The 56,496-nt window shown below is 68.6% G+C and carries 54 protein-coding genes (1 of these 54 only partly in view); 30 read left to right on the top strand and 24 right to left on the bottom strand.

Annotation, left to right across the window (positions count from 1 at the left end; genetic code table 11):
- Both ITP53_RS07465 and ITP53_RS07460 read right to left on the bottom strand, forming a co-directional pair.
- A protein-coding gene (locus ITP53_RS07465; RefSeq protein ID WP_195894559.1) for a ClpP family protease crosses the window boundary here: on the bottom strand, positions 1-541 show its 5' portion. Its footprint begins 50 nt before the window's first position; the window shows 541 of its 591 coding nt (coding positions 1-541); the start codon lies at positions 539-541; its stop codon lies off the left edge, out of view.
- Positions 538-1,164, bottom strand: a complete 627-nt coding sequence (locus ITP53_RS07460) for a ClpP family protease (RefSeq protein WP_195894558.1) — start codon at positions 1,162-1,164, stop codon at positions 538-540. The genes ITP53_RS07465 and ITP53_RS07460 overlap by 4 nt, the downstream gene beginning before the upstream one ends.
- 424 nt (positions 1,165-1,588) lie before the next feature.
- Between ITP53_RS07460 and ITP53_RS07455 the strand changes: the two genes are divergently transcribed.
- Positions 1,589-1,963 carry a hypothetical protein gene (locus ITP53_RS07455; RefSeq protein ID WP_195894557.1) on the top strand — a complete coding sequence of 125 codons (375 nt, stop codon included), beginning with the start codon at positions 1,589-1,591 and terminating at the stop codon, positions 1,961-1,963.
- Positions 1,857-2,168, top strand: coding sequence for a GntR family transcriptional regulator (locus ITP53_RS60990; protein WP_407941218.1), 312 nt, complete (start codon positions 1,857-1,859; stop codon positions 2,166-2,168). Before ITP53_RS07455 ends, ITP53_RS60990 begins: the two co-directional genes overlap by 107 nt.
- 70 nt (positions 2,169-2,238) lie before the next feature.
- On the opposite strand, the gene ITP53_RS07445 is transcribed toward ITP53_RS60990, so the two are convergent.
- Positions 2,239-2,718, bottom strand: coding sequence for an ATP-binding protein (locus ITP53_RS07445; protein WP_195894555.1), 480 nt, complete (start codon positions 2,716-2,718; stop codon positions 2,239-2,241).
- 126 nt (positions 2,719-2,844) lie between these two features.
- Here ITP53_RS07445 and ITP53_RS07440 point away from each other — a divergent pair, with 126 nt between their 5' ends.
- Positions 2,845-3,690 carry a GntR family transcriptional regulator gene (locus ITP53_RS07440; RefSeq protein WP_195894554.1) on the top strand — a complete coding sequence of 282 codons (846 nt, stop codon included), beginning with the start codon at positions 2,845-2,847 and terminating at the stop codon, positions 3,688-3,690.
- On the opposite strand, the gene ITP53_RS07435 is transcribed toward ITP53_RS07440, so the two are convergent.
- The 4 genes from ITP53_RS07435 to ITP53_RS07420 form a co-directional block, all read right to left on the bottom strand.
- Entirely contained in the window at positions 3,691-4,674 is a 984-nt protein-coding gene (locus ITP53_RS07435) for a phosphotransferase family protein (protein WP_195894553.1), read from the bottom strand.
- A complete protein-coding gene (locus tag ITP53_RS07430; RefSeq protein WP_195894552.1) occupies positions 4,671-7,067 on the bottom strand; it encodes an aminoglycoside phosphotransferase family protein in 2,397 nt (798 codons plus the stop codon). The genes ITP53_RS07435 and ITP53_RS07430 overlap by 4 nt, the downstream gene beginning before the upstream one ends.
- A 202-nt stretch (positions 7,068-7,269) precedes the next feature.
- Positions 7,270-7,599: a hypothetical protein gene (locus ITP53_RS07425; protein ID WP_195894551.1), complete on the bottom strand. Its 330-nt coding sequence runs from the start codon at positions 7,597-7,599 to the stop codon at positions 7,270-7,272.
- Positions 7,600-7,802: 203 nt separating this feature from the next.
- Positions 7,803-10,886, bottom strand: coding sequence for a DUF3427 domain-containing protein (locus ITP53_RS07420; RefSeq protein WP_328814245.1), 3,084 nt, complete (start codon positions 10,884-10,886; stop codon positions 7,803-7,805).
- A gap of 277 nt (positions 10,887-11,163) precedes the next feature.
- Between ITP53_RS07420 and ITP53_RS07415 the strand changes: the two genes are divergently transcribed.
- Together ITP53_RS07415 and ITP53_RS07410 are read left to right on the top strand one after the other, a co-directional pair.
- Positions 11,164-11,508, top strand: a complete 345-nt coding sequence (locus tag ITP53_RS07415; protein WP_195894549.1) for an effector-associated constant component EACC1 — start codon at positions 11,164-11,166, stop codon at positions 11,506-11,508.
- Complete coding sequence (locus ITP53_RS07410; RefSeq protein WP_195894548.1) at positions 11,501-13,114, top strand: caspase, EACC1-associated type; 1,614 nt, start codon at positions 11,501-11,503, stop codon at positions 13,112-13,114. Before ITP53_RS07415 ends, ITP53_RS07410 begins: the two co-directional genes overlap by 8 nt.
- Before the next feature lie 35 nt (positions 13,115-13,149).
- On the opposite strand, the gene ITP53_RS07405 is transcribed toward ITP53_RS07410, so the two are convergent.
- Together ITP53_RS07405 and ITP53_RS07400 are read right to left on the bottom strand one after the other, a co-directional pair.
- The gene (locus ITP53_RS07405) at positions 13,150-13,359 is read right to left on the bottom strand and encodes a DUF397 domain-containing protein (RefSeq protein ID WP_195894547.1); all 210 of its coding nucleotides are present in this window, start codon (positions 13,357-13,359) and stop codon (positions 13,150-13,152) included.
- A gap of 17 nt (positions 13,360-13,376) precedes the next feature.
- Positions 13,377-14,234 (bottom strand): helix-turn-helix domain-containing protein, encoded by an 858-nt coding sequence (locus tag ITP53_RS07400; RefSeq protein ID WP_195894546.1) that lies wholly within the window; start codon positions 14,232-14,234, stop codon positions 13,377-13,379.
- A gap of 184 nt (positions 14,235-14,418) precedes the next feature.
- Between ITP53_RS07400 and ITP53_RS07395 the strand changes: the two genes are divergently transcribed.
- The 3 genes from ITP53_RS07395 to ITP53_RS07385 all read left to right on the top strand — a co-directional run bounded on the left by ITP53_RS07395 (position 14,419) and on the right by ITP53_RS07385 (position 15,805).
- Positions 14,419-14,922 carry an ATP-binding protein gene (locus ITP53_RS07395; RefSeq protein WP_195894545.1) on the top strand — a complete coding sequence of 168 codons (504 nt, stop codon included), beginning with the start codon at positions 14,419-14,421 and terminating at the stop codon, positions 14,920-14,922.
- Between the two features lie 95 nt (positions 14,923-15,017).
- A complete protein-coding gene (locus tag ITP53_RS07390) occupies positions 15,018-15,470 on the top strand; it encodes a hypothetical protein (RefSeq protein ID WP_195894544.1) in 453 nt (150 codons plus the stop codon).
- Positions 15,467-15,805, top strand: a complete 339-nt coding sequence (locus ITP53_RS07385) for a winged helix-turn-helix domain-containing protein (protein WP_195894543.1) — start codon at positions 15,467-15,469, stop codon at positions 15,803-15,805. Before ITP53_RS07390 ends, ITP53_RS07385 begins: the two co-directional genes overlap by 4 nt.
- On the opposite strand, the gene ITP53_RS07380 is transcribed toward ITP53_RS07385, so the two are convergent.
- The 3 genes from ITP53_RS07380 to ITP53_RS07370 form a co-directional block, all read right to left on the bottom strand.
- Positions 15,784-16,524 (bottom strand): class I SAM-dependent methyltransferase, encoded by a 741-nt coding sequence (locus tag ITP53_RS07380; protein WP_195894542.1) that lies wholly within the window; start codon positions 16,522-16,524, stop codon positions 15,784-15,786. The two genes, ITP53_RS07385 and ITP53_RS07380, sit on opposite strands and share 22 nt — an antisense overlap.
- A gap of 348 nt (positions 16,525-16,872) precedes the next feature.
- A complete protein-coding gene (locus ITP53_RS07375; RefSeq protein WP_207755626.1) occupies positions 16,873-18,366 on the bottom strand; it encodes an MFS transporter in 1,494 nt (497 codons plus the stop codon).
- Positions 18,363-19,193, bottom strand: coding sequence for an alpha/beta fold hydrolase (locus ITP53_RS07370; protein WP_207755625.1), 831 nt, complete (start codon positions 19,191-19,193; stop codon positions 18,363-18,365). The genes ITP53_RS07375 and ITP53_RS07370 overlap by 4 nt, the downstream gene beginning before the upstream one ends.
- Before the next feature lie 94 nt (positions 19,194-19,287).
- Here ITP53_RS07370 and ITP53_RS07365 point away from each other — a divergent pair, with 94 nt between their 5' ends.
- A complete protein-coding gene (locus ITP53_RS07365) occupies positions 19,288-20,226 on the top strand; it encodes a LysR family transcriptional regulator (RefSeq protein ID WP_195894540.1) in 939 nt (312 codons plus the stop codon).
- 91 nt (positions 20,227-20,317) lie between these two features.
- Here ITP53_RS07365 and ITP53_RS07360 read toward each other — a convergent pair whose 3' ends face one another.
- On the bottom strand, positions 20,318-20,743 hold the full coding sequence (locus tag ITP53_RS07360; RefSeq protein ID WP_195894539.1) for a PPOX class F420-dependent oxidoreductase: 426 nt from the start codon (positions 20,741-20,743) through the stop codon (positions 20,318-20,320).
- Positions 20,744-21,330: 587 nt separating this feature from the next.
- On the opposite strand from ITP53_RS07360, the gene ITP53_RS07355 reads away from it, so the two are divergent.
- On the top strand, positions 21,331-22,305 hold the full coding sequence (locus tag ITP53_RS07355) for a trypsin-like serine peptidase (RefSeq protein ID WP_195894538.1): 975 nt from the start codon (positions 21,331-21,333) through the stop codon (positions 22,303-22,305).
- 27 nt (positions 22,306-22,332) lie between these two features.
- On the opposite strand, the gene ITP53_RS07350 is transcribed toward ITP53_RS07355, so the two are convergent.
- Positions 22,333-22,542: a hypothetical protein gene (locus tag ITP53_RS07350; RefSeq protein WP_195894537.1), complete on the bottom strand. Its 210-nt coding sequence runs from the start codon at positions 22,540-22,542 to the stop codon at positions 22,333-22,335.
- Positions 22,543-22,793: 251 nt separating this feature from the next.
- Positions 22,794-23,135 carry a Rossmann-fold NAD(P)-binding domain-containing protein gene (locus ITP53_RS60135; RefSeq protein ID WP_328814238.1) on the bottom strand — a complete coding sequence of 114 codons (342 nt, stop codon included), beginning with the start codon at positions 23,133-23,135 and terminating at the stop codon, positions 22,794-22,796.
- Here ITP53_RS60135 and ITP53_RS07340 point away from each other — a divergent pair.
- Positions 23,086-23,967, top strand: coding sequence for an AraC family transcriptional regulator (locus ITP53_RS07340; RefSeq protein WP_328814236.1), 882 nt, complete (start codon positions 23,086-23,088; stop codon positions 23,965-23,967). The genes ITP53_RS60135 and ITP53_RS07340 overlap by 50 nt on opposite strands.
- 165 nt (positions 23,968-24,132) lie before the next feature.
- On the opposite strand, the gene ITP53_RS07335 is transcribed toward ITP53_RS07340, so the two are convergent.
- Positions 24,133-24,879 (bottom strand): SDR family NAD(P)-dependent oxidoreductase, encoded by a 747-nt coding sequence (locus ITP53_RS07335; RefSeq protein ID WP_195894535.1) that lies wholly within the window; start codon positions 24,877-24,879, stop codon positions 24,133-24,135.
- 204 nt (positions 24,880-25,083) lie between these two features.
- Here ITP53_RS07335 and ITP53_RS07330 point away from each other — a divergent pair, with 204 nt between their 5' ends.
- Entirely contained in the window at positions 25,084-26,916 is a 1,833-nt protein-coding gene (locus ITP53_RS07330) for an ABC transporter ATP-binding protein (protein ID WP_328814234.1), read from the top strand.
- Positions 26,916-28,742, top strand: a complete 1,827-nt coding sequence (locus tag ITP53_RS07325) for an ABC transporter ATP-binding protein (RefSeq protein WP_195894534.1) — start codon at positions 26,916-26,918, stop codon at positions 28,740-28,742. The genes ITP53_RS07330 and ITP53_RS07325 overlap by 1 nt, the downstream gene beginning before the upstream one ends.
- Positions 28,743-28,746: 4 nt before the next feature.
- On the opposite strand, the gene ITP53_RS07320 is transcribed toward ITP53_RS07325, so the two are convergent.
- Positions 28,747-29,958 carry a PP2C family protein-serine/threonine phosphatase gene (locus ITP53_RS07320; RefSeq protein WP_328814231.1) on the bottom strand — a complete coding sequence of 404 codons (1,212 nt, stop codon included), beginning with the start codon at positions 29,956-29,958 and terminating at the stop codon, positions 28,747-28,749.
- A 158-nt stretch (positions 29,959-30,116) separates the two neighbouring features.
- On the opposite strand from ITP53_RS07320, the gene ITP53_RS07315 reads away from it, so the two are divergent.
- The gene (locus ITP53_RS07315; RefSeq protein WP_195894533.1) at positions 30,117-30,356 is read left to right on the top strand and encodes a hypothetical protein; all 240 of its coding nucleotides are present in this window, start codon (positions 30,117-30,119) and stop codon (positions 30,354-30,356) included.
- On the opposite strand, the gene ITP53_RS07310 is transcribed toward ITP53_RS07315, so the two are convergent.
- From ITP53_RS07310 to ITP53_RS07295, 4 genes are all read right to left on the bottom strand, one after another.
- Positions 30,299-32,503, bottom strand: a complete 2,205-nt coding sequence (locus tag ITP53_RS07310) for a xanthine dehydrogenase family protein molybdopterin-binding subunit (protein WP_195894532.1) — start codon at positions 32,501-32,503, stop codon at positions 30,299-30,301. The genes ITP53_RS07315 and ITP53_RS07310 overlap by 58 nt on opposite strands.
- Complete coding sequence (locus tag ITP53_RS07305; RefSeq protein WP_195894531.1) at positions 32,500-33,489, bottom strand: FAD binding domain-containing protein; 990 nt, start codon at positions 33,487-33,489, stop codon at positions 32,500-32,502. The genes ITP53_RS07310 and ITP53_RS07305 overlap by 4 nt, the downstream gene beginning before the upstream one ends.
- Positions 33,482-33,967 (bottom strand): (2Fe-2S)-binding protein, encoded by a 486-nt coding sequence (locus ITP53_RS07300; RefSeq protein ID WP_195894530.1) that lies wholly within the window; start codon positions 33,965-33,967, stop codon positions 33,482-33,484. Before ITP53_RS07300 ends, ITP53_RS07305 begins: the two co-directional genes overlap by 8 nt.
- 100 nt (positions 33,968-34,067) lie before the next feature.
- Positions 34,068-35,669: an SLC13 family permease gene (locus ITP53_RS07295; protein ID WP_195894529.1), complete on the bottom strand. Its 1,602-nt coding sequence runs from the start codon at positions 35,667-35,669 to the stop codon at positions 34,068-34,070.
- Between the two features lie 129 nt (positions 35,670-35,798).
- Here ITP53_RS07295 and ITP53_RS07290 point away from each other — a divergent pair, with 129 nt between their 5' ends.
- Together ITP53_RS07290 and ITP53_RS55880 are read left to right on the top strand one after the other, a co-directional pair.
- The gene (locus ITP53_RS07290; protein WP_195894528.1) at positions 35,799-36,863 is read left to right on the top strand and encodes a tartrate dehydrogenase; all 1,065 of its coding nucleotides are present in this window, start codon (positions 35,799-35,801) and stop codon (positions 36,861-36,863) included.
- Between the two features lie 13 nt (positions 36,864-36,876).
- On the top strand, positions 36,877-37,164 hold the full coding sequence (locus ITP53_RS55880; protein ID WP_207755624.1) for a hypothetical protein: 288 nt from the start codon (positions 36,877-36,879) through the stop codon (positions 37,162-37,164).
- On the opposite strand, the gene ITP53_RS07280 is transcribed toward ITP53_RS55880, so the two are convergent.
- On the bottom strand, positions 37,127-38,083 hold the full coding sequence (locus ITP53_RS07280) for a helix-turn-helix transcriptional regulator (RefSeq protein WP_195894527.1): 957 nt from the start codon (positions 38,081-38,083) through the stop codon (positions 37,127-37,129). The two genes, ITP53_RS55880 and ITP53_RS07280, sit on opposite strands and share 38 nt — an antisense overlap.
- Before the next feature lie 87 nt (positions 38,084-38,170).
- Between ITP53_RS07280 and ITP53_RS07275 the strand changes: the two genes are divergently transcribed.
- The gene (locus ITP53_RS07275) at positions 38,171-38,593 is read left to right on the top strand and encodes a VOC family protein (protein WP_195894526.1); all 423 of its coding nucleotides are present in this window, start codon (positions 38,171-38,173) and stop codon (positions 38,591-38,593) included.
- A gap of 9 nt (positions 38,594-38,602) precedes the next feature.
- Here the strand turns inward: ITP53_RS07275 and ITP53_RS07270 are convergent, their stop codons facing one another.
- A complete protein-coding gene (locus tag ITP53_RS07270) occupies positions 38,603-38,971 on the bottom strand; it encodes a hypothetical protein (protein WP_195894525.1) in 369 nt (122 codons plus the stop codon).
- A gap of 7 nt (positions 38,972-38,978) precedes the next feature.
- On the bottom strand, positions 38,979-39,626 hold the full coding sequence (locus ITP53_RS07265) for a hypothetical protein (RefSeq protein ID WP_195894524.1): 648 nt from the start codon (positions 39,624-39,626) through the stop codon (positions 38,979-38,981).
- Between the two features lie 194 nt (positions 39,627-39,820).
- Between ITP53_RS07265 and ITP53_RS07260 the strand changes: the two genes are divergently transcribed.
- From ITP53_RS07260 to ITP53_RS07200, 13 genes are all read left to right on the top strand, one after another.
- Positions 39,821-41,101: an MFS transporter gene (locus ITP53_RS07260; RefSeq protein WP_195894523.1), complete on the top strand. Its 1,281-nt coding sequence runs from the start codon at positions 39,821-39,823 to the stop codon at positions 41,099-41,101.
- Between the two features lie 278 nt (positions 41,102-41,379).
- Complete coding sequence (locus tag ITP53_RS07255; RefSeq protein WP_195894522.1) at positions 41,380-42,540, top strand: ThiF family adenylyltransferase; 1,161 nt, start codon at positions 41,380-41,382, stop codon at positions 42,538-42,540.
- An 86-nt stretch (positions 42,541-42,626) separates the two neighbouring features.
- The gene (locus ITP53_RS07250) at positions 42,627-44,690 is read left to right on the top strand and encodes a PrsW family glutamic-type intramembrane protease (protein ID WP_195894521.1); all 2,064 of its coding nucleotides are present in this window, start codon (positions 42,627-42,629) and stop codon (positions 44,688-44,690) included.
- Positions 44,690-45,013: a hypothetical protein gene (locus ITP53_RS07245; RefSeq protein WP_195894520.1), complete on the top strand. Its 324-nt coding sequence runs from the start codon at positions 44,690-44,692 to the stop codon at positions 45,011-45,013. Before ITP53_RS07250 ends, ITP53_RS07245 begins: the two co-directional genes overlap by 1 nt.
- A gap of 453 nt (positions 45,014-45,466) precedes the next feature.
- Positions 45,467-46,195: a TetR/AcrR family transcriptional regulator gene (locus ITP53_RS07240; RefSeq protein WP_328814224.1), complete on the top strand. Its 729-nt coding sequence runs from the start codon at positions 45,467-45,469 to the stop codon at positions 46,193-46,195.
- A 2-nt stretch (positions 46,196-46,197) separates the two neighbouring features.
- A complete protein-coding gene (locus ITP53_RS07235) occupies positions 46,198-48,147 on the top strand; it encodes a TOMM precursor leader peptide-binding protein (RefSeq protein WP_195894518.1) in 1,950 nt (649 codons plus the stop codon).
- The gene (locus ITP53_RS07230) at positions 48,144-50,531 is read left to right on the top strand and encodes a lantibiotic dehydratase (protein ID WP_195894517.1); all 2,388 of its coding nucleotides are present in this window, start codon (positions 48,144-48,146) and stop codon (positions 50,529-50,531) included. Before ITP53_RS07235 ends, ITP53_RS07230 begins: the two co-directional genes overlap by 4 nt.
- Positions 50,528-51,565 (top strand): cytochrome P450, encoded by a 1,038-nt coding sequence (locus tag ITP53_RS60130; RefSeq protein ID WP_195894516.1) that lies wholly within the window; start codon positions 50,528-50,530, stop codon positions 51,563-51,565. Before ITP53_RS07230 ends, ITP53_RS60130 begins: the two co-directional genes overlap by 4 nt.
- A 155-nt stretch (positions 51,566-51,720) precedes the next feature.
- A complete protein-coding gene (locus ITP53_RS07220) occupies positions 51,721-52,329 on the top strand; it encodes a DUF5969 family protein (RefSeq protein ID WP_195894515.1) in 609 nt (202 codons plus the stop codon).
- A gap of 38 nt (positions 52,330-52,367) precedes the next feature.
- On the top strand, positions 52,368-53,486 hold the full coding sequence (locus tag ITP53_RS07215) for a methyltransferase (protein ID WP_195894514.1): 1,119 nt from the start codon (positions 52,368-52,370) through the stop codon (positions 53,484-53,486).
- A gap of 27 nt (positions 53,487-53,513) precedes the next feature.
- Complete coding sequence (locus ITP53_RS07210) at positions 53,514-54,746, top strand: coproporphyrinogen-III oxidase family protein (RefSeq protein WP_195894513.1); 1,233 nt, start codon at positions 53,514-53,516, stop codon at positions 54,744-54,746.
- 123 nt (positions 54,747-54,869) lie between these two features.
- A complete protein-coding gene (locus tag ITP53_RS07205; protein ID WP_195894512.1) occupies positions 54,870-55,031 on the top strand; it encodes a thiomuracin/GE37468 family thiazolyl RiPP peptide in 162 nt (53 codons plus the stop codon).
- Positions 55,032-55,146: 115 nt separating this feature from the next.
- Positions 55,147-56,496, top strand: a 1,350-nt coding sequence (locus ITP53_RS07200; protein ID WP_195894511.1) for a lantibiotic dehydratase, incomplete at its 3' end; no start/stop codon positions are given.

The following is a 56,496-nucleotide window of genomic DNA, read 5'->3' as shown; positions in this document are numbered from 1 at the left end:
CGGTCGCGGTAAACACGCGATCGTGATCGGTGTCGGCGCGTAGGGTTTCGATCGTCTGGCCGGTGTGCCGTGACAGTATGCGCTCGATGTCCGCCCGGACACGTACGACCTCGTCGGCTTGCAAGATGAGATCGGGGATCGCTCCGCGCCCCTGAGCGGCCGGTTGGTGCAGGATTACTCGTGCGTGTGGGAGAGCGGCACGTTTTCCCTCGGCTCCCGCGGCGAGAAGGACAGCACCCACCGCGACGGCCTGTCCAACGCAGGTTGTCGAAACCCGCGGGCGGATATGGCGCATGGTGTCGTATATCGCGAGCATTGCACTCGGGTCCCCGCCTTCGCAGTTGATATAGAACTGTATTTCCGCATCGGGGTTGTCTGACTCCAGAAAAATCAGCTGCGCGATGAGCGCGTTCGCGACGCCCGCGTCAATTGCGGTGCCCAGATAGACGATTCGCTCGGTGAGCAGGTGCGAGTAGACATCCATGACCCGCTCGCCACGAGGGTTCTGAGCGATGACGTTCGGGATCGTATATGTGGTCACTGGGGGACTCCTTCGGTGACGCCGAATCCGGGCCGTGGGCGATTGTGTGGCGCGACTTCGTCGAAGTTCTGCACGATTGCATCTATGAAGCCGTAGTCCAGTGCCTCTTGCGCTGTGTACCAACGATCGTGCAGAGAATCCTCGAATATGCGCTCCACAGGCTGACCCGTGTCCTCGGCGATAAGACCGAGCACCGTGTCGCGAGTATGCCGAAGGTCGCCGGCCTGCAGTTCGATGTCGACTGCGGTGCCACCGATTCCCGCCGAGCCTTGGTGCATCAGGACGCGTGCGTGCGGCAGGGCGCGGCGCTTTCCCCGGGCCCCCGACGACAGCAAGAATTGCCCGGCGCTGTAAGCGATGCCCAGCACGAGGGTCGATACGTCACAGGGAATGATTCGAATGATGTCGCGGATCGCAAGCATCGAGGGAACCGAGCCGCCCGGGGAGTGAATCCACAATGCGATATCGGTCGACGCATCCTGCGTGGCGAGTGCCATCAGTTGCGTGGCCAGCAGTGTCCCATTGTCGTCATCGAGAGGGCCGTCGAGAACGAGAACACGCTGCTCGTAGAGCTCGCGTCTTACCCGCGCGTTGAACAGTGGAAGTTTCGATTCTTCGCTCATGCGTCCATTATGTGAGGCGATCCGGATCGGCGTCGAAACGATCCGCCTGGGGCAGATCTGCTCTGAGCAGAGAGAACTCCTGAGCAGCGACAACTCGATTTCCGAACCGGTTCGTAGCATTGCGGTCCTGGAGGTTGCGGCGAGGGTCAGGCACTCGGGCGAGGGCCGGGAGATGGGTGATGCGCTGCCAGGCCAGAACGAATGCCTGCGCCCAGCCTCGATGGCTCAGGGGACGGTCGTCCCGGCTGAACTGTGCGGGCAGGCGGAGGTTTCCACCTGATCGTCCGTTTCCTTCGTGCGCCGGGGTGTGGGTCGCCGCCCGAGGCGCTCGGTGAGCGGCGGTTTCCACGGGCCCGCTGGTCACTCCTTCCTCTTCTCGGTGGGACACATTCGAGCTGGTCAGGAGGGGCTGGCAGAGCGCACAGTGGAGCGACCTCTTCCCTGGGCCGATTGGCTGATCCGGCGGACGGGTAACTCGGAGTGGGACGCGGCGCTGCGCGAGGAGTACCTCAAGATTCCCTGGGTGGCGGCGGCCTCGCCGTTCGATACGTCCGTGGCGGACGTGCAGGAGGCGTTTTGCCTGTACGCCGCTGACCCGAGGGTTGCGTATGTCGAGCAACAGGTTCGGTCCGCGGGAGTGAACGAGGTGCTGGTCGTCAACGAGACGTGGCACTCCTGCGAAGACCTGGGCGATGACGTGTGGAGCGCGACGTCGCAGGGCTGGGCCACCACGTTCTGGCGGCTGCTCGACCCCGTGCCCGGTGACGAGGAACTCACGATGGTCGACTGCCACGGCTAGCCTTGCGGACCGGCACCCTGGGACGACTGCTCCCTGCCTGAACGGCGACGCGCCCAATCGGCGGATCCCGACCGAGCAACGGCTGATGCATGAGCACGAGGTGGGCCGCGACACCGTCAGAAAAGCCATCGCCATCCTGCGCGAGGAGGGCTTGATCATCGCGATACGAGGCCGCGGAACCTATGTGGCACCCCGCGAGAGATGACCCGAGCAGACGGGGCTGACGCCGCTGAGCGTGCCGGCCGACCGCATCGGGCCGTTGACACCAAAGGCGATCAAGATGGTTGCGTGCAGATTTCGGCCCAGACTGCGTGGCCTAGGGCCTGGGTACCGCGGCGGCCGACCCTGGTGGCCAGGGCTGCGACCACGGCCAGGCCCCGGCCGCACTCAGCCAACAAGTCGGGGTTGGGGCTGTCGAATCTAGGGGTGGCTCCCCAGCCGGAGTCGTAGACCGTAACGCGGACGACTGTGGGCTTGCGGATGAGCTCAACGAAGAAGGCGCCAAAGCACTGGCCGCTGCTGGTGTGGACCACGGCGTTCGCCGACAGCTCGGCGGTGATCTGCTCGATGTCGTGGCGGTGCGGTGAGTCCTCCATGAGGAAGCGGACGAAGTGGCGGGCCTGGGGGATCTGGTCCAGTTGGCCGGGGAAGGTGCGGCGCCAGGTCAGTCCGCCGGGGCGGAGCCGGAGCATCGCGTCGATCAGCTCTGGACCGATCACGTCGGAGAACGGGAGGGAGTTCGTGTCACAGTGCATCGGGCCCACCTTCGAGCGATTGACCTAACTTGCCTAGACAGATTCACTGTCACTCTCTGCGATGGCTCATGTCAAGAGAGTCACGAAAGCTGGCCTAGGAAAGCTAGGCGAATCTAGACTTGCGCTATGACCGGCCTGGATCCCGATGACCCGCGTCCGCCGTACAAGCAGGTGGCCAACGCGCTGCGCGCGGCGATCCTGACCAGGAAGTTCGAGCCAGGCGAGAGACTTCCCTCGGGCACGGAGCTGGCCGCGACGTACGGCGTCGCCCGAATGACCGTGCAGCAGGCCATCCGCCTTCTCCGCGACGAAGGGCTGGTCGTCTCCCGGCAGGGCAGCGGTGTGTATGTACGCGAACGCACCGAGCGCCCGGTTGGGCTCCGCCCCCACCTGGAGCGCGCCTTCGAGCGGGCGAACGTCTTCATCGACTTCGCCGGCTTCTCCGGTGAGACGCTGGCCGGGATGATTCAGGAGCCGCTCGACAAGGTACGCATCGGTCGGCTCACTCCCGAGTCGATCATCGTGCGGATCCTCGTCCCTGACCTGGATCAGCCCATGCTCCTGCCCTGCCTGGCCGAGAACCTCTCCAGCGACCCGGCGATCAGGCGCCGGTCCCAGCGAATCCTGCGGCGGAGCGTGCAGTCCATCGCCGATGGCGTCCACGAGCTGGCCGATCTCGACCTGGTGAAGAGCGCCTCGGTGGCGGTACGCAGTTACGCGGCAACGCCGCCCTTCAAGCTGTACGTGATCAACCGTGAACAGGCGTTCTTCGGCTTCTACCCGGTCGTCAGGCACACGGCCCGCGTCGAGGGGGAGCGCAAGGAGTTGTACGACGTCATGGGCCGGGACGCGGTCCTGTTCCACCACGCGGTGACCGAGGACCCGTCCTCGATGGCCTCGCAGTACGTGGCTCAGGCGCGGGCGTGGTTCGACAGCATGTGGAGCACGGTCGGCCAGGACATCGAACCCTGATCAGGCGCGCCGCACCGCCCTGTCAATCCGTTCCCGATCCGGTGCCTCGGGCCGCCCCCATACGGTCGCCGCAGCCGCGTGCTTGTCGGCAAGCTTGTCGATCAGTTCCCGTTCCTCGGCGGTGGGAAGCTTTCCCGAGACGATGAGCTGGGTGTAGCGGACGGTGTCGACGATGGCCGATTTCACCCGCTCGTGAGCGAGATAGGTCTGCAAATCGCGCTCCCAGCCGTGGGTGAGCTGCGGCGCCATCGCCGCGCCCCACCGCGCCAGGACGGCTTCGTATTCATCGACCTGATAGGCCATCTTGTGGAAGTGCACCGCGAGCTCGTACAACGGGTCACCCCACAACGCGAGCTCCCAGTCGAGGAAGACCACCCGCTCGCCATTGATGATCACGTTCTTGCGGTGGACGTCCGAGTGGACGAGCCGGAACGGCCGTGAGGCCAGGGTGGACCATCGCTCCCGAGCTGGGGCCAGCGGATCGGCGGGGATGCCAAGCTCGGCGAAGAGCCCGCCGAACTCCCCGCGGAAAGCGTCGTAAACGCCTTGCGTGGTATCCGACAGCACCCTCGCGAACGCAACAGTGTCCCCGTCCTGCGCCCAGCTGATCGGCAGGCCGGGCAAGCTTTCGCGGGGAACCTCCGCCAGCTGCGTGAACAGCTCGACCACCGCATCCAGCACGATCGGCGGTACGTGCCGCCCACGCGGCGCGATGTCGTCCAGCACGTCACCGGAGATGAACTCGTGCACCTGGTACGCAGGCGATGCGCAGGCATCCAGGAGCCGCGGAGCGTGGGTCACGTACGGCGCGATGGCGGCAAGAACGTCCTGCTCCTGCCAGATCCGCAGGTCCACGCTGTCCGCATCATGCAGCGGGATACGGACGATCACCGGCCCGGACGGGCCGTCGACGCGGACGTTCTTGTTGTAGAAACCGCGGCTTCCCGAGGCGGCGAGCGCGGCCTGATAGAGGTCGATCGTCATCCCAGCAGCCCTCGCAGGTAGTGCGTCATACGGTCCTCCAGCGCGTCCCGCGAGTCGATCGGCTCGATCGCGGCCCACGCCTGCCGAGCGGCTGTGCTCACCCTCTCATCCCGCCGGTTCACCGCAGCCAGCAGCCGATCGGCGACGACGATCAGCGTGGGATAGACCTCCGCGTCGACAAGCTCGTCCACCGCCCAGCGAGCCGAGGCCGCCGCCTGATCCGGCTCCTGGCACCGCGCGTGCAGGCACGCCCGCAGCAACTCGGCGCGCGCACGCCCCGACCGGTAACGCGCCTTCTCCAGAGCCACGCACGCGGAATCCAGCGCATCGGCCGCCTCATCGAGCCGCCCGAGCGTCAGGAAAGCTTGGCCGAGCGCGCTATAGGCCTTGCCTACCTCGTGAATCGCCCCGAGATCGGTGTTGGCCTCCACCGCTTTACGGGCCACCGCGACCGCGGCGAACGGATCGGTCCACGCCAACAGCTCCGCCCTGTTGGTCGTGATCAACGCCTCTCCGACGATCGTCCCAGCCTTCTGGTAGTGCCGCGCCGCCTCCTGCAGCTGCCGATCGGCGGCGGTGAAGTCGTATGAGAACCGCAGCGCCAAGTGCAGCAACCGGGCCAGATCCCCGCGCAGCACACCAGCATCCTCGGGGCACTCCCGGGTGACCTGCTCCACCAGCTCGAACGCCCGCCGGAACCGCCCCTGCGCCATGTGCAGGTCGGCGGCCCACAGCCCGGCCGGCCACCGTGCCGGACCGGTGTGCACATCCAGGACATCGCTGTAGATACGGAGCGCCCGCGTCGTCTGCCCAGCGATACGCCGCCCATGACCAGCGGCCACGGCCAACCGGGCACCCGCCTCGGTGTCCAGCCGCCACGATGCGTCGGGCGTCAGTTCGTTGATCCGATCGGAGTCACCGAGCAGGACCGCGGCTTCGGCGGCCAGACAGGCGGCCGCCTCCTCCAACGCAGGATCCCCACCACCGCCCAGATGGTCCTGCAGGTCCGAGATCAGTCCGGCGACCCCCTGAGTTCCCCCACAGGCAGTAATCCGGTCGGCGTACACCAGCAGATCGCCATCGCTGATCGCGCCCGCGTACAGGCCGTGATACGCGGCCTCACGCATGCCCACCGCATCTGTGGCGCGCTCACTCCACAGCAGGTACAGGGCGCTGTGAGCATCGTCCGCCATCGCCGGCGACAGCCGCCCCCGCAGCATGTCGGCCATGAGCCGGTGCAGCTGGAACCCTCCGCCAGCCGCCGGATAGACGAACGAGTAAGCGGTCAGCCCCTCCCAGGCCAGCCGCCCACCCGGCAGCTGGAACGCCGCCGCGAGCCCATGAAAGAGGTCGTAGTCGAAGGTCCGAGCCACGCTCAGCAGTTGCAAGTACCGCCGCTCCTCGGCGCTGACATGCTCAAGGAACCGCTGCGCGATCTCGTCCTGAGAGACCACATGGCCACTCCCTCGGCTGTCAGTAGCCAGATGCAGGTAGAACGGCAGGCCGACGCTCGCCTGCGCGATCACCTCCCGCTGCACAGGATCGCTCACTCCGCCGTCGGACAGCAGCTCCATCCGCGCCTCCATCGGCAGCCCTTCGATCGGGAACTCCCGAATCACCTCCCGCCAGTCGGCGTCGTAGACCTCCCAGCCCAGCGCCTCCCGGCTCGCGATCACGGTCAGGCCGCGATCAAGCTGCGCGGCCAGGTCCCGCAACCAGACATCGCTGCCATCCGCACGGCCTGAAGCCTCGTACGCGTCGACGAAGAGGACGTACGGCTTGCCCTCGCTGCCGGCCCGCAGGTCCTCGGCGAACATGTACGTGACGGCGTCTACCAACTCCGCGCCCGGCAGCAGGTCGAGCTGCCGCAAGGTCTCGTTCTGCTGCAGGTGACGGCGGCGCTTGCGGGTGGCGTTGCCCTTGTCCATGAGCTTGAGCAGGCTGACGGCAGTGCCGAAGACCGGAACCCCCGCAGCCGTGTCGAGCAACTCGGACAGCACCTCGCTGTGCTCGATGAACGGCAACTCCGCGCGGGTCAGCCCGAGGTGCGGGTGGAGCCGCTGCCACAGCACCGCATAGGCGATGTCGTACTGATCGAACCGCACACCCCGCTCACCGAGCTGCACCCGCAGAACGGCGAGCGCGTCCTCTTGATGCCGGTGCGCGGGCACCTGCAGATCAAGCGTGGCGACCCGATGCGTGTCCTTGACCCGCCCACCGAACTCCCGCAGCAACCGGGACTTACCGATTCCCCCGACACCGGTCACGTTGAGAATCCTGGGTCCACGCCCGACCTTGGAATGCTCCTCGGAGAAGGCCTCGAAGGCGGCTTCTCGATCTACGAAACGGCGATGTAGTGCTGCAACCCTGCGGAATCGGGGCTCGAGGGGCATCCGGCTTCTCTCATTTAGGAGACCATCCTGGGATTTCCCAACCATCAAAACCGCAGCATCGCCCGTGGTCAACGACTTCTCACAAAGGTTGTCTCGCGGTCGACATCGATGGGCAGCTAGCGGGGCAGCACCTGCGGGAGCGCCTTGGGCGGCTGTTGCCAGACGATGGCGCCTCACCCATGACCGTGATTTATTAAGATCCTTATGTTGTGATCTGTCGGATCTCTCTGCGCATCTTGCGTGTAAGATCCTCGTACTTTGCCATGGCCTCCGCACTGTTCTCTTCGCCGCTCGCAGCCAGATCCTGCTGGAGTTCTTCCACTATCCTGAGGAGGAATTCGGCGACCGCGCGCCGGGCGCCGGCCCCTTCGATTAGGGGGAAGTTTACCCCAATTACATCGATATGTTCGTCGAGCTTTTCACGGTCGGCCGAGCTCATCGAGGCGGCGGTTGAGCGCTCCAAGATGGGGTGCCAGTTGTACGAGTTGATGAACCAGGGTTCATCTTCTGTGAAGACCACAACTGCAGACATCTAGCAAGTCTCCGAGTACGAACAATTTGTTTCTTGGCGTTGGGCATATTCGAGAAGATCGTTTTGTAGCGTGTTTTCAGTCGCAGATGTAGTGCGTTGTCGCCGGGCGCGTCTTCCTCGGGTGAGACGGCGAGCCATACCGGCGGAACAGGGCGGTCTTGGCGCCGTCTCGGTCTTGCAGCTCGCCGCCGTGTCGCCTGGGTTCACCCGGCGATGGCGGCGCGGCGGAACAGGTCAGCTGGCATCTCCTCGTCCAACTCCCACGTTATGGCCATGGGTCGTTCGCCGGTGTGGCCCACGTAGCGGACGGTGCCGTGAAACACGAATGCTTCGGGATGACGATTGTCGTTCTCAGTGCGTTCCCGGGTGAACAACAGGACGTGGCTGCCATCCCCCTCATGGGTTTGGTAGCGCTGACCTGTGCGTGATCCAGCCCCGGTCCGATTCTGGGACTCCCAATGGAAGAGCTTCGGGGTGAGGGCGTAGTCCCTATACATGGTCTGCGGTGAGAATTCCTTCTCGTTCTTTTGCAAGGTAACGAACAGGGCATCGCACTGGGCCGTGGGGCTCCAGGCCACCCCCTCGCGCATCGTAGAAGGCACGGAGCGGCCGAGACTCGCCCAGCCCAAGGCGGCGAGAACTTCGTCTGTGGAGTAGTGGCCGTTGACTACAAGGGGTACATGGGCGAGCGAGCTTCCAAGGGGTTTGGTGACGTGTCGGGGACGCTCGATCCCGTGAGTAAGGACTTGCTCGATCTCTGCGCACAGTGCCGACTCGGCCCGCAACTGCTGTAGGCCTTCGTCATAGGAAGCGAAGCTGCCACCATCACGCCAGAACGAGAAGAACAGCATGCACGCGAACGCCTGGTCGATGGGGGAGAGGTCGTCGTATCGGGGGCCGTCAGGGCGTAGAAGTTCGGTGTACGCCGTGGCTCTACGGCGATCGTCTACATGCAGCAGAGCGCGTACCCGACGGCCGAGCATCTCCTCCATCGGGGAGGCATCGCCAACGAGCAGTCCGGCACCCCGAAGCAGGGTCGTCCAATAGCGCTTGTTGCGGTAAATGTCGCTGATGTCACGGCCGCTGGCCTCTAGATAACCGGCGAGGGATGTCTCGGTGTAGGAGCGAATCTCCTGCTTGAGAGTATTGACCGTCGCACTGAGATGGACCTTGAGTTCCTCAAGCAGACGGGCCTTGGTGACCCGGTCGAGGACGATCTGAGAGCCGGATGGCAACAGGGGAAAGTCGTTCTTGGTCTGCGATTCAAGCCGGCCGCGGGCGAACCCGGTGAGCGCTTGGAATCTATTGCTGAAGCGATACTCCTTGCGGTGCTGGCCCACGAAGTCGAGGACGGTCAGCACGTCCTTCTCTGGTGTGCGACGCAGGCCGCGACCGAGTTGCTGGAGGAAGATCGTGGCGCTCTCGGTGGGGCGCAGCAGAAGCAGCGTGTTCACATCAGGCACGTCGAGTCCCTCGTTGAAGAGGTCTACAGCGAACAGGAACCTGACCTCTCCATCGCGCAACGCCTTCAGGGCTGATTGACGTGCGGTGCTCTCGGTCGAGCCGTCCACAGCCAAGGACGGCAATCCCGCTGCGGTGAAGAACTCGGCCATGAAGTACGCATGCCGTACCGAAACACAAAAGCCCAGCCCGCGCACCGCAGCAGTGTCGCTGACCTTGTCCAAGAGTGCGTTGAATACCAATCGCGCACGTGCGGTGTCGCCGGTAAACACGTTATCCAGCGACGCGATGTCGTAGGAGCCGCGCGACCACTTCACCGTGCTGAGATCGGTCTCGTCGTTGATACCGAAGTAATGGAACGGGCAGAGCAAATCGGCATCGAGGGCATCCCACAGCCGTAGCTCCGACGCGATACGACCACCGAAGAATTTGTCCTGGACCCAGGTGCCGTCGGCGCGCTCTGGCGTGGCGGTGAGCCCGAGCAGTTCCTTGGGCTTGAGGTGGTTGATGATCTGTTCGTACGTACGAGCTGCGGCATGGTGGAACTCGTCGATGACGACCACGTCGAAGTGGTCTGGCTCGAAGCTTTCGATGCTCCGGCTCAACGACTGAACCGACGCAAACACGTGGCGCCAGTGCTTGCTGCGCTCCTCTCCCACGTGCAGCTCGCCAAAGTCGGAGACGGCCAGCACCTGCCGATAAGTACGCAGCGCTTGCGCCAAGATCTCCTTGCGGTGCGCCACGAAGAGCAACGTCGGTTGGCGGCCGAGGCGCTGCTGCAAGTTGCGGTAGTCGAACGCGGCCACCACAGTCTTGCCGGTGCCCGTAGCCGCAACCAGCAAGTTGCGATGCCTGCCATGGACCGTTCTCTCCACGTCCAGGTCTTCCAACATCTCTCGCTGATGCGGAAAGGGATGCGGGACCAAGGCGGGGATGTCGAACAGCCGCTCACCTGACTTGGACCGGGACAGGGCCTCGTCGAGTCGGTCGGCGTCAATCTCGGGGTGGTACGGCTCGAACTCGGGCCGGTTCCAGTACGAGTCGAACGTTCCCTCAAACTTGTCCAGGAGCCGCGGTGTAGTGACCGACGAGAGGCGAACGTTCCACTCCAGACCATCCAGTAGCGCGGCCCGGGAGAGGTTGGAGCTGCCCACGTAGGCCGTATCGAACCCGGTGCGGCGCCGCAAGAGCCATGCCTTGGCGTGCAGGCGCGTGCTGTTCTGCTCGTAACTGATGCGAACCTCAGCGCCGAAGTCGCGGACCAGCCGGTCCAGCGCACGCCGTTCGGTTGCGCCCATGTAGGTGGTGGTGATGACACGCACTGGCACGTTCCGATGGCGTAGCTCTGCCAACGGACGCTCCAGGATGCGGAGTCCCGACCATTTCACAAAGGCGCAAAGCAGATCCACCCTATCGGCGCTGGTCAACTCGGTCGCCAGTTCGTGGGCAAGGTTAGGGTCTTCGCGGGCGTTGGTGAGTAGTGCCGCCTCCGATAGCGAGGTCAATGGCCTTGCAGGCGAGCTGGCGCCGGGGGTGTCTTTGACGATCGACAGGAGCCTGGATGGGCCGTCCGAAATCGCTTCAGTCTCAAAAAGCAGTCCCATGAGGCGGTTGGCGAGCTCTACCTGTTCCTCGGGGGTCTTAAGCAGCGTTAACGCCTGGGTGGCGGTCTGGCCCAGGAAGCGGCCCAACAGGTGAGCAACCTCTTCTCTGTGCACCTGGGCTACCTCCACAAGGTGCCCTGCCTCGCCCCAACTGCGCGCCAGCTCCTTGAGTTGGTCGGTGAGCAGCGAGTCGTACAGGCCAGTGATGGGGGTGTCCGCCACGGGGTGGCTGCCTCCTATGAGGTCTCGAGAAGGCGATCTCCTTCTCGTGATCAGGATAGTTCTCCTGCCAGGCTCTGTGAGCAGCCCGCGTGACATGTACGCGTAGGTGCCTGGCGGCCTGAAGGGGATCCGGCGGCAGGAGAGCCGCTGAGCTGCTACTTCGCCGGCATGCAGATACGTTCGCCCACTTTCGCGGCTTTCGGCGGCAAAGGGGATGGTTGTTGGGTAATCTAGGTCCCTTCCGCTGAACGCTAGACGTGGGCGAACGGGGCTGTCCTTGAGCATCAATATCCGTATTACTGGATACAAGGCCGATCAGGAGTTAAGGTCGTTATACGCCTGGCTTCGCGATGAACCGAATGTTCGGCAGCACGCTAATATTCGCCTGTTATCGAGAGAGCCCCAGCCTGATGAGATGGGAGATACCCTCGATCTCATCACTCTGATCGTAACCAGTGGGCTCCAACTGCCGGGTCTCGCAGATGTCATACGCGGCTGGCTGCAGACGCGACGGCACAAGTCCACGGTCATCATTGAAAAAGGTGACCTCAAAATAGAGTTGAGCGAAGCTACCGCCGATGACGTCGTAAAAATCTTAGCTGCTACTAAGGACCATGACTAAACCGCCCAATACCCTTAAGTCGCGCGCCGTTCTCATTGGCACAAGCAGCTATCTGCAGATGGCTGCGCTGCCGGCAGTCGAGAACAACTTAAAGGCGTTGCAGGAGTTGCTGGAGGATGGGGCGCTTTGGGGGCTTCCGCCAACGCACTGCACGGTAGTGCGCGATCCGGAACTGGCCACGGATATGCTTGATCCGGTCCGAGAAGCAGCCGCAGCGGCAGAAGATACACTGGTCGTGTACTTCTCGGGACACGGACTCCTGGATGACTCGGGCGAGCTATATCTCACCCTGCCAGAGTCTGACAGGGATCGAATGTACACTTCCGTACGCTATGCATATCTGAAGGATCAATTACTCGACAGTCGGGCCCGGCATAAAGTAGTTATTCTCGATTGCTGCTATAGCGGTCGCGCGCTAGGCGCTATGGGCGCTGATGACGAGGTTAGATTGGCGGATAGTGCGGCTATGAGCGGCACTTATGTCATGGCTGCCGCTAACGACACGGCCCGCGTGGTGGGAGAATACAGCGCATTTAGCGGCGAGCTGATTAGCCTGATAAGAAATGGCATTCCGGATCAGGGTGCGATGCTCACGGTGGACGTCCTGTTTAAGACTGTACGAGAAGCGCTGCATAACAAGGGTCTGCCTATTCCGCAGAAGCGCGAGCGTGACTTCGGTGCGGATTTGCCGCTATTCTACAACAAGGCCTACCAGCAGCCGTCTAAAGAGCATTATGGACCGGTCGCGAACGTGGAGCCTTCTCGACTGTTCGCTACCCGGCGAGAGTTGCACGATGAGGGCATTCATAGGCCCCTGCAAGCGGGAATTTGTGGCACTGCGGAACGCGGTGGTGCCGAGTCGATCGTAGTCTCCGGTGGCTATAAAGATGACCGCGATTATGGGAACGTGATTATCTATACCGGCCACGGAGGGCGCGATCCAAACACAGGCGAGCAGGTAGCAGATCAATCTCCTACCGACTCCGGTAACGCTGCGCTTATCAAAAGCATAATAACCGAAATCCCGGTCAGAGTTGTGCGTGGGTCAGGAGGCAATCCGGAGTTTTCTCCCGAGTACGGGTATAGCTACGACGGACTTTTCCGTGTTACAGACTATTGGACTAAGCCGGGAGTCGACGGTCCTACCGTACTTCAGTTTCGACTGGAAAAAACGGTCGACTCAGGTGTTCGTCGATCAGTGGATGTGACGGGGCGGGGGGTGGACTTAGGCCGATGGAGCAAGGTCTCAACCGAAACTTATGCGGACATTGCAATCGCGGATAGCCTTAAGCGCCTGTATGAGTATTCCTGCCAAGTTTGCAATTTCACCGTCGAAGTTCCAGGTGGCCTTCGCATCGCGGTTGCCGTACACATAAAGGGGTTGAATCTTCCCCATAACGGACCTGATGCCCACGACAATATGCTATGCCTTTGCTTGAACCACGCAGATCTCTTTCGATATGGCGCAATCGTCATCGACGAGTCGTTTCAAGTGATTAACCAAATCGACGGTGAGCCTATTGGTGACCTTATCGTTAAGCATGAGATCAGCAAGGATTACCTTGGTTATCACCGGCAGCATCACTTGATGGACGCTCACCTCTGATGGTGCAGGGTGCTTCTGATGTAGTGGGAGGGCGCTTAGTCGAAGAAGTCGAATTCCCCTGCGCGTACTCCGGCCAGGAATGCCTGCCACTCCGCTTTCGTGTAGACGATCGGGTCACCTTGCTGCTTGCTGTGTCGGACCGCCACGCGTCCCGTGCCGTCGTTGAGTGGACCGGCCTCGACGCAGTTGCCGCCGCCGCTGGCGCTGAAGCTGCTGATGTGCCAGGAGATTTCAGGAGCGGACATGATCGGTGGCTCCATCCCTAGTCGGTGGGGAGGTTGCTCGCAACCGCCGCGATCAGCGCCAGTGAGTCGTCTGGCTCAAGCGAATCGTGACGAATGCGGTCATATTTCAGTTTTAGCACGTCTGCAGCTCGATCTTCGACGTAGATCGAGCCCGCCGGGGTCGGCACGTAGGCGATGGCCGGATAGGGCTCGGGCAGCTCGAAGATGTGGAAGGAGCCGTCGGGGCTGGCATGCGCGCCCGTGGTGAGTGGCAGGACACGGATCTCGACATTCGGCAGCGAGGCGCACTTCGTGAGCCAAGCCAGCTGGTTTCGCATGATCTCGGAGCCGCCGATCGCGCGACGCAGGGCGGACTCGTCAATGATCGAGGCGATACCGAAGCTGTCGGCGGTCAGAATTTTCTGGCGGGCGAGACGGAACTCGATCCACCGGTTGATCTGATCGTCCGGAGCATCCGAGTCCTCTTCCCGGATCACGGCTTCCATATAGTCGCGGGTTTGGAACTGTCCCGGGATCATGAAAGCCTCGAAGGAGCTGATCTTCTTGGCGCGGTTCTCCAGCCAGGCGTAGTCGACGATGCCGTGTGAGACGTCGCCGGAGTAGGAGTCCCACCAGCCGTTCTGCCAGACTTCGCGACTCAGGCGGATGAGGCCTTCTCGCTCGTTCGGCTCTGTGACGCCGTACAGGTCGAGCAGGGCGAGGACATCAGGGGTGCGGGCGGGATAGAGGCCGGCCTCGAAGCGGCTGACCGTGGAACCGTCGCGCTGGAGGTAGTCGCCTGCCTCCTTCAGCGTCAGGTCGGCGCGTTCGCGTAGCTCCTTGAGGTGCTTTCCGAGCCATTGGGCTCGGAGCGTGACACCGCGCTTCCCGCTCATGGCCACCACCTTTGATCGGCTGTTCGGCAGGTTACACCTGGTAGGCGGGCTGTGGAGTAGTTCTGCATTTCGCTATGCAAGCTTGCACAGTACATGTAAGTATCGGAGCGACTGCGCAGCGTGACATCGGAAGCGGTCGGTGTGGTGGGGAGTGGCACGCCACCACGGGGAGGAGGACGGGGCGATGAACGGGATGGCTTGGCGCGGGGATTTTCCCGGCGAACGAGTGCAACTGCCTGCTGTGCGTCGGCTCTCCGCGGCGCTGCTGGCGGACTGCCCGGTCCGCGACGATGCGATCTCGTGCGTGGTCGAGTTGGCCAGCAACGCGATCTTGCACACGAGGTCGGCAGGCGGCGTCTTCACGGTCGGGATCTGGTCGTACGGGACCATCGCCCGGGTCGCGGTGAAGGACGCCGGGGGATCGGGCGAGCCCGTCGTTCGTGCCGGGCCGCACCTGGCCGAGTCGGGGAGGGGGCTCGCCATCGTGGCCGCGCTCTGCGCCCGCCTGGGTGTCGCGGGAGGCGAGGGCGGGCGGGTCGTTTGGGCTGACCTGTCCTGCGGCTGTGCTGGGGTCGATGTGCCGTGGGAGAAGGTTCCGCTGCTGGAGGCGGCCTGTGAGTACTGCGGGAGCTTGAAGGATGGGCAGTCCCGAACGGGCTTGCCGGATAGATCATCCTCGAAGCCCTGATCGTGCGGCGTGACGAGTGGCGTTTTTGACTTGCCTGACGGGAAAGTGGAGTGTTAACTTTCCTACTAGGCAAGTCAAACTCTGGAGGGATCCGTATGGACCACATCGAGGACGCCCAGGCCAGCCTCGCGGAGATCGCCAAGCGCCGTAACCAGGTCATCGACGGCGCATCCCGCGGCCGCCATCGCGGCTGGGACGCCACGGGCATGCTCGCGGGGATCGCCGGTTTCGCAGTAATGGATCTTCCCGTGCCCTCGGCCCTGCAGTTGAGCCTTTTCATTGTCGCAATGGTCGCCGCCCTGGTCTGCTTCACCCAGGCCGGCCGGCGCAGCAAGGCGGTCATGCACCAATCCCAGGTGACCGGCCGATTCTGGGCCATCTTCGGTGGCTCCGCGCTCGTTGCCGGTGCTTTCGCCATCGCCGGGATGCGGCTGGTGGACCAGATCGACATCCCGCTGCGTTACACCCTCCTCGGCGTGCTGTTCGCCGCCTTCGTCGCGGCCACCCAACCGTTGTACCGGGCGCTGATGCGCCGGGCGACAGCATGACCACCCCGGTCGGCTTCGACGAACTGATCCATCCGCCGACCCGGCTGGGCCTGATGGCGCTTCTCGCGGCGACGGAGTGGGCCGAGTTCAGCTTCCTCAAGGAGAGCCTCCAACTCACCGACTCCGCACTCTCCAAACAGATCTCCACCCTCACCGAGGCCGGGTACGCCGAGGTCCGCAAGGAAGGCGCCGGCCGCAGGCGCCGCACCCTGGTCACCCTGACCCCGCGAGGCCGGACGGCCTTCGATGGCCACGTCGAAGCCCTGCGGCAACTGGTCAGCCGGGCTACGTCAGCTCCCACAGCCGGAAACGATCACTCCGGTGGCAGGCGGTAGACGGATACGTGGGAGCGCGACTCGGCGGTGAAGTCGGCGCCGCTCCAGTCGGCGTGCCTGGTCTCCAGCTCGAACCCGGCCAGCTGACCCATGAGGTCGAGCTCGGCGGGCCAGATGTAGCGGTGCGGGCTGCGGAACAACTGTGCCTGTCGGCTCTCGTCGAACGTGAAGTGGTGCGACACGACGTGCTGGCGCAGCACGTCGTAGGTGTCCAGAAGGATGTAGCCGGGCTCGACCTGCCCGACCGTGGCCTGCTGCCCCGGCGGGAGCTTGCGCAGCTCGGGCACCCAGAGCTCGATCACGAACCGGCCGCCGGGGGTGAGGTGGCGGGCGGCGTTGCGGAAGCACGCGACCTGCTCGTCCTGGGTGAGCAGGTTGGAGATCGTGTTGAAGACGAGGTAGACAAGTGTGTACGCCCCCGGAGCGACGACGGTCGCCATGTCGCCGACGATCACTGGAATCGTCGCTTCGTCCACCTTCGTACGCAGTTGGTCAATCATCGGAGCTGACAGTTCGATGCCGGTGACGGGCACGCCGCGCTCGGCGAGCGGGACGGCCACCCGGCCGGTTCCGATGGCGAACTCGAGCGCTCGGCCGTCGCCCGCGAGTTCGGCGAGGCGGTCCACGGTCGGCCCCAAGACCTCGGGCGCGAACATGCCGGTGCCCGGTGTGTCATAGCGCTTGGCTGCGTCGACGTCCCAGATCTCGTCCTGTCTCATGCGGCCAACGATGGTCGTGGGGTGTGCGCGTTGTCCAACAGATTTTGTGACGCCCACTGCTCCATCAAGGCCGGACGGGAGCGCTCGGGAGAATCCCCAGCATTAGCCCCAGGAGGCGCTGTCATCGAGGTCCTCGAACGGCGGGCCTCGGCAACGCGGCGTTGAGCGGCGTGATGTCCGGTTCTCTGGTGTGACGGTGACGTAGTGGGGCGGGTAAGCGAGCAGGCACGACCTTGGGGATCATGAGACGCCAAATAATCAGAGAAGACCGTGCCTGCCCTCACACGACCGCATCACCTGAGGGTCCATGTATATGGTCGGCGACGCGGACCTGGAGAGCCTCGTCGATCAACTGGAACGCCTGGCGCCTGCTCTGCTTGCATGACGTACGGTCCGCGCCTTCCGGGAAAGGCGCGAGCCGTACCAAGCTGGACCCGCTACGGCGTCGTCCCCAGCTACGTCGCCTCCCCGGACGGCACCCTGCGCGACCGCGGCTGCTTCTACAAGCGGCTGTCCGCGTAGCCGGAGGCTGATCAACGCGGCGACGACGAAGACCGCGGCCTCGTAGATCATCGCGTGCCAGAACGCGCCGCCGGGGGACGCGAAGTAGGCCAGTCCGGCCGCGGCCACCCCGATCGACCCGCCGAGCTGCTGGGCCGTGGGCAGCAGCCCGGACACCGACCCCGCCGCGGCCCCGTCCGCCTTCGCCAGCACCAGCGCGAACACCGACGCCGTGAAGGAGCCGAACGCCGCACCGCCGACCGCCAGCACCGGGACCGCCGCCCAGCGCCCGGCCGCGCTCTGGACAAGGAGCCCGAGTGCCAGGGCCATCCCCGCCAGCACCAGCGACGCGACCGTGAGCACCGTCTCCCCGTGCCGATGGGAGAGAGCGGGCGCGACGCGACTGCCCAGGACGGCCGCGGCGGCGAACGGCGCCGACATCAGCGCGGCGGCGACGGCCGGGTAGCCGAGGGCGGCCTGCAGGTGCAGGAACAACAGGTACGTGAACGACGGAACGCCCGCGTTGAACACGAACACCAGCACCACCCCCCACCGCGCCGTCCGGTCACGCCACACCGACGGGTGGATCAGCGGATCCGGCCGGCGCGGAAGGGTCGCGGCGAAGCAGCCGAGCACGGCTACGGCGACGGCGAGACCGGCCCACGTCCACCAGGGCCAGCCCGCCTCCCGCCCCAGCGCCAGCGGCAGGACCAGCGCGCCGAACCCCACCGTGGTCAGCACCGCGCCCACGCCGTCCACCCGCTGTCCGCCCGCGCCCCGCGCACGGGGCAGCACGGCCGCCCCCGCCAGCGAGACGAGCGCCACCGGCACCGTCACCAGGAACACCGGCCGCCAGCCGAGCCCGAACAGGTCGGCGCCGACGAGCAGCCCGCCGACCAGCGGCCCGGACAGCGACGCCACCCCCATCGTGGCGCCGTACAGGCCCATGGCACGCGCCCGCCGCTCCGCCGGGACGGCGACCTGGATGATCGAGAGGACCTGCGGGGCGACGAGGCCGCTGCCCGCCCCCTGGACCAGCCGGGCCGCGATCAGCCAGGTCGCGTCCGGGGCGGCGGCGCAGGCCACCGACCCGACGGCGAAGACCACGGTGCCTGCCACGAACAGCCGGCGGTAGCCGTACCGGTCGCCCAACCGGGCCGCCGTGATGAGAAGGCACGCGTAGGCCAGGGTGTACCCGGCGAGGATGAGTTGCACCGCGCCGGGCCCGGCGCCCAGGCCGGCCTGCATCGACGGGGCGGCGACCTGCGCGACGGTGACGTTGAGCAGTTGGACGAAGGTCGCGCTCAGCACCACCGGCAGCGTGAACCGCCCGCCGCTCACGAGAGGAGGGCCGCGGCCAGCTCGCCCGGCCGGGCGGCGAACGGGCTGTGGCTGCCCGGCAGGCTGCGCACGGTGAACGGGTTGCCGGGGAAGGCGTCGTCGGCTTCGGCGATCATCAGATCCTGCGCGGCGGGTGCCAGCGCCCGGTCGTCGGCGCAACGCAGGAAGGTCCGCGGGATGCGTCCCCACCGCTCCGCGGTCAGGGTGACCGGGGTCGTCGGGATCGCCAGCGGCAGGTCGGGGCTGAGCACGGAGCGCCAGCGATCGAACTGGTCCAGGGGCGTGTCGTGGTAGTGGGTCTGTCGCAGCTCTTCGACGTAGGCGGGGTCCGCCGAGAGCGGGTTGATCCGTACGGCGCCCAGCGCCTCGGGGTCGCCGAGGTTGAGGCCCTGCCCCAGCGCGGTCGCGTTCTCCGGGGAGCCGAGATAGTCGAAGAACCGCGGCCGTCCGGCGGGGACGAACGCGCTCAGGTACACCATCCTGTCCACAAGCTCGGGTGCCTTCTCCGCGGCCAGCGACATGGGACCGCCGCCCGCGCTGTGCGCGACGAGCACGACCGTGCGGTAGCGGCGGACCTGGCGCAGCGTGCCCACGACGGCCTCGGCGCACTCGTCCATGGTCACGGTGGCGAGCTGCGACTTCTCGGTCAGCAGGCCGGGCTGGCCGGGCAGCAGGTATCCGGTGGGCAGGGGCGCGCCGAAGCCGTGCCCGGGCAGGTCGACGGCCACGCCGGCGGCGCCGAGCCCGGCGAGCGCGCGCTGGGTCGCGGCCCACTGTCCGGAGCTGTGCCAGGCGCCGTGGACGAAGACGAAAACAGTGCTGTTCATGTCGTTCATCCCACTCGATGACCGTGGCGTTATCCACTGTGAGATATGGCAAGCTGGATGACGATACTTCTGGGATATTGCGGGGAGACCGGTGATGGAGGCTCGACACCTGCGTTACGCGCTCGCCCTCGCCGAGCACGAGCACTTCGGCCGGGCGGCCGGCGCGCTGGGGATCGCGCAGCCTCCGTTGTCCAAGCAGATCGCCGACCTCGAGCGCGAGGTCGGGGCCCCGTTGTTCGACCGCACCCGCCAGGGCGTGTTCCCGACGGCGGCGGGGGAGGCGTTCCTGGCACGGGCGCGGCGGGCGCTCGACGAGATCGCGGCGGCCGTGCTGGACGCGGGCCGGGCCGCGCGCGGCGAGACAGGCCGGCTGCGCCTGGGTTTCATCGCCTCGGCGCTGCTCGACCCCTTGCCCGGCGTCCTGCGCCGGTTCGGACGGGAGCGGCCCGACGTACGGCTCGAACTACAAGAGATGGCGACCAGCCGCAGCACCGCCGCACTGCTCGCCGGTGAGCTGGACGTGGCGATCACCCTCGGCCCGCCGAGGGGCGCCGGGGCTGAACACCTCGTGTCCGTCCCGATCGGGCACGATCACCTGGTCGCCGTCATGAGCACCGCGCACCCGAACGCGGGCCGGCCGTCGGTGAGCGTGGCGCAGTTGCGGCGGCAGCGGCTCATCGTCTCGGCCGGCGAGGACGAGCCCGCCGTCGGCGCGTCGCTGCGCGCTCTGCTGGGCAAGGACTCCCCGGCCCTCGGCGGCGCGACCGTCGCCAGGGACGTCCACACGATCGTCGGCCTGGCCGCCTCCGGGGTGGGCGTCGGCCTGGGCCCGTCCCGCATGCTCGCGGCCCCGCGCCCGGGGACGTGGTTCTGCGAGGTGACCCCGCGCACGCCGCTGCCCGACCTGGTCCTGTCCTTCGCCGCGAAGGATCACTCTCCGGTGCTGAGCGCCTTCCTCGACACCATCCGGCGGAACTGCCCCGACGTCGGCGCCGCGCTCGATCACCGGCTCCGGCTCACAGAGCCTGAGTGAGCGCTGCGCGCGGCCCCGCTCGCGGGCGTCCTCGACGAAGCGGGCGGTGCCGGGGGGAGTACGCTGTAGCCTTCCTGTCGCCCGTAGATCCTTACTCGGCGATGGCGCGCTGGGCGATGACGTTGTCGATGTGGAGTCGTACGAGATACTCGCCCGGGACCGCGTTGCGGGTGCCGAACTCCTGGGCGCGGTCGTCGCCCATGTAACGCCTGCCGATCTCGATGGCCCACGCCAGGAGTTCCTCCTGGTCGAGGGAGAGAGTGGCGTTGCCCTTGATGAGCACGTACGAGTAGGGCGGCTCCTGGTCGTCCACGCACAGCGCGGCCTGCGGATTGTGGCGCAGGGCCTGGCCCTTGAGGCTGGTCTCCGAGGTGTTGAACACCACATCGTCCTCATCGAGCAGGAACCAGATCGGGGTGACGTGCGGCAGGCCGTTGGGCTGGGTCACCGCCAGCTTCCCGGTACGCGTCCCCGTCAAGACGAACTTCCGCCATTCGGCATCACTCATTCGTTCCATACCGCCACGCTACGCCACCATGTCGATCTCGGGCCGAGCGACCTGCCGGGCGAGTACGTACTTCCAAGAATTCCCCCTGACAGGCTTGACGTGTTCGCGTCAACAATCGATTGTGAGTGTGCGCATCCTTACGGGACGGCACAAGGGCTGAATGAGTATCTCTGTGCCACGGCCCTCAGGGGGTAAGAACTCGGCTAATAGGTCGTCCGCAAACACCTGTCAGGTATGAGCCTTTTCGATCGTCCGCTCATCGAGTGGGTTCGCGTTGGAGAGGCTCGTTTCAGTCTGCCTTTTTGAGCAGGTTCTCGCAGGTCAACCCGGCTGGAGACCGGACAATCAAAGGCTGATGTGGATGAGCGATGGCCGAGCGGTAAAGGCATGTCCGGGGGCACGCCGTAATCGGCGAATTCCCAAGACCCTTGCGCTACGTCGCCCCGGGGAGGCGCGGCTGGCCAGAGGTGTGGTTTCGGACAGGAAGGACGCACACGGTGACTCAACATTCCAGGAGAAATCTTAAGAGAGCAGGAAGACGTTCCCTTGTCATCCTCGGCACACTGACCCTCGCCGCGGCACTGACCGCCGGTCCGGTGCATGCCACCACGACGACCTCGAACGCGGCGGACCCGGCACAGGCGACCACCGAGAAATCGGGTCAGTCCGCCGCGGAACTCTCCGCCTACTGGACGCCGGCCCGCATACAGGAGGCCAAGCCGACGCGCCCCACGGATCTGGACGGTGAGCGCAAGGTCAGCGAATTGCCGGCGTCCAAGTTACCCGCCGTCTCCGCCCCAGGAACCCGGCCGGCCAAGGCCCCGGCCCCCACTCCGGCACCCGGGGACACCAAGCTGAACGTCGTCCAGGCGCAGCGCTGGAACAGCCACGGCGTGATGCCGGCCACGTCGATCGGCAAGCTCTTCTACACCAACGACCAGGGCGCGGATCGGTTCTGTTCCGCGTCGGTGATCAGCGCCAACAACCGCAACACGATCTGGACGGCCGGGCACTGCGTACACCGGGAGAACGGCGGGGGCGACCAGGGCTGGTTCACCAACTTCATGTTCAGGCCCGACTTCGACGCCGGCAGCTCGCTGGGCACATGGGGTTGGGAGCTCGCGGCGGCCCCGCAGGGCTGGACCGTGGACGGAGACTGGGCGTACGACATCGGCGCGATCGCGCTGGCGCCGAACGCCAGCGGCAACGTCCAGGACATCACGGGGTCACAGGGCTACCACTTCAACAGCGGCAGTCACGACTACCAGGCCTACGCCTTCGGCTACCCGGAGGACGCCGAACCGGACGACCGGCCGGAGATGGACGGGCAGCGCCTGTGGTACTGCACCGGCGCGACCTGGCAGCCGTTCCTCGACAGCCGGATGGGCTTCCACTGCGACATGTTCCACGGCGCGAGCGGTGGCCCGGTGCTCTATGACCTGCAGCTCACGCGTGGCTGGGGCTACATCATCAGCGCCAACAGCTGGCACTACTTCGACAACGACGAGTGGCGCGACCCGTATCTGGGCGACGCCGCCGTCAACGTCTACAACGCGGTGAAGGATCAGTAATCTGCCTGAGCGAACGCCGCCGGAGGCTCAGCCTCCGGTGGCGTCCCGCATCCGCTCCTCGGTCCAGTACTCCTCGACCTCGCTGGGATGCTTGTCGTTCTCGTGAACGGCCGGCGTCGCGGGGGACTCGGAATCCGCCTGCGCGACCAGCATCCGGTACGCCCCGAAACCGGCCGCGACGGCTGCGAGGGACACCGCCACGATCCTGGTGTGCGTCTTGGCCCACATGAGCTTCACTCCCTCACCTCATCTTCCGACGTCACACCAGCAGGCGCAACCGGCCAGGCCAACCCACCAGGCGCTGTGCCGAGTTGAAATCTTCTGGTGGGCCGGAGGCTGCGGAGCCAGAGACCGGAAGGACGCCTTGGGCAGGTCGATGTCGCCGGCGGGCGGACGGCACGGACCGGATGCGCGGCGGCAACCGACCCCAGCGCGCAGCGCTCCCGCCCGCCGGAGTCTTGTGCGGCCTCAGGCCGGCTGCCGGAGGGTCATGGCCGCCAGGCTCCCGCTGCCGCGGCCCGCACGACGTAGTCCTCGAAGGTTCGGGGGGCGCGCCCCAGCACGGTGGCGATACCGTCCGTCGTTTCGGCGGTCACCCCGCGCTCCATCAGCACGAACATTTCGGCGACGTGGTGGGCGTCGTCCTCGCCCCAGCCCTCCGCGACCAGCGCCGCGGTGTACTCGGCGGGGGAGACCTGCTTGTAGGCGATGGGCAGCCCGGACGCCCGGGAGATCAGCTCGACGGCCTCGGCGAAGGTCCTCGGCGGGGCGGGCTGGATCGTGCCGGAGCACCGCCCGCCCGAACAGCTTCGCGCCGGCGAGACGGTCATCGTGCGGGGCCCCGCACCGTTCACCTTCGTCGACGAGGTCGGCACCCGGGCCGAACCGATCGCGTGCGGCGAGCACTGCGCGACGCCCGAGCAGGGCGGGACCCGGCACCGGCGCGGCTGGAACGACAGCTGCGGCGACTCCGGTGACGGCGCGACGACGCTGATCGTCGGCGCCTACCCGGTGCGCGGCGAGATCAGCCGCAGGCTGCTGGACGCGTTGCCCGTCGTGCTGCGCGTGGCTTCCGGCGGCGGGGCCGACGCCGTACTGGACCACCTCGCCGCCGAGGTCGCCGCCGACACCCCGGGCCAGCAGGTGGTCCTGGACCGGCTGCTGGACTGGATGCTGGTCTGCGCGGTGCGCGAGTACTTCGACCGGCCCGGCGGCGAGCCGCCGGCCTGGTACGCCGCCCAGCGGGACCCGGTGGTCGGCGACGCGCTGCGCCTGCTGCACGCCGAACCGGCGGCGCCCTGGACGGTCTCCTCGCTGGCCGACCGGACCGGGGTGTCGCGTTCCACACTGGCGAAGCGGTTCGCCGACCTGGTCGGCGAACCGCCGCTGACCTACCTCACCCGCTGGCGCATGACGCTCGCGGCGGACCTGCTGACCGAGCGCGAGGTGGCGACCGTCGCCGAGATCGCCCACGCCGTGGGCTACTCCGACGCGTTCGCATTCAGCGCGGCGTTCAAACGGATCCGAGGCGTCAGCCCGAGCGCGTTCCGGCGCACCGGTACGGTCGTTCCCGAGCGGCCGACCGGCCCGCCCCTGCGGCCTCCGGGCACCGTGCTGCCTGCCATCCCCGCTCCTCCTCCCGTGGCTCGTGTGCGGTCTTAGCGGATATGCGAGAACGTCCTCGGGATCGAGCTCGCGGCCGAACAGGAGAAGCCACGGCCGCGCCGTACGCAGGCCGGCAAAGGGGCTACCAACCTCGCCGCCGTTCGTCAGGAATTAATTCAGCCTGTTGCGGTCGGGGTGGCCTCTGGTCGGCCGGACCGGTGGTCAGACGGCGGTGCGGCCGCCGTCCGTGTGGAGGGTCGTGCCGTAGATGTAGCTGGCTCGTGGTGAGGCCAGGAAGGCGATGGACTCGGCGATCTCCTCCGGTGTCGCGGGGCGGCCTGCGGGGGCGGACTGGGCGAGGGTGTCCAGGTCGTCGCCCATGCCGGAGGTCCCCGCGGTACGCGTCGGGCCTGGGCTGACCGCGTTGACGCGTACGCCGCGCGGCCCCCACTCCGCCGCCCACGACTTCGTCAGCAGCACCATCGCGGCCTTGCTCGACCCGTACAGGCTCATCCCCGGCACCCCGAACTCGGCCGCCATCGTCGTCACGTTGACGATCGCGCCGGCGCCGCGCTCGGCCATGGCCGGCGCGAGCTCGGCGACCAGGAAGTACGGGGCCTTGACGTTGACGTCGAAGACCCGGTCGAAGTCCTGCTCGCTCGTCTCGGCCGTGGGCCCGAACGGGTAGATCCCGGCGTTGTTCACCAGGATGTCCACCTGCCCCAGCACGTCGTTCGCCTGCCGTGCCAGCGACCGCGCGGACGCCTCGTCACGCAGGTCCGCCGCCACGAAGGTGGCCCGGCCGCCCGCCGCGCGTACGTCCTCGACCGTCTCCTTGCCCCGTGCCTCGTCCCGGCCCGAGACGACCACGTGGGCACCGAGCCGGGCCAGCGCGAGGGCCGTCGCCCGTCCGATGCCGCTGGTTGATCCGGTCACCAGGGCGCCCGCCCCCGTCAGCTCTCCGGTCATTGTCGTCTCCCCTGATATTCGATCGCGCTGGTTGATGCGGTTCGAGGGGAGTAAGGCCACGTCTACCCGGGAACTTCCGGAACTCTCATAGCGGCGGCTTATGGCACCTATCAGGCCCACGGCAAAAGCGCTGGGAAAGTGTCGGTGGGCGGTGATAGAAAGCAGGTTCGACGTCTGCCTAGTCAGGGCCTGGGGGCTGTGCCTGTGACCATCAGCAGTTCGGAGTTCTCCGTCTCCGGCCCGCGCTTCAACCGGCGCGGCCCGGTGCGCTGGCTGTGGTCGCATCTGCGGCGGCAGCCGGTCCACCTGATCGGCTTCCTCGGCGGGTCGCTGGTCATGACGGTGCTCAACGCCATGGTTCCGCAACTCACCGGCGACGCCTTCGACGCCATCCTGGGCGAGCGCGGCCGGCCGATGGACGCGCTCGGGCTGATCTCGCTGGCGCTGCTGGCGATCGTGGCGGCCAGGGGGCTGTTCGACATCGTCGCCAGGATGTCCAGCGAGGTGCTCGCCAAGCGGCTGGAGCGGGACACGCGCGACGAGCTCTACGTGAGCCTGCTCGGCAAGAGCCAGACCTTCCACAACCGGCAGCGGGTCGGCGACCTGATGGCGCGGGCCGCCAACGACATCCGGCAGCTGTCGTTCATGATCACTCCGGGTGTCGACCTGATCGTGGACTCCGGCCTCACCGGGCTGGTGCCGCTCGTCTTCATGGCGTTCATCGATCCGCGGCTGCTGCTGGTCCCCGTCGTCTTCGGGATCCTCTTCGTGATCGCGCTGCGGCACTACATGCGGCAGCTCAACCCGGTCGCCACGCAGATGCGCGAGGAGTTCGGCGACCTCAACGCGGGGCTCAACCAGGCCGTGCGGGGCATCGAGGTGATCAAGGTGACCGCGCAGGAGGCGCAGGAGCGGCAGCGGTTCAGGGCCGACGCGCGGCGCTACCGCGACTCGTTCGTACGCAACGGCCTGGTGCAGGCGCGTTACCTGCCCACCCTGCTGTTCGCGTTCGCGATGGCCGGGGGGCTGTGGCACGCCCTCTACCTCCAGGGCGTGGGCGCGATCACGCTCGGCGAGGTGGTGGCGTTCATGGGCCTGATGGGCATGCTGGGTTTCCCCACGCAGATGTCGATCTTCACGTTCTCGATGATCCAGCTCGGCATCGTCTCCTCGCGCCGGATTCTCAGCATCATGACCTCGGAGAGCGAGATCGAGCAGCCGGCCGACGGCCATGCCGCGCCGATCAGCGGCGAGATCGTCTTCGAGGACGTGACGTTCGGCTACGACAAGGACGGGGAGCCGGCGCTGCGCGGGGTCACGTTCACCGTGCGGCCGGGGGAGACGGTGGCGATCGTCGGCGAGACCGGCTCGGGCAAGAGCACGCTGACCAAGCTGGTCCCGCGCATCTACGACGTCACGTCCGGGCGCATCCTGGTCGACGGCGTGGACGTGCGGGAGTGGGACCTCGACTCGCTGCGTTCCCAGATCTCCACCATCGAGCAGGACATCGTGCTCTTCTCCCGCTCGGTGGCCGAGAACATCGCGTTCAGCCTGGGCCAGCGCGCCGACCGGGAGGCCGTGGTGCGGGCGGCCGAGGACGCGCAGGCCGCGGAGTTCGTGGCCGAACTGGACGAGGGCTACGACACCGTCATCGGCGAGCGCGGCGTCACGTTGTCGGGGGGTCAGCGGCAGCGGCTGGCCATCGCGCGGGCGCTGCTCACCGATCCGGCGATCCTCGTGCTCGACGACTCGACCAGTGCCATCGACTCCGCCACCGAGGACAAGATCCAGCAGGCCATCGGCCGCATCCTCGACGGCCGCACCACGCTGCTGATCACCCATCGGCTCTCCCAGATCCGGTGGGCGGACAAGGTGCTGCTGCTCAGACGCGGCGAGGTCGCCGACTTCGGCACGCACGACGAGCTGATCGCGCGCAGCCGCCTCTACCGGCGGGTCTTCGCCCACTACGACGAGGCCGGGCTGGACGACGCGGCATCCGACGAGGTCATGGCGAGTGAGCAGGGAGGGGTGCGCTGATGGGCTTCATCATGGACGGCCTCGACGCCGAGGACTACGACCGCACCTACAACGACCGCGACCTGCTGCGCAGGATCCTGTCCTACTTCAGGCCGAAGCTGGGCCGGATGTTCCTGGTCGCGGGCATGATCGTGCTGGTCTCCGCGAGCCAGGCGGTCATCCCGCTGCTGGGCAGCGTCGGCGTGGACGCGATCGCGGACGGCACGATCGGCGAGGTCGGCTGGCAGGTCACCGGCGGGATCCTGGCCGCCGGCGCGCTCTCCTGGGTGTTCAACTTCGTCCGCCAGCTCAACAGCTCGAAGGTCACCGGCGACGTCGTGCTCAAACTGCGCGAGGACGCGTTCGACGCCGTGCTCGAACGGGACCTGTCGTTCTACGACGAGACGCCGTCCGGCAAGATCGTCAGCCGGGTGACCTCCGACACCGACGACTTCGCCACCGTGTCCACGCTGACGATGGACCTGATCAGCCAGGTGCTGATGGTGGGGTTCGTCACGGTCCTGCTGTTCATGCGCAGCGTCGAGCTGGCCCTGCTGACGCTGCTGGTGGTGCCGATCGTGGTGGGGCTCGCGCTGCTCTTCCGTCGGCTGGCCAGGATCAGCACCCGCCGGGCGCAACGCTCGCTGAGCCGGGTCAACGCCAACCTGCAGGAGACCATGGGCGGCATCGCGGTCGCGAAGAACTTCCGCCAGGAGCGGCAGGTCTACGACGAGTTCCGGCCCATCAACCGGCAGAGCTACGAGGTGACGCTGCGGCAGGGGTTCGTCTTCTCCACGATCTTCCCCGTGCTGTTCCTCGTGTCGGGCCTGGCCACGGTCGGGCTGGTTCAGATGGGCGGCTCGGCGGCGCTCTCCGGCGGGTTGTCGGCCGGCGACTGGTTCCTGTTCCTGCAGGGAGTGTCGCTCTTCTGGTTCCCGCTGACGTCCATCGCCGCCTTCTGGTCCCAGTTCCAGCAGGGGCTGGCCGCCTCCGAGCGGGTCTTCGCGCTGATCGACGCGCCGCCCCGCGTGGTGCAGACCGATGACCTGCGGCCGGGGCGGCTGGCCGGCCGCATCGAGTTCGAGGGCGTCACGTTCGGCTACGACGCGGACCACCCGGTGCTGCGCGACTTCGCCCTGCTGATCGAGGCGGGCGAGACCGTGGCGCTCGTCGGCCACACCGGCGCGGGCAAGTCGACGCTCAGCAAGCTGATCACCCGGTTCTACGAGTTCCAGGAAGGCCGCCTGCTGATCGACGACCGGGACATCCGCACCCTGGAGCTGGGCGGCTACCGCAGGCAGATCGGCGCGGTGCCGCAGGCCCCGTTCCTGTTCAGCGGCACGGTCGCCGACAACATCCGCTACCCGAGACCCGACGCGAGCGACGAGGACGTGCTCACGGCCGCGGCGGCGGTCGGCGGCGGCGACTGGGTCGACGCCCTGCCGAACGGCCTGGCGACGGACGTGGGCGAGCACGGCCGGGCCCTGTCCATGGGTCAGCGCCAACTCGTCGCGCTGGCCCGGCTGCTCATCCAGGACCCGGCGATCGTGGTGCTCGACGAGGCCACGGCCAGCGTGGACCCGCTGACCGAGGCCCAGATCCAGGAGGGTCTCGACGTGGTGCTGGCCGGACGCACCTCGATCGTCATCGCACACCGGCTGTCCACGATCGAGCACGTCGACCGGATCATCGTGCTGGATCACGGGCGGATCGTGGAGGAGGGCGACCACGCGACGTTGCTGGCTCGCGGGGGCCGCTACTGCGAGGTCTACAACACCTACTTCCGGCACCAGTCGCCCAACTACCGGGCCGGCACCGGGTTCGTCACCGTCGCGGGTGATTCGTAGCCGTTCAAAGGAGGAGTTGTTCGTGCCGCTGGCCGTGCCACTCCACGATGAGCACGGTGGCGTCGTCCTGGAGCCGGTCGCGCTGGTGCCTGAGGACGGCCTGGATCAGCCGGCGCAACGTCTCGGGAGCCGTCAGCCCGTCGGCCTCGTGGCGGATGATGAAGTCGATGAAGCGTTCCAGCCCGAACAGCTCCCCGTCCGGGCTCTTCGCCTCGATGATCCCGTCGGTGTAGAAGACCAGCCGGTCGCCGGGCTGCAACTGGTAGCGGACCAGCCCGGTGGACGGGGTCAGCCCGAAGCCCATCGGCGGATCGGGCTCGCTCTCCAGGACGGCGGCCAATCGGCCGTCCCTGAGCACCAGCGGGGGATGATGCCCCCGGTTCACCCAGCTCAGCCAGCCGGTGCGCAGGTTCAGATCGGACAGGATCCCGGTGCTGAACCTGCCGGTGAACTGCTCCCTGATCGCCGCGTCGATGGCTTCGGCGGTCATGGGCAGATCGTCCTGCTCGATCCGGTGGTTGCGGCACGCTCCCATGGCGATGGTGGCGGTCACCCCGGCCGCCGCGTCGTGCCCCATGGCGTCGAAGATCGACACGTGCAGGACGTCGCCGTCGATCGCGTAGTCGTAGGAGTCGCCGCCGACCTCGTACGCGGGCTCGAGCGCGGCGCTGACCACCACGTCCTCGGTGGCGAACGTCCCTGGCGGCAGCAGGTTCATCAGCACCTCGGCGGACAGGGCCATCGGCCGGGCTCTGACCAGCCGCGCGAAGGAGTCGCTGTTCAGCCGCTTCTCGACCAGAAGCATCGTGACCAGCGAGGCCATCTGCTTGACCCGCCACTCGGCGACCTCACCGGGCTCGGACATGGTCAGCCCGAGCACCCCGACGCGCTCGGTGCCGTCCAGCAGCGGCACCCACACCCGGTCGCCCACCGAGTCGGGGGCGCGTACCATCTCCACGGTGCTGTAGGCGCGACCGGCCAGCGTGGCGTCGATCCGCAGCGGTTCGAGCGGCCGGCCGCTCTCGTCGTACTGGCCGGGCAGCGGTGTCAGGATCAACCGCTGCAGGTCGGTCACGTAGATCCTGACCTTGGAGAACCCGGCCAGGGCGGCGTACTCCGCCACCACGCCCGGCATGTCCTCCATGGTCGTCAGGTGGTTGGCGGCCAGCAGGCCGCCCAGCATCAGCTCACCGTCCGATTGCGCTTGTTCCCCCACGCGGTTCTTCTACCCAGGCATCCACGCATGAGCCTCCCCCAGGGCGGCCGTTCGTGCTAGAACGCGGTCGTGTCCCCTGACGAGGCTGACCGGCTGCGGTCCGGGCTGAGGTCCAAACTGGCGCGACTCGGCCGCGGCGTAAGGCGACCCCGCCCGCGGTGCTGGCGTTGTTGTGCGCGGGCGCGTTCGCCGGGTTCGCGGAGCTGCCCGTGCCGGAGCCCGGCGTCGAGCTGCTCTCGAACGTCGGCGCCAACACCCTCACCGAGGTGATCCAGCGCACCCTGGACCGGGTACGCGACGATCCCGCGGCCTTCGAGCGGGCGCTCGCCGAATGCCGGGCCTACAGGAGGCGGTCGATGGTGATGGGCAGGGAGCGGATGCGCCTGCCGGTCGCGTGATGGACGGCGTTGGCGATGGCGGCGGACAACCCGACGAGGCCGATCTCGCCGACGCCCTTCACGCCGACCGGGTTGTACCGGTCCGGGTCGCCGACGAAGATCACGTCCATGTCCGGGACGTCGGCGTTGACCGGCACCAGGTAGTCGCCGAGGGTGGCGTTCGCGATCCGCCCGGTGCCCGCGTCCGTGACGGTGTCCTCGAACAACGCCATGCCGATGCCCCCGACGGTCCCGCCGATGATCTGGCTGGTGGCCAGCTTCTCGTTCAGGATCCGGCCGCCGTCGATCGCCGACACGACGCGGGCGACCCGGAGCAGCCCGAGGTCAGGATCCACGCGTACCTCCACGAAACGGGCGCCGAACGCGCCGGCGGGGGCCATGCCGACGTCCTCAGGGCGGGGTGGCGCGCTCTCGCCGTCGGCGGTCAGCTCGGTCAGCTCGTGCGCGGCGAGGATGCCGGTGTAGGACTCGCCGAGCTCCGGCGCCCCCTTACGGTGGATGCGTCCGTCGGCCACGGTGACGTCGTCGATGTCGCAACCGGCCAGCGGTGAGCCGGGGTCGTCGCGTACCAGGTCGAGGAACGCGCGCACGAGATCGCGGCAGGCCGCGCGCACGGCGGTGCCGAGGGCGGCGGTGAGGCCTGAGCCGCCCGCCACCACCCCCATCGGCATGTCGGTGTCGCCCAGGTCGAACGTGACCCGATCCTGCCGCAGGCCGAGGAACTCGGCGGACAGCTGGGTCATGACCGTGTAGGTGCCGGTGCCGATGTCGGTCACGGCGCTCCGCACGTACGCCGTCCCGTCGTCGCGCACGGTCGCCCTGGCCGCGCAGGGCTCCTGCAACCAGAAGAAGCTGACGCCGGCCATGCCGTGGCCGACCAGCCAGTCGCCGTCGCGCATCGAGCCCGGCTCCGCCCCGCGCCGCGACCAGCCGAACCGCGCCGCGCCCACCGCGTAGCACTCGCGCAGCGCCTTGCTCGACCACGGCAGGCCGAGCTGCGGATAGCTGTCGGCGTGGTTGCGCAGCCGCAGCTCCAGCGGGTCGATGCCGAGCTCGTACGACAGCTCGTCGAGGGCCGATTCGAGCGCGAAGTTGCCCTGCGCCTCACCCGGGGCGCGCATCGAGTTCGTCCAGGGGATGTTCAGGCGTACCTGCCGGTCCCGGACGGACACGTTGGGGCAGGCGTAGGCCGAGGCCGTGCCCGCCGTGCACGGTTCGAAGTTGTCCCCGTCGATCGACAGCGTGGCCAGGCTCTCGTGGTCGATCGCCGTCAGCCGGCCGTCGCGCGTGGCGCCGAGCCTGACCCGCTGCACCGTGGCGGGGCGGTGGCCGACGCCGGTGAACATCTCCGGGCGGGTCAGCACGAGCTTGACCGGCCGCCCGGTCTCCCGCGCCGCCAGCGCGGCCAGGATCACGTGCGGCCAGACGCGCAGTCCCGCCCCGAAGCCGCCGCCGACGTACGGCGCGAGCACCCGCACCCCGGACTCGGGCACCCGGAACACCTTCGCCAGGATCGCCCGCGCCCGGGACGGCCATTGGGTGGAGTCGTGCACGGTGAGCGCGTCGCCGTCCCACGCGGCGACGGTGGCGAACAGGCCGAGCGGGTTGTTGGTGTTCTCCGCCGTCGTGTACGAGGCGTCGATCGTGACGTCCGCATCCGCGAGACCGGCCGCCACGTCGCCGCGGCTGACGTCCGTGCCGAACGGGTTCTCGATCCGCTCCGCCCGAGGGTCGTTCATGTCCAGCAGCGGCTCGGCCGGCTCGTAGCCGATCTCGATCCGCCGGGCCGCCGCGCTCGCCTGCTCGGCGGTGCCGGCCACCACGACGGCGACGTACTGGCCGTAGTAGGTGATCCGGTCGTCCTGCAGCGGTGGCGGCGGCGGGCCGAGCATGGGTTCCGGTACGCGTTCCAGCCTCGGCGCGTTCAGGTGGGTGAAGACCGCGAGCACGCCCGGCGCGCTCTCGGCCGCGCTCGTGTCGATGCGGCCGATCCGCCCGGCGGCGATCGTGGCGCGTACGGGCGCGGCGTACACCAGGTCGGGGAGGCTGACGTCGTTCGGGTAGGGCGCGGCGCCGGTCACCTTCAGCGGGCCGTCCACCCGGTCGACTCCGGCTCCGACGAGCCTGGGCCGTTCGATGGTCGTCATGAGGTCACTCCCGCGACGGTGCTCAACGTACGTACGAGGATGCGTTTGGCCAGCTCCACCTTGAACGCGGTGCCGGGCACGGTGAACGGGCTCCGCACGGTCGCCTCGGCGGCCGCCAGGAAGACCGACGGTCCCGGCGGCGCCCCGCGCAGCAGCTCCTCGGCCTCGCGGGCCCGCCACGGGACGGTGCCGACCCCGCCGAGGGCGACCCGCGCCTCGCGGATCACCCCGCCGTCGAGCGTCATGGCCACCGCCGCGGAGGCCAGCGCGAACTCGTACGAGGCCCGGTCGCGGACCTTCACGTACGCCGATCGGGTCCCTACCCGAGGCAGCGGGACGTCCACGGCGACGATCAGCTCGCCGTGGACCAGCACGTTCTCCAGGTCCGGGGTGTCACCGGGGATGAGGTAGAAGTCCGTGAGCGGCACTGACCGCTCACCGTCGGCGCCCATGACGCGCACGCTCGCGTCCAGCGCGACGAGCGGGACGGCCAGGTCGGAGGCGTGCACCGCGATGCAGTGCTCGTCCGCGCCGAGGATCGCGTGCATGCGGGCGGCGCCCGTGACGGCGGCGCAGCCGGTGCCGCGACGGCGCTTGTTGCACGCGGGCACAGTCGGGTCGCGGAAGTACCTGCAGCGGGCGCGCTGCAGCAGGTTGCCGCCGATGGTCGCCATGTTGCGCAGCTGAACCGACGCGCCGAGCAGCAGCGCCTCGCGGACGAACGGCAGGCGCGCGGCCACGGTCGGGTCGGCGGCCAGCTCCTCCATCGTGGTCAGCGCGCCGACGCGCAACGTGTCGCCGTCGCGGGAGACGCCGCGCAGCGGCAGCCGGGTGATGTCGACCAGCAGCTCGGGTTCGAGCACGCCGTCCTTCATCAGGTCGAGTTGTGTGGTGCCGCCCGCGAGATACGACGCGCGGGGGTCCTGGGTAACCGTCGCCACCGCCTGGCCGGCCTCGGTGGCTCTGACGTATTCGAACTCACGCATCGCGCGCCCCCGCGACCTCGCGGATCGCCGCGACGATGTTCGGATAGGCGCCGCAGCGGCAGATGTTGCCGCTCATGAACTCCCGGATGTCCGCGTCCGACCCCGTCCGCCCGCCCTCTTCCAGCAGGCACACCGCGGACACGATCTGCCCCGGGGTGCAGTAGCCGCACTGGAACGCGTCGTGCCGGACGAACGCCGCCTGCATCGGATGCAGGTCACCGCCGGAGCCCAGCCCCTCGATGGTGGTGATCGACCGGCCCTCGCACTGCGCGGCGAGCGTCAGGCAGGACAGGGTCCGCCGGCCGTCCACCATCACCGTGCAGGCGCCGCACGTGCCCTGGTCGCAGCCCTTCTTCGAGCCGGTCAGCGCCAGGTGGTCGCGCAGCGCGTCCAGCAGGGTGACGCGGGTGTCCACGTCGAGGTGGTGATCGGCGCCGTTGACGGTCAACGTCACGGCGGCGTGTGGAGTCCTGGTCATGATCCCCCCAGGTGTCGCGGGCTCGGGGGGAACCACATTTCATGTTATGCGAACGAGCTGACCGGCCTGTCAGCGGGTATGCCAGGTGGCGCCGGCACGCTCACCCGCCGATGCCGGTCACCCCGATCAGCAGGGGCAGGAGCAGGATGATCAGGATGGCGCCGAGGACGTCGAAGCTGACGCCCGACCGGATCATGGTGGTGATGGGGACGACGCCTGAGCCGTACGCGATGGCGTTCTGCGGCGTGGAGACCGGCAGCATGAACCCGAACGACGCCGCGAACGTCGCCGCCAGCGCGGGCACGAACGGGTTGATCCCGGCCGCCGCCGCGATCGGGATGATGATCGGCACCACCACGGCTGCCGACGCGGTGTTGCTGGTGGTCTCCGAGACGAGGACGGCGAGCAGCACGGCGAACGCGGTGATGGCGAACACGCTGGTCAGCCCGAGCGCCGAGGCGGCCGACGAGCCGATCGTCTCGGCCAGCCCCGTCTCCTCCAGCAGCGAGCCGAAGATGATGCCGGTGCCGAACAGCACGATCGTGCCCCAGTCGATCTTGGCCGCGTCGCTCCAGTTGAGGGTGAACTCCCGCTTGCTCCAGTCGGTCGGCAGCAGGAACAGCAGGGACGCGCCGAGCACGGCCACGATGCCCTCGTTGAGCCGGTCGCTGACGGTCGTGTAGAGGGCGGACTCCGTGCCCGCGAACAACGCGATCACGCCGGGGAAGATCCACAGGAACACGGTGACGCCGAAGGCCACGAGCGTGTTCTTCTCGGCGCGCGACAGCCTGCCCATGTTCGCCCGCTCGGCGCGTACGTACTCCTCGACGCCCTCGATCCGGCGGATCTCCGGCCGGTTGAGCAGCAGCAGCACGGCCGCCAGCGCGACGAACATGAGCGCGCAGATCGGCAGCGCCATGATCATCCACTCGCCGAACGAGATGCGCCGGCCGGTGGCCTCCTCGATGAGGCCGCGGCCGATCAGGTTGGGCGGACTGCCGACGGGCGTGAGCAGGCCGCCGACGCTGGAGCCGTACGCGAGCATCAGGACCAGCGCCGCGCCCACCCGCAGCCGCAGCGGGTCGAAGTCGGCGGCGACCAGCTCGCGGTCCTGCAGCAGTTTGGCGATGACGGCCAGCATGCCGAGGGCCGTGGGCAGGAGCATGGCCACGGTCGCGGTGTTGGAGACGAACGCCGACAGCAGGCACGTGATGGCGCCGAACGCGACGATCAGCCGGAACGTCGAGCGGCCCACCCCCGGCAACGACAGGACGAGGAACGCGAAGCGGCGCGCCAGCCCCTGCTTCAGCATCGCCTGCGCCAGGATGAACGCCCCGACGAAGGTGAAGAGCGTGGGGGAGCCGAACGGGGCCACCGCGTCCGTCGCGGAGGCCACCCCGAGTACCACGATCGCGGCGACGCCGATGAGACCGCCGATGGGGATGGGCACCGGCTCGGTCACCCACAGGACGATGACGCCGAGCAGGACGGCCGCCAGCGTCTGCTGCATGGGGGCCATGTCGATGGGCAGCAGCGCGAAGACGACCGTGATCAGCGGCGCCAGCCACATGCCGGTGGTGCGCCTACCCTTCTCGAATCTCTCCTCGGCCGGCGACAGCCGCTGCTCGGCGAGGCCGCGGTAGGTCACCTCGTGGCCGAGAAGGGCCTGGTCGACATCGGTCCTGGGGGCGCCGGGGTTCATCGCCTGCTCCTAACGTTCTCACCGGTTCGCGTGCAGGTCCGTTCTTGAGTTATAGGTTCCTCCTGTTGAGCGTTCGGTTCCACGCGTCGGTTTTGGACACTCCTGGGACGGAACGGTTGAATCGAGGGCATGACGACGCATGACATCGCCGTGATCCCAGGAGACGGCATCGGACTCGAGGTCACCCCCGCGGCCCTGGAAGTGGTGCGGGCGGCGGGCCGGCGCCACGGCTTCACGTGCCAATTCACCGAGTACGACTGGTCGTGCGAACGCTACAAGCGCGAGGGCGCCATGATGCCGCCCGACGGCATCGACCGGTTGCGCGGCCACGACGCCGTCTTCCTCGGCGCGGTCGGCGCGCCGGGCGTGCCCGACCACGTCTCGCTCTGGGGCCTGCTCATCCCGATCCGCCGGGCTTTCCGCCAGTACGTGAACCTCCGGCCCGTACGCCTCTTCGACGGCATCGAGAGCCCCGTGAACGCGGCGATCGACCTCGTGGTCGTCAGGGAGAACACCGAAGGCGAATACAGCGAGATCGGCGGCCGGATGAACCGCGGTTTCCCCGGGGAGATGGCGGTCCAGGAGTCGGTGTTCACCCGCGCCGGCGTGACGCGCGTGCTCGACTACGCCTTCGACCTCGCGAGCCGCCGCCGCGGCTACCTGACCTCCGCCACCAAGTCCAACGGGATCGTCCACACGATGCCGTTCTGGGACGAACTGGTCGAGGAGCGGGCACGTGAGCATCCCGGCGTGCGCTGGGACCAGGAGCACATCGACGCCCTCTGCGCCAAGCTGGTCCTGGGGCCGTCCCGGTTCGACGTGATCGTGGGCTCGAACCTGTTCGGCGACATCCTCAGCGACCTGGCCGCCGCGGTCGCGGGCAGCATCGGCATCGCCCCGTCCGCGAACCTCAACCCCGAGCGGGAGTTCCCCTCGATGTTCGAGCCGGTGCACGGCTCGGCGCCGGACATCGCGGGCCGTGGCGTGGCCAACCCGATCGGGGCCATCTGGTCGGCCGCCATGATGCTGGAGCACCTCGGGCATCCGGCGGCGGCCGACGAGATCGTGGCGGCCATCGCCGCCGTCCTGGCCAAGGGCGACGTACGTACGCGCGACCTCGGCGGCACGGCGGGCACCGACGACTTCACCCGCGCGGTCCTCACCCTCATCACCGAGGGCCGCACGGAAGGGTAACCGGCGCCTCCGGGTGCGGCGGGGCGGTCGGCTGAGTTTCCGGGCCAGGTCACGGGAGGCCACCCCCGCCGGGTACGGGCCCGCGGACCTGCGCGACGCCTACCGCCTGCCCGCCGACGGCGGCGCGGGCCAGACCATCGCGGTCGTGGCCGCGTTCGACGCGCCGACCGCGGAGGCCGACCTCGCCGTCTACCGCGATGCTGTCGCGGCGCTCGTACCCAGGACATGCCGGTCGCGTGCTCATCGTGCGGCGATCCGCCTGCTCAGGCGGGATCTGGTTGGTTGGCGTAGCGTTCGGTGAGTTCGTGGCCGATTCTGGCGAGTTCGGTGCGTACGGACTCCGGTTCCACCACCTCGACCATGGCGCCCCAGCCGGCCAGTTGCTCGGCGATCGATCGGGCCATGTGGGCCGCCACCCGCGCCCGGACCCGTCCGTCGTCCTGTGCGATGACCTCGCAATGCCGTCCGAAATGCGAGCGGAGCACCGGGAGGAACCGGGCGTCGATCAGCACCACGGCCGAGACGAGCGAGCGCCGCCGCTCCGTCTCCGTCACCACGCGCGCCCACTCCGCTGAGAGGTCGAAGTCGTCGGGTCGCCGCGCGGGGAGATCCGTGACGTCCGCGGACGCGACGCGGTCGACGCGGAACGTCCGACGGCCGGCTTCGGTGTCCGCGATGAGATACCAGGTCCCGTCCTTGTCGACCAGGCCGAGCGGATCGACCAGTCGCTCCGTCGTCTGCTTGCCCTTGCCGGTGTACGCCAGCCGCACCTTGAGCCTGCGTACGACGGCGTCGCGCAGGGACCGCACGAGGGCGGGCAGCTCGTGCTCGGGCTCGCCCCAGCCCGCCGCGTCGGAGACGATGGCGCGGGCCGCGGCCTCGGCGTCGGCGCGGAACGTGGCGGGCAGGGCGCGGATGAGCTTGCGCAGGGCGGAGGTCAGCTCGGGCTCAGCCGAACCGGCCGGACCGAGGAGCAGGAAAAGGGCCTGGGACTCGGCCGCGTTGAGCCCGCTGAGATCCGTACGGGCGCCGCCGACGAGCGACCATCCGCCGCCGCGCCCCGGCTGCGGATAGACCGGGATCCCGGCGGCCGACAGGGCCTCCAGATCGCGGCGGGCGGTGGCCAAGGAGATCTCCAGCTCCTGCGCCAGCTCGGCCGCGGTCACCCGGCCGCGCGCCTGGAGCAGTAGGAGAACGGCTACGAGACGGTCAGCGCGCATGTCGTCATCCTGGCATTCAAAGTGCTCAATCGGTGAGCACTTTAGCTGGGAAGATGGTCACATAGCCCGCGAGAGAGGAACCGGCGAATGCTGCGAGGACTCACCACCGTCACCTTCTACTCGCCCGACTTCGAGGCGACCAAGCGCTGGTACACCGAGCTGTTCGGGATCCCGCCCTACATGGACACCCCGGCGTACATGGAGTGGCGCGTCGGCGACTACGAGCACGAGTTCGGCTTCGTCCACAGCTCCTACGCCGGCAGCGAGCTGGCCAGGACCGCCGGGCCCGACACCATCGGAAAGCCGGCGGGCGCCGTGGTCTACTGGCACGTCGACGACGTTCCCGCGGCCGTGGAGAGGCTCGTGGCGATGGGGGCCGAGGAACACGACTCGCCGCGCGAGCGGGGCATCGGCTTCATCACCGCGTCCGTGATCGACCCCTGGGGCAACGTCCTGGGCCTGATGTACAACGCGCACTACCTGGAGATCCTGGGATCGCCGAAGTCGTGAAGATCTGCGTCAGCGAGGGTCACGCGGCAGGGTGGCGGTGTAGGCCGCCCAGTCCTCCGGGTGCGCCATGCCCTTGCGTACCGGCACCTGCCGCTCGCCGATGACGATCCGGTTGCCCTCCACCCTCGGGTCGTCGTTCCTGGGGATGGGGATTCTGCGCTGGGCCGTCCCGGCCAGCGATACCACGACGATCGCCTCCGGCTCCACCCGGAAGTACGGCCGCCGCAGATACAGTCCGCCGAGCACCAGCACGATCAGCCCGACGACGATCAACGGGCTGAACACGCCCAGCAGGAAGAGCCACGCCTGCAGGAACGTCACCACCGCACCCGCCGCCAGGAACACCCATCCCAGAACCGGGTTGTAGCGGATCTCCATCAGGACCTCACAGGCTCGGTACGCTCTTCGTCTCGTTCTCGGCGGGGACGGTCACCTTGGCCAGGCCCCACTCGGAGAAGACCATTTCCGTCTCCACCGCGGCGCCTTTGAGCGGCACGTTCATGACGAGCTTGGCCGGGCTGTCGCCGTTCACCCAAAGGTCGTAGGTCGCGGTGACGCCCTTGGCCGCTTTCAGCAGTTCGGCGCCCAGGCGGGCGTGGTATTCGTCGCCGACACCGGTCACTCCCTTCATGACCTTCTTCAGGCCGTCTTGTGGAAGCAGGGCTTTGACGGCGGCCAGGGACTGGTCGAAGTTGAGCTCAACGTACTTCCTGGGGCCGAATTTTTTAAGTGCCTGGGCGAAATCGTAGATGATGGCGTAATGCGTGCCGAGCGGATCCTGCGTGGCGGAGAGTTCGCCGGAGGTGTAGAGGCGGGCGTTCCTGGCCAGCGTGAGATCGGTGATGGGGCTGTCGGCCGCGCCGGGGGCGAGCAGGGCGAGGACGCCTTCCTGATCAGGGCCGAACCTCAGCCACCGCTTGCCGCCGGCGACGTCGGCGAGCTCCTCGGTCACGGCCACGTACGTGGTCTTGCCGCCGACGATGACGTGGGTCTCCGCCGAGGTCATGTCGACCTGGGTGTTCTCGCCGCGCATGCTCACGCAAATCGTGCAGAGATATCGCGCCACAGAATAGGGCCCGTTCTCTGATTTGGTACAGGACTTTTCCGAAGCGCCCGACGGTCCGGAACAACGCGTGATCGCGGCAGCGGACCTCGGGGCCACGGAAAGTGATCGTTGTGCGACGCGACTCACGCCGTGATGGAACGGGATGGAACGCCCATCTTTTCGTGAGCCAACCGCCGAAGTACCGAGTTCCCGTCGAAGCCGCCCCCGTACGGCGGCGCTTCCGGGTGTCGTCGCTGACCCTCCTGATCACCGGGCAGGGCTTCTCCGGCTTCGGCGACCAGTTCTTCGTCATCGCCCTGCCGGGCATCGTGCTGCTGCGGCACGGCAGCGCGGCCCTGGGCCTGGTGCTGACGGTCTACGGAGTGTGCCGGCTGGTCGGGCTGATGCTCGGCGGGCCGCTCGCGGACCGGTTCACGCCCAGGCGGATCATGCTGGTGACCGACACGGTCCGCGCTCCCGCCGCCGGCCTCCTGTGCGCCCTGGCCTGGACCGGCGAGACGGGACTGTGGGCGCTGGCCGTCGCCACGGCGATCCTCGGACTCGCCGGTGGCGCCTTCCTGCCCGCGAACTTCTCCATCATCCCCGACGTCGTCGAGGAGTCGCAGGTCCAGCGGGCCAACAGCCGCAACTACGCGGTCGCGCAGGCCGTCGCCCTGCTGGGCCCGGTGATCGCCGGCGTGCTCGTCGCCCGCCTGGGCACGGGGCCCGCGCTCGCCGTGGACGCGCTGTCGTTCCTCGTGTCGGTCGTGACCCTCTGGTTCGTACGGCCGCATCCTGACCGCGCGCAGCCGGAGCCGGCCCCGCGCACCACCGGCGTGTGGACGGTCCTGCGCGAGTTCCCGCTGCTCAAGGTCATCATGATGATGGCCGCGGCCGGGAACCTCGGGTTCGCGGGAATCCTGGAGATCGGCCTGCCGACGCTGCTGCACCAGGGCGAGCCTGGGTCGTTCGCGACGACGTACGGGATCGTGCTCGGCGCCTTCGGGTGCGGGGCGCTCGCGGGCAGCGTCGCGGCCGGGCTGTTCCCCACTCCGCGCAACCCGGTGCGCGTGGCGGTCCTGCTGATGCTCCCGCAGGCCGCACTGCTCGGCGCGGTCGGCCTGATCTCGGGCCAGCTGTGGCCCGCGGCGCTGTTCCTCGGCGCGGGCGCCGCCAACGCGGCGGGCAACGTGCTGCTGATCACCGTCGTGCAGACCGGGGTGCCCGCGGAGTTGCGCGGGCGCGTGTCCGGTGCGCTGCTGGTGGCGTCGTTCGGGCTCTTCCCCGTGGGCGCGCTGCTCGCGGGCCTGATAGCTTCCGCGGCCGGCCCGAGGATGGTGTTCCTCCTCGGTGCGGCCCTTGTGGCCGCGGCAGGTGTGGCCGGCCTCCTTTCCAGGCCGGTCCGGACCTTCGCGAAGGGAGGTGAATCACATGACGTACGAGATGAACGACCAGAGCTTTGAGGCTCCTGCCGCCGATGTCAAATGGGTCATTTTCTAGTCACATCCAGGCCGTGCCGGACTTCGCGAAGGGAGGTGAATCACATGACGTACGAGATGAACGACCAGAGCCTTGAGGCGCCGGTCGAGGTGTCATGGATCATTTTCTAGTCCCATTCACGAGTCCGACGCGATAGCGGAAGACCGTTCAGCGTTCGGGGAGCCGGGTCGGCTCCCCGAACGTCCCTTTCCACCTCCGGAACATCCCTTTGATTCCGGAAAAGACGCGGAGGACCGCGAGAATGCCTGACACCCTGTCCCTCAACCGCTATATCCGCATTAAGCCCATTTATCCGGTCTATCAGCTGGACGAGACGCGGTTCAGGATCGGTGCCCAGGCCGGCGTGACCGTGGACATCACCGACCCGTACGGCCAACTCTGGACCCTGGTCAAGGCCCTCGACGGGACCAGGCCGCTCGGCGAGGTCGTGTCGGCGATCGGCGCGGCGTATCCCGGGATCGGCGCCGAGGACGTGCTCGCGGCCGTACGCGACCTGGACGGGCGCGGCTTCCTGGAGGACGCGGGTCCCAGCCCGTACGACCACGGGGAACTGAGCCGCTACCAGGGCAACGTCAACTACTTCAGCCACTACGCCAGGCTGTCCTCCTCCTCCCGCGGCCAGCTCCAGGACAAGCTGCGCTCGTCGCACTGCGTGCTGTTCGGGCTCGGGGGCGGAGGGTCGTACATCCTCCCCATGGTGCTGGCGGCCGGCTTCGGCAAGGTCACGGCCGTCGACTACGACCGGGTCGAGCTGAGCAATCTCAACCGCCAGCTCCTCTTCCGCGAGGACGACATCGGCGCGTACAAGTCCGCCGTGGCCTCCCGGGTCGCGAAGGAGGTGAACTCCGACGTCGACTTCACCGCCGTACAACGCAAGATCGAGTCGGAGGATGAGGTGGCCGAGCTCGTACGCGGCGCCGACGTGGCGATCTGCGCGATCGACGAGCCGCCGTTCGTCGCGCAGCGGCGGGTGAACGCGGGCTGCGTTAGGGAGTCCGTCCCTTACGTGACGGGCGGCTCGTTCGTCACCCGGGGCCGCCTGTTCTCCGTCCGGCCGTACGAGTCGGGGTGCATGGACTGCCTGCACCTGTACTACTCACGATCGGACCCGAGATACCTCTCGCAGCTCGCCGGCGCGCTCCGCGTCGAACTCGGCGACGTGACCATCGCCTTCGCCCCGCACATCGCACTGATCGCGTCCATGATCTGCGGCGAGGCGGTACGCCTGGTCACCGGCCACGCCGAACCCATCGCCCTGGGCCGCCAGATCGACGTCCACTACGAGACGGGGCAGCTCGAGGTCATGTCCCAGTGGCCACGCGATCCGGCCGGCTGCCCGGTCTGCGGCGACGGCGCCGACGCGGCCGCCTTCGACGTATGGCAGCACGCCGAAACCCCCTGACCCATACCCGCTTCGCGCATCTCGCCCCCGCTCAACCGCCGCCAAGTAGGGTCGGCTTCGCCCCGATGCCCTCACCAGGGGGTGCGATGCTGGCCCTGCTCATGGTGTTCGCCACCTGCTACGGCGTGCTCCAACTCGCCGTCCTTGGCTGGGGAACCCGTACCGTACGACTCGGCACGCTCGCGCTGGCCATAGGCGCGGGCATGTACGGCTGCGCGATGATCACCGTACTCCTGCAGCTCGCCTACACCCGCACCCTGTCCGCGCTCACCGGCGACAGCCTCGGCGACATCGTGCCGATCGCCGGCCACACGCTCCATCCGGTCCTCGAAGAGGTCATCAAGATGGCGCCGCTCCTGGTCATCGGTTGCCGGCGGCGGGCCAGGGCGCAGTGGCGGCTCACGGACCACCTGCTCGTGGGCGCCGCGCTGGGCGCCGGATTCGGGCTGATGGAGGCGCTGCTCTACAACGCCGGCCGAGCCGGGACCGCCCTTGCCCTCCCGGACGGGTGGGTGGTGCCCAGCGGCCTCAGACCGCCGTACATCCCGGGGATCGAACAGTCCTTGGTCTCCTGGCTGCCGGCGCCTTACTCCGTGTCGGAGCTCACTCCGGCCGGCCCTGACACGGGTTTCCATATCGCCTGGTCGGCGCTGGCCGGCTTCGGCGTGGGGCTGCTGTTGCGCCGGCGCGGACCCGTACGCCTGCTCGGGCTGCTGCCCCTGGTGCTCGTCTCCGCCGCGCATGCCGCGCACAACTTCGACGTGCCGTTCGGCGAGCGTGACAGTGCCGGGGCCGCGCTCGTGCTGCCGTTCGTCACGGTCGAGCCGATGCTGGGGGTCTGGCCGTTGCTGGCTCTCGGGTTGGCGGTCTGGTCCGACGGCAGGGTCCTGCGGCGGGGTAAGGGGGCGAACCCCGGTCTGCTACTGGCGGGGGAGCCGCCCGGTGGGCTGTCGGCCCTGGCCGCCTTGGGCAGGTATGCCATGATCCGCCCGCCGTACACCACGATGGTCGCCCACCGATTCATGCTGCTCCGCCGCACCGCCTGCTACGCGGGTGGGACCTGGTACGCGGACGGCGCCGCGGAACGTGAGATGGCGTACGCCGTACGCGCGCGGATGGAGGCGAGCCCCGCTTTCATGTCCTGGCGCGCGGCCGGTTTGCGCTCCGGTCTGGCGCGGCGCCGCTCCGGCGGGGCGCGCCGCCGTCACCGGCACTGGAAGGTGCTGATCTGGGCGGCCCTCGCCCTCCCCGTGCTGACATATTTCCTGCTCGGCACCACCCCGGGCTGGGGCGGTGCGCAGCAGGCGCTGGCTGGGGAGGTGGTGTTCCCTGTCCTGCTGGCCTTGTCCGGGATCGGACTGGCGCTGGTGGCGTGGCAGCTCGTGACCGCCGCCCGGGCGCTTCCCGCGGCCTGGCGCGAGCCCCTGACCGAGCGCGCCACCAAGACGCAGTTACGCCTGCTCACCGGAGCGGGAACGATGGTGCTCGGCATCCTGTCCTGCGCCGCCTGGATCACGGGCGTCCGTCCCGGCGAGCACGTCATCTCCAACGCACACGTGCTCAACGCCCTGAACGACCTCCTGATGTACGGCGGGCTCGCGCTGCTCCTGGCAGGGTTCGTCTTCTTCCCACCGGCGGGTGTGGTGGCCGTGGCCGGTGGCGGGCTGGTCGTCGTACCCACCGTCACCGCCGGCTTCGTCGCACTGGAGGCGCTCGGCCTCACCGGCGTCCTGCTCGCGCAGGCCACCCCCGAGAGCGGCGGCGACGGTGGCGACGGTGGCGGCTCGCCCAGCGGCGAGCAGGCGCGCCTGCGTGAGCTCGGCCAGGATCCGGCTACCGGAACATTCCGGCAAAGCGAGATGGAAACCGCGCAACGGGTCGAACAGCAGCTCGGCATCACCCTCACGCGCTCCAAGCACGTGGGGGCGGACTGGGTGGACAGAAAGGGCGCCACCTATGACGCGGTGGGCAACTTCCCCGGCCAGTACTTCGACCAGCAGTGGCCGAGGTTGCAACAAGCCATCAAGGAACACCTGCAGAAGGTGGACTATGTTCCGGTGGACGTGAGCAAGTTCGCGCCTGAGCAGGTGGCGAAGGTACGTGAGTTCATCCAGAAACTCGGCCCGCGGGTCTTCTTGGTAGGTGAATGATGGCCGGAACGATTGGCCTGTCCCCGGACAAGGTCTGGACATCAGCCGGCTGGCTCTTCGACTGGACCGTACGGTTCATCGCGCGAGAGGTGGACGACCCGCGGCTGACGGCGGCCGTGGACGAGATCCTCCGGGAGAACCTGGGCCTGCTGGACCTCGATCGCCTGCCCGTGACCCTGCGGGCGACGGTCCTGCGCAAGCTGCGCGACGACCTCGTCCCCACCGCGACGGCCACCCTCCCCGACACTGTCCCCGAACGGCAAGAGGTCCTGAACTACCTCGGCGGCCTCGCCCAACTCGCACGGGAGCTCTCCGACCCTTGAACACACGAAGAGATTCAAGCGCGACCGCGCCCGGTTACCGGGAACTGGTGAACTGGCTGCAGGAGGAACACTGGCCGTCACCGAAGACGAACGCGCGGCCACGCTCTCACCCAGCGCCGTAACGACCTCGACGAACTCCCTGACGAGGTCGCGCACCCGCGTCTCCCGGTCGGCGCGGGTCGCGCACCCGCGTCGCCCGGCCGTGGCGGGGTCGCGCATCCGGTTCGCGGGTGTTCGCTGACCAATATGAGCCCGTGTCGTAAAAATCTCAGTCAGGCTATTGAGCTGGGATATCGGCGCCCTCGCACCCCGTGACCGGCCCGGTTTCTCCTTGACACCCTCAACAGGCCCTGGTTAGTGTGACAAAAATTTGCTGATCCTTTTACGACGTGCTGTCGTTTCGTCAGGGGGAGTGATGAGCAGCCGTATCCGCACCTGTGGCTGGCCACGGATGTGGCGGGACATCGCGTGACGGCGCCGCGTCGCAACGTCGAGCGAGTGGATCGTATCGTCGAGGCGTCCGCGGAGTTGCTGAGCCAACGAGGGTACCGGCGGGTGACCGTCGAGGAGATCGCCAGTCGTGCCGGCGTCTCCAAAAGCAGCGTCTACCTGCACTGGAACACGAAAGACGAGATCTTCTACGACGCGCTGGACCGCGAGTTCACGGAGGTCACCTGCAGGGTCGTCGAGCACGTCAGGCGCGATCCTGCCGAGGTGCTGGCCCACCGGACGGCGGTCAACCTGTTGCGGTTGATCGCCGACAGGCCGCTGCTGCAGGCGTTACTGATTGACGACCGGGCCACTCTCGGCACGCTGAGACCCGCCAAGTCGGCCATTCTTCGGGCCCGCATCGCGGACACCGATGAATTAATGGATCGCTACCTGTTCGCGTTGCGGCGGAACTGTCTTCTCTGCCCCGACGTCGATCCCCGCATAATGCGAAAAGCGATTCTCGAGATTCTGCGTGGAATGACTTGCTCGGTGCAGACGAAACCTTTGGACGAGACACGCTGCGCCGCGTTGTCGCGGGTGGTCACGGTGACCGTGCGGCGGGCGTTCGAACCCGGCGGGGTGCCCGAGGCCGAGCGGATCTGCGGCGCGGCGGCCGAGGTGTTCGAGGCGTTCAAGGAGTTCATGGAGCCCGACGAGACGCTGCGGTCCGAGCCTTCTGTGGCGCTGTAGCCGTGGCTCACGCACTCGCCCATCCGGGTTCGACCATGCTCGCGGACCGGCTCGCGGAGGTGGCCGCCGGGCTCGATCCCGCACCGGCGCTGGCGGTCTCGGACACGCCGGACCCCGCCGTGCTCGCCTCCGCCCTCGCCACCGCGCGGGCCACCGGCCGCCCGGTGCTGCCGGTGGTCGCCGAGCTGGGACACGTCCGCATCGGGCCGCTGGAACGGCCGGGCGAGCCCGGCTGCTCCGAGTGCCTGAGCCTGCGCATACACCGCGCCGCCACCCGCTCGGCCGAACGCGCCACGGTCTGGCTCCGGCACGGCGAACGTCTGTCCAGCACGCCCTCACCCCTACTCACCCCAGCGGCCCTGGACATAGTGGCCACACTCGTCGCGAACGTGTCGACCAGGCTCGTCGCGAACGTGTCGGCCGGGCTTGGTTCGGACTTGTCGGCTGGGTGTGCGGGGATTTTGCTGGTCGACCTTGCCGATCTGGACGTGCGGGCGCACTCGTTCCTGCCGGATCCGTTCTGCCCCTGGTGTGGTGGGTTGCCCGACGACGAACCCGGGCTTGCGCGGGTCACCCTCGCGCCGCGGCCCAAACCCGAGCCAGGACGGCACCGCGTGTGGGACGCCGAGCACGAGCTCGACCGGCTGACCCGCACCTACGTCGACGACCACACCGGTCTGGTGAACTCCGTCAACCCGGCCGCGCTCGGCTCGCTCGCCGTCGCTGGCGCGCCGATCCGGCTGCGCGGCAAGACGGCGTTCGAACCGGGCTTCGGCCGTTCCCGCAGCTACCGCCGCAGCGCGGCCATCGCACTGCTCGAAGCCCTGGAGCGGTACGGCGCGATCGGCCCCGGCGGCCGGCGCTCCACCGTGCGCGCCGGCTACGCGTCCGTACGGGAGCGCGCGGTGGATCCGCGCTCGCTCGGCCTGCACCCGCCCGCACACTACGCACTGCCGGACCTCCCGTACCGACCCTTCACGCCGGACGCGGTGTGCCGCTGGCTATGGGCCCACTCGTTCGCCACCGGCGGCCCAGTCCTGGTACCAGAACACAACGTCCACTACGGCCACTCGGATGCCAACGACTGGCACGGGCGGCCGGGCGCCGACGACCGGCCGTTTTGTTATGAGCTTGCCAACGGGTGCGCCCTTGGATCGTGTCTGGAGGAGGCGATATTCCATGGTCTGCTGGAGGTCCTGGAGCGGGACGCGTTCCTGCTGACCTGGTACACACGCGCCCGCGCGCCCCGCATTGACCTCGGCACGGCTCGCGACCCCGGGATTCCGTTGGTCGCCGCCGCCATCACCGCCGAGACCGGCTACCTCGTCGAGTGTTACGACATCACGCCCGACCACGGCGTGCCGTGCGTGTGGGCGCTGGCCCGCACCCCGTCCGGCGAGCCGGCCACGATCAGCGCCGCCGCCGCCGGCCCCGGCCTCGAACCCGCCGCCGCGGGCGCGCTGGCCGAGCTCGCCCCCATGGTGCCGACCGTACGCGACCACTTCCCCGAGCACGCCGCCCGCGCCCGGCTGCTGGCCGCGGACGGCGGCCAGGTGCGCTCGATGATCGACCACTACCTCGTGTACGGGGTACGCTCGGCGGCCGAGCGGCTGTCCTTCCTCACCGAGAGCACGGAACGAGTCGCGTTCCCCCCTCCACCCGACGGGTTCGGGCACGACGACCTCACCGTCGACCTGACCTTCCTGATAGACCGGCTCGCGCGCACCGGCCTCGACGTGGTCGTGGTCGACCTGACCACCCCCGAACACCGCGCGGGCGGGCTGCGCTGTGTGAAGGTGCTCGTGCCCGGCACGGTCCCGATGACGTTCGGCGAGCAGAACCGCCGCACCTGGGGCCTGCCCCGGCTGCTCGACCCGGCCGTGGTACACCACCGCGGCACGCGGATGCGCGGCCACCACGACCTGAACCCCGACCCCCACCCGTTCCCGTGAACCGCGCGGTCGCCCGGGTCGCCGGGCTCCCGCTGTCCGCCCTGGACGCCCTGGCCTGCCCCGGCGCCACCGAGCTGGCCGCCCGCGTCGTGTCCCTCACCGACGAGCTGACCCGCCGCTCCGAGGTGCTGTCCGACGCCCTGTACGACGTCATCGGCACAGCGGGCGCACACAAACCCGCCCTCGTGGCGATCCGGCGGGACCTGCACGGCCTGCGCCGTCCCAAGCGCACCGAGGTGCTGCCCGCCGCGCTCACCGATCCCGTACGCGAGTGGATCTCGTTGTGGGAGGAACGGGCCCGCGCCCGTGAGGCGTTGCCCGGCGTACTCGCGAACGAGGCGCGGGCGGCCTGGGACGAGGTACGGGACCTGGCCGCCGCCCCGGCGGTGCGGCACGGGCTCGCGCACGCCAGCCCGGACCTCTCGGCGGACCTGGAGAAGTGGCTCGCCGACCCCGGGCGGCGGCCCCGCGCGGCGACCCTGGCGAGCCTGCTCCGCTACGTCACCCGCGTGGCCGCCAAGACCAGTCCGTTCAGCACGTTCACGAGTGTCCACCTGGTCGAGTGGGCCGAGGGGGGTGCCGCCTGGCGGGTCCCGGACGTGCCGCCGACCGTCGTGGTGGAGGCCGACGTGGGGCTGCGGTCGCTGGTGGAGTCGGTGTTGCCGCGCCGGCCCGAGCTCGCCGCCGCCCGGGTGGTACGGCTGTCGCCGGCCGCGTACGTGTCGGGGGAGCAGGTGGTGTTCCCCGGCCAGGACGGGCGCATGCGCACGCTCCAGCGCACCCCGGCGCTGGACGCCCTCGTCGAGCTGCTGCGGACCGAGGAGGGCGCCCGGTGGGACGTGGTGGCCGCCAAACTCGCCGGTGACGACCCGTCCCACGCCGACAGGGTCCTGTCCGGCCTGCTACGCGGCGGCCTAATGGAGGCGACCCCCCCAGTACCCGGCCAGTCCCTCCGCCCCTTCGCCACCCTCGCCAACTGGACCAACTCAGCCACCCTGCTGGTCGGGCCGGGCGGGCCGTTGCGCCGGATTCAGGAGGCGTTGGATCGGGCGGCTGAGACCCTTGGCAACGGTGATCCGGTTACGGCGGGATGCGGCGGGGCGGTTCGCGGTATCACCGACGCGTTGCCTGAACTGGGGCTGCCTGTCATGGCGCCGGCAGACCTGCGTCGCCGGGTGCTGCGTGAGTCGGCTCTCGGGGCGCCCGTCGTGTGTGCGCTGCCTGAGTGGCGGCCCGCGCTGGCCGATCTGGAGTTGGTCCGCCGCTGGCTGGCCGTGCACGATCCGATGTTGCCGCTTCGGCTCGCCCTGGCGGATCATGTTCGCGACCTGTCAGGTCCCGGGTCCCGGACCCCGCTGCTCGTCGTGTACGCCGCCGTCGCGGCCGCCCCGCCGGGATCCCCGCTCCACCCGGACTTCCTGGAGCATCCCGACCCGCTCGCGGGCGCCCCCGACCCGCGCCTGCGCCGGCTGCGCGACCTGCGTACCCGGTCGATCGAGGCACTCGGCCAGGGGCGGGCGGCGCAGGACGTACTGCCCGCGTGGGTGCGGGATCCCGGTCCGGTCACCTGCTACGTGCAGCCGTACCACGCCGAGGACGGTCTCAGGCTGGTGCTCAACGCCGCGCACGGCGGTCACGGTCGCGGCACCGCCCGCTGGACCCGGCTCCTGGGCCACCACCCTGCCCCCGCCCCCCGCGGCTACCTCGCGGCGGAACTGCCCGGCACCTTCGGACACAGCCTGAACCTGCACGCCCCCGCCACGGGCTGGGAGCTCGACTATCCGGGCGCGGTGGGCCAGGCGCCGCCCGAGCGCCGGATCCCGCTCACCGAGCTCGAAGTCCGCCACGACCCCGTACACGGAGTCGCTGATCTGTGGTGGCCGCGGGCGGGCCGGACGGTCGTGCCCGTACACGGGGGCATGATGTCGGAGACGCTGCTCCCGCCGCTGGCGCGGCTGCTCGTCGAGGGGTTCGGCACCACCCACCTGACGCACCCGACGCTGCCCGCGATCCCGCGATCCTGCGGCCCCAGGATCGACCTCGGCCGCGTCACCGTCGCCAGGGCACAGTGGACGGTCAACCGCGACAACGTGCCGAGGCGGGGCACCGACGACGCCGGGCACCTCGTCGACCTCCACGCGTGGGCGCGCCGCACCGGCATCCCGCGCCGCTGCTTCGTCCGCGTACGCGAACGGCAGGTGAGCAGGGACCGGCTGGCGTTCGACCGGCGGCGCAAACCCGTGTTCGTGGACTTCGGCGCGTGGCCGTCGGTGCTGGAGTTCGGAAGGCTGGTCGAGCGGGCGCCAGGCGACCTGGAGGTCACAGAGGCTCTGCCCGACGGCGACCAGGCCGTGGAGCTCGCGATCGAGGTGGGAGACCGGTGACGCAGTACCCGCTCAGGCGCCCGCATCCGCTCGGCGTGCACCCCGGCTACGAACACCTCCGCGAGAAGTGCCCGGTGGCCGAGGTCGGGTCGCCGTACGGCCCGGCCTGGCTGGTGACGCGCTACGCCGACGTGGTGGCCGTACTGGCCGACCCGCGCTTCAGCCGCGCGGCGGCGGCGACCCAGGACGACGGCGGCATCCTGCTCAACACGGACCCGCCCGAACACGCCAGGCTGCGCAGGCTCGTCGTGGCGCACACCGGGGCGGCCGGTGTCGAACGGCTGCGGCCGGCCGCCGAGGCCGCCGCCTCCGATCTGGCGCAGGGCATTCCGGTGGAGGCGGAGTTCTTGAGCGCGTTCGCGGAGCCGTTCTCGCACCGGGTGCTCGCCCTGTTCGTCGGGCAACTGGTCGGCCTGCCCCACCAGGACCTGGACCCCATGGCCACCGTGCTCACGCTCGCGCGGGTGCCGGACGGGGAGCGGGCCGCGGCCTTCACCGAGTTGCACCGGCGGCTGCGGCGCCAGGTGGACGAGGAGACGCTGGCCGTGGTGTGCAACATCATCTTCGGCGGGCACGCGGCGGTGGTGGCCGCGCTGGGCTACTGCCTGCTGGCCGCGCTGGCGGAACCCCTGCCGCGGCTGGCCGGCGACCCCGCGCGGATCTCGGAGGTGGTCGAGGAGACGCTCCGCCTGGCGCCGCCGGGCGACCGGACGCTGTTGCGGCGTACCACGGAGCCCGTGGACCTGGGCGGGCGGCGGCTTCCCGCGGGCGCGCTGGTGGTCCCGTCGATCGCGGCGGCCAACCGCGACCCGGACCGGCCGGCGGGTGCGCGCACCGGCCGGCACCTGGCGTTCGGCCGCGGCCCGCACGCGTGCCTGGGCATGGCGCTCGCCCGGATGGAGCTACGGGCGGCGCTCAAGGCGCTGGCCGAGCACGCGCCCGGCCTGCGGCTCGCGGTCGACGCGGAAAATCTCAGGAGAACGTGTGAGGAGTTGTCGGTGAGTCCCCTTGCGGCAATTCCGATCCGGGTGTAGTGGACAGGAAACCGAAAACACGGATCTGGTCAGCGAGTATGGATTCCTTGCCCGATTCATTACCTTGCGCATACTCTCGAATGAGAGAGCAGCGAAACGCATTCGGGGGTAGCACTGTGTCGACAGAACACGACTATCGCAGCAGGATTCGCGTTTTGTCCGCATATCTGCGGAGGGTCGACAATGACCCGGCGGTGGCGGCCGAGCTTCGGGAAGATCCCGGGAAAGCCCTGCGTACGGCCGGTGTTGACCAGGCGTTCGACCGCCCGGCGGCATTCCAGGCATTCGCCGATAAATTGGCGGCGCTGAGCGGTGAAGCCTGGCTGGCGACCGTACATTCGATGATTGAATTGTGTGAGATCGGCGCGGATCCGCAACCGCCAGCGGGGCCCAATATCTCCTTCCGGATTTCCGAGAGTGGTGGCGTCACCGCGATCGCGAATCGCGGGGAAATCGCCAGGAAAGTGCAGCCCAACCCGTTTCACGCGGGCGGCGGCGGCACGGCGCCGGGCGGCCGGCTGCGCATTTACTCCGGCTACTCGACCAGCGAGTTGTCGGCGCGGCTCGGCGAGCGTTACCTCTCCACGTTCTACCAGCGCACGCTGCTCAAGCGCGTCGTGCTCGACCCGGGCACCGTCGTCGAGGACGTGAGCGCAGGCGAGGGCATCACCGTGAACCGGTCACACTACCGCGGCGTCGAATTCGACCTGCACACCAGGACCGACGGCGCGGACCGCGAGATCGTCGCCGCGGTCGTGCGCTAGCCGCCCGCACCAACCTCAAGACACCCACGGAGTACGGGATGCTCAGCAGCGCGCTCGAAGTAGACATCGACGAGTCGGCCGTCGCCGCCGACCTCAGGGAGCTGGCCGCCGCGCTCGACCGCAGCGGCTACGGCGACATCCTCACGTGTTTCCTGCCGCACAAGGCGCAGGCGCACATCTGGGCGCAGACCACCGCGAAGATCGACGGCCCGCTGCGCACGCTGATGGAGCTGTTCCTGCTCGGCCGCGCGGTGCCGCAGGACGACCTCCCGCCCCGCGTCGCCGCCGTCATCCCCGGGCTCGCGTCCGCGGGCCTCGTGCAGACGGGCCAGGGCGGCGTGTGGCTGCCCAACCTCATCCTGCTGCGCCCCATGGGCCAGTGGTTGTGGTGCCAGCGCCCCCACCCGTCGCCCACCATGTACTTCGGCGACGACTCACTCGCCCTGGTCCACCGCATGGTCACTCACCCCGGCGGCCACGCGCTCGACCTGTGCGCCGGGCCGGGCGTGCAGGCGCTCACGGCGTCGGCCCGCAGCGCGCGCGTCACCGCGGTCGAGATCAACCCGGTCGCGGCCGCGCTGTGCCGCACCAACATCGCCATGAACGACCTCTCCGGCCGGATGGAGGTCCGGCTCGGCAGCCTCTACGACGTCGTGCCCGGCGAGGTCTTCGACGACATCGTGTCGAACCCGCCGCTGCTGCCGGTCCCGGAGGACGTGCAGTTCGCGTTCGTCGGCGACGGAGGCCGCGACGGCTTCGACATCTCCTGGACGATTCTCGACGGCCTGCCCGAGCACCTGTCCGGCCGCGGCGCCTGCCGCATCGTCGGCTGCGTGCTGAGCGACGGCTACGTGCCCGTCGTCATGGACGGGCTCGGCGACTGGGCCGCCAAGCACGACTTCGACGTGCTGCTGACCGTCACCGCGCACGTAGAGGCGCACCACGGCTCGTCGTTCCTGCGCAGCATGTCGCTGATGTCGAGCGCGATCTCCGGCGAGAGCGCCGAGGACCTGCAGGAGCGCTACGCCGCCGACTACGCGGAGCTCGGCGGCTCGCACGTGGCGTTCTACGAGCTGCACGCGCGGCGCGGCGGCGGCTCGGCGCGGCTCGCGGACGTCTCGGCCACCCAACGCTCCGCCGAGGTCTGGTTCGTCTGACCTCTTCACCGACCTGACGGGATCGCCATGTCCACCACACTGCGCGGACCGGGCGGCACGGTCGCCGGGCAGCCGTTGCTGATCTACGTGAACGTGCCGTTCTGCAACTCCAAGTGCCACTTCTGCGACTGGGTGACCGAGGTCCCGCTCGCGGACCTGCGGCTCACGCCCGACTCCTCGCCGCGGCAGCGTTACGTCGCCGCGCTGGTCGAGCAGATCGAGACGCACGCGCCCACGCTGAACGACTACGGCTACCGGCCGGAGATCATGTACTGGGGTGGCGGCACGGCCAGCATCCTCACCATCGACGAGATCGAGTCCGTGACCGGGGCTTTGTCGTCGCGCTTCGACCTCGACGGTCTCACCGAGGCCACCATCGAGGGCAGCCCGGAGTCCATGGACCCGGACAAGCTGAAGGTGTTCCGTGCGGCCGGGTTCAACCGGATCAGCATCGGGGTGCAGTCTTTCGACGACGAGCGGCTGCGCCGCATCGGCCGCGTACACTCCGCCGAGCAGGCCGTGCGCGCGGTGGAGATGGCCGCGGCGGCCGGGTTCGGCAACATCAACATCGACCTGATCGTCGGGTTTCCCGGGCAGGAAGTCGACGAGGTCTCCCGTACGATCCGGCGGGCGGTCACGTTGCCGGTCAACCACTTCTCCGTCTACCCGTACCGGCCGACGGACGGGACCGTGATGCGCAAGCAGGTGCGGCGCGGCACCAGCCGGATCGACGTGGACGAGCAGCAGCGCTCCTACGCCCACGCCCGCGACCTGCTCGCGCAGTACGGCTTCGACGAGTACGCCACCGCCTACTTCGGCGGACCCCGCTGCGAGTCCGACGAGGTCTACTACAAGCTCACCATGGACTGGATCGGGTTCGGCTCCGGCGCCAACTCCCTCATCGGGACCCGTTTCCTGCTGAACGACCGGGGCTCTCTGCACCGGTTCAGCGCGGCGCCGCAGCGGTTCGACTCCGACATCCCCGCGTCGTCGCCGCACCTGACGCTGCACTTCCTGGCCCAGGCGCTGACGACCGTGGACGGCATGGACGCGCGTACGTTCCAGCTGCGTACCGGCCGCTCGTTGCGGGCGGCCTGCGAGGAGCCCGCCGTGCGGCGGATGCTCGAACAGGTCAACAGGCGCGGCCGCCTGATCGTCGACTCGCGCGGCATCCGCCTGCACCGCGACGACATGGCCGCGGCCTACATCACCATGAACAGCGTCGACCTGTACGCCGCGACCGAGCAGTTAGGCGCATAGCCCCGCCCTGCTCTCACCCAGGTCTTTGCGATTCCGTGTGCCCTTCCTCCGTGGGGAGGGTGTGGCCGGTCGACCGCCGCGGGGTCGTGAAGGAAAAAGGACGACACAACGAAAGGAGATGAAATGGCGGAGCTGAACCTCGACGACCTGCCCATGGATGTCTTCGAGATGGCCGACAGCGGCATGGAAGTCGAGTCACTCACCGCCGGGCACGGGATGCCCGAGGTCGGTGCCTCGTGTAACTGCGTATGCGGCTTCTGCTGTTCCTGCAGCCCGTCCGCGTAGCAGCCCTGGAGCGCCGCCGTCCCTTGGCCGGCGGCGCTCCGCCTTCTTTGTTCTTTGCCCTCTGTCCCTTGTCCGGGCGGCGTTTTGTTCGAGTGAAAGAGAGATGTGGAGGGAGATGCGGGTGGAGGTAGGCCGCGAGATCGTGGTCCGTAGCGCGGGGCTGCCCGCCGCCGTGCTCGCCGACCTGCGTCTGCCGCACACCGCTGAGCTCGTCACCCACCTGACCGTGGAGAGCCGCCGCCTCGCCGCCGAGGCCGCCGCCCTGTCCGACGTCCTGTTCGAGCTGATCGGCCGTGCTGGGACCGCCCGAGCCGCGCTGGTCGGGCTGCGGCGCGCACTCGCCCCCGGCCACCGTCCCCCGTCCGCGCGGCTGCTCGCGCTGTGCCCCCTGCCTGAGCCCGTGGCCGAACGCGTCGCCGCCTGGATGCGGGCGCGCCGCCACTGGGACGAACGGCGTGCCGAGTTGGCCGGCGTGCTGGCCAAAGAACGCACTGACGCGCTCGACCGCATCCGCGCCGCCTGCGCCGACCCGGTGTTCCGGCGCGGACTGCTGCTGTCCGGCGAGGAACTGTCCGGCACGCTCGACCGCTGGCTCGCGGACCCCGACCGCCCACCCCGGCAGGGCAAGGTGCTCCGGCTCGTCAAATACCTCGCCCGCGCCTCAGCCAAGACCAGCCCCTTCGGCTCCTTCATGGTCAGCGCCCTCACCACCTGGCCCAACGAACCACTCACCGGCTGGTCGGCTGACGCCCCGGATGCCGGCCGGACGGGTGACGCCCCGAGCCCGCTCACCGGCTGGTCTGGTGATGCTCAGGGTGCGCTCACCGGCTCGACGGGTGACGAGCGGGGCGCGCTCATTGGTCGGCCTGGTGATGACCTTGGCGCGTTGGACCCGACCGCAGTCAGCGAGTTGCCGGGGGCGTTCCTCGATGCCGTGCGCGATGCATTGCTCGCCGACCCGCGCCTGGCGGACCGGCTGCCGGTGCGCCCCAACCCGAGCCTGACCGAGATCCCCGGCGCGCTCCTGTACGTCCGCGAGGGACCGGGGGAGCGAATCGTCACGAGCCGCCGCGCCCCCGCCGTAGACCTCTGCCTACGCCTCGCCACGGCTTCTCGGTACACCGTGCCCCGCCTTGCTGAGTTGCTCGCCGAGGCCGGGGCGGAGCTTGGCGAGGCGAGGCGGTTTGTCGCGCGGCTGGTGGCGGCGCGGCTGCTGGTGCCCTGCGCGCCGGTCACCGATGACGACCCCGATCCTTTCGGTTCCTGGGCGCGGTGGCTGGCGGCATCCGAGCTGGGTGAGCCGTCCACGGGGACGGGACCGGAGGTGGCCACAGGGCCGCAGCCCGAGGTGCCTACGGGGCTGGGATCGGAAGTGTCCGCGAGGCCGGGGGCGGAGGGAGCTGTGGCGGCGCCGGGGGCGTTGAGTGTTGGGTTGCGGGCTGAGTTGGGGGAGCTGGCGGGGGCG

Source organism: Nonomuraea cypriaca (genome assembly GCF_015645445.1).
GTDB classification, from domain to species: domain Bacteria; phylum Actinomycetota; class Actinomycetes; order Streptosporangiales; family Streptosporangiaceae; genus Nonomuraea; species Nonomuraea cypriaca.
Note: the sequence above shows the minus strand (reverse complement) of the source record. Positions and strands in the feature narration are given on the sequence as shown.

What these genes read in the sequence shown, in the direction of transcription:
- ITP53_RS07460 (WP_195894558.1), bottom strand. Translation starts at nt 1,164, where the DNA reads ATGAGCGAAGAATCGAAACTTCCACTGTTCAACGCGCGGGTAAGACGC.
- ITP53_RS60990 (WP_407941218.1), top strand. Translation starts at nt 1,857, where the DNA reads ATGACGTGTGGAGCGCGACGTCGCAGGGCTGGGCCACCACGTTCTGGC.
- ITP53_RS07445 (WP_195894555.1), bottom strand. Translation starts at nt 2,718, where the DNA reads ATGCACTGTGACACGAACTCCCTCCCGTTCTCCGACGTGATCGGTCCA.
- ITP53_RS07440 (WP_195894554.1), top strand. Translation starts at nt 2,845, where the DNA reads ATGACCGGCCTGGATCCCGATGACCCGCGTCCGCCGTACAAGCAGGTG.
- ITP53_RS07435 (WP_195894553.1), bottom strand. Translation starts at nt 4,674, where the DNA reads ATGACGATCGACCTCTATCAGGCCGCGCTCGCCGCCTCGGGAAGCCGC.
- ITP53_RS07430 (WP_195894552.1), bottom strand. Translation starts at nt 7,067, where the DNA reads ATGCCCCTCGAGCCCCGATTCCGCAGGGTTGCAGCACTACATCGCCGT.
- ITP53_RS07425 (WP_195894551.1), bottom strand. Translation starts at nt 7,599, where the DNA reads ATGTCTGCAGTTGTGGTCTTCACAGAAGATGAACCCTGGTTCATCAAC.
- ITP53_RS07410 (WP_195894548.1), top strand. Translation starts at nt 11,501, where the DNA reads ATGACTAAACCGCCCAATACCCTTAAGTCGCGCGCCGTTCTCATTGGC.
- ITP53_RS07405 (WP_195894547.1), bottom strand. Translation starts at nt 13,359, where the DNA reads ATGTCCGCTCCTGAAATCTCCTGGCACATCAGCAGCTTCAGCGCCAGC.
- ITP53_RS07400 (WP_195894546.1), bottom strand. Translation starts at nt 14,234, where the DNA reads ATGAGCGGGAAGCGCGGTGTCACGCTCCGAGCCCAATGGCTCGGAAAG.
- ITP53_RS07395 (WP_195894545.1), top strand. Translation starts at nt 14,419, where the DNA reads ATGAACGGGATGGCTTGGCGCGGGGATTTTCCCGGCGAACGAGTGCAA.
- ITP53_RS07390 (WP_195894544.1), top strand. Translation starts at nt 15,018, where the DNA reads ATGGACCACATCGAGGACGCCCAGGCCAGCCTCGCGGAGATCGCCAAG.
- ITP53_RS07385 (WP_195894543.1), top strand. Translation starts at nt 15,467, where the DNA reads ATGACCACCCCGGTCGGCTTCGACGAACTGATCCATCCGCCGACCCGG.
- ITP53_RS07380 (WP_195894542.1), bottom strand. Translation starts at nt 16,524, where the DNA reads ATGAGACAGGACGAGATCTGGGACGTCGACGCAGCCAAGCGCTATGAC.
- ITP53_RS07370 (WP_207755625.1), bottom strand. Translation starts at nt 19,193, where the DNA reads ATGAACAGCACTGTTTTCGTCTTCGTCCACGGCGCCTGGCACAGCTCC.
- ITP53_RS07365 (WP_195894540.1), top strand. Translation starts at nt 19,288, where the DNA reads ATGGAGGCTCGACACCTGCGTTACGCGCTCGCCCTCGCCGAGCACGAG.
- ITP53_RS07360 (WP_195894539.1), bottom strand. Translation starts at nt 20,743, where the DNA reads ATGGAACGAATGAGTGATGCCGAATGGCGGAAGTTCGTCTTGACGGGG.
- ITP53_RS60135 (WP_328814238.1), bottom strand. Translation starts at nt 23,135, where the DNA reads ATGACCGTCTCGCCGGCGCGAAGCTGTTCGGGCGGGCGGTGCTCCGGC.
- ITP53_RS07335 (WP_195894535.1), bottom strand. Translation starts at nt 24,879, where the DNA reads ATGACCGGAGAGCTGACGGGGGCGGGCGCCCTGGTGACCGGATCAACC.
- ITP53_RS07325 (WP_195894534.1), top strand. Translation starts at nt 26,916, where the DNA reads ATGGGCTTCATCATGGACGGCCTCGACGCCGAGGACTACGACCGCACC.
- ITP53_RS07310 (WP_195894532.1), bottom strand. Translation starts at nt 32,503, where the DNA reads ATGACGACCATCGAACGGCCCAGGCTCGTCGGAGCCGGAGTCGACCGG.
- ITP53_RS07305 (WP_195894531.1), bottom strand. Translation starts at nt 33,489, where the DNA reads ATGCGTGAGTTCGAATACGTCAGAGCCACCGAGGCCGGCCAGGCGGTG.
- ITP53_RS07300 (WP_195894530.1), bottom strand. Translation starts at nt 33,967, where the DNA reads ATGACCAGGACTCCACACGCCGCCGTGACGTTGACCGTCAACGGCGCC.
- ITP53_RS07295 (WP_195894529.1), bottom strand. Translation starts at nt 35,669, where the DNA reads ATGAACCCCGGCGCCCCCAGGACCGATGTCGACCAGGCCCTTCTCGGC.
- ITP53_RS07290 (WP_195894528.1), top strand. Translation starts at nt 35,799, where the DNA reads ATGACGACGCATGACATCGCCGTGATCCCAGGAGACGGCATCGGACTC.
- ITP53_RS07280 (WP_195894527.1), bottom strand. Translation starts at nt 38,083, where the DNA reads ATGCGCGCTGACCGTCTCGTAGCCGTTCTCCTACTGCTCCAGGCGCGC.
- ITP53_RS07275 (WP_195894526.1), top strand. Translation starts at nt 38,171, where the DNA reads ATGCTGCGAGGACTCACCACCGTCACCTTCTACTCGCCCGACTTCGAG.
- ITP53_RS07270 (WP_195894525.1), bottom strand. Translation starts at nt 38,971, where the DNA reads ATGGAGATCCGCTACAACCCGGTTCTGGGATGGGTGTTCCTGGCGGCG.
- ITP53_RS07265 (WP_195894524.1), bottom strand. Translation starts at nt 39,626, where the DNA reads ATGCGCGGCGAGAACACCCAGGTCGACATGACCTCGGCGGAGACCCAC.
- ITP53_RS07255 (WP_195894522.1), top strand. Translation starts at nt 41,380, where the DNA reads ATGCCTGACACCCTGTCCCTCAACCGCTATATCCGCATTAAGCCCATT.
- ITP53_RS07250 (WP_195894521.1), top strand. Translation starts at nt 42,627, where the DNA reads ATGCTGGCCCTGCTCATGGTGTTCGCCACCTGCTACGGCGTGCTCCAA.
- ITP53_RS07245 (WP_195894520.1), top strand. Translation starts at nt 44,690, where the DNA reads ATGGCCGGAACGATTGGCCTGTCCCCGGACAAGGTCTGGACATCAGCC.
- ITP53_RS07215 (WP_195894514.1), top strand. Translation starts at nt 52,368, where the DNA reads ATGCTCAGCAGCGCGCTCGAAGTAGACATCGACGAGTCGGCCGTCGCC.
- ITP53_RS07210 (WP_195894513.1), top strand. Translation starts at nt 53,514, where the DNA reads ATGTCCACCACACTGCGCGGACCGGGCGGCACGGTCGCCGGGCAGCCG.
- ITP53_RS07205 (WP_195894512.1), top strand. Translation starts at nt 54,870, where the DNA reads ATGGCGGAGCTGAACCTCGACGACCTGCCCATGGATGTCTTCGAGATG.